This is a genomic window from Vibrio neptunius (assembly GCF_000967495.1).
In the GTDB taxonomy this organism is placed as follows: domain Bacteria; phylum Pseudomonadota; class Gammaproteobacteria; order Enterobacterales; family Vibrionaceae; genus Vibrio; species Vibrio neptunius.
The window spans coordinates 1-52,003 of the sequence record NZ_JXXU01000042.1 but is presented as its reverse complement, the minus strand read 5'-3'; the positions used below and the strand labels follow the sequence as shown (position 1 = coordinate 52,003).

Annotated in this window: 48 protein-coding genes and 1 tRNA gene; 14 read left to right on the top strand and 35 right to left on the bottom strand. The window is 45.4% G+C overall.

Features of this window, described 5'->3' with window-relative positions; genetic code table 11:
• Window position 1 precedes the first annotated feature (1 nt).
• Window positions 2–86: transfer RNA gene (locus TW84_RS14445), tRNA-Tyr, on the top strand.
• A gap of 135 nt (window positions 87–221) precedes the next feature.
• On the opposite strand, the gene treC is transcribed toward TW84_RS14445, so the two are convergent.
• The 5 genes from treC to gmhB form a co-directional block, all read right to left on the bottom strand.
• A complete protein-coding gene (gene treC / locus TW84_RS14440) occupies window positions 222–1,904 on the bottom strand; it encodes an alpha,alpha-phosphotrehalase (RefSeq protein WP_045976335.1) in 1,683 nt (560 codons plus the stop codon).
• A gap of 85 nt (window positions 1,905–1,989) precedes the next feature.
• Window positions 1,990–3,414: a PTS trehalose transporter subunit IIBC gene (gene treB, locus TW84_RS14435; RefSeq protein ID WP_045976334.1), complete on the bottom strand. Its 1,425-nt coding sequence runs from the start codon at window positions 3,412–3,414 to the stop codon at window positions 1,990–1,992.
• Between the two features lie 194 nt (window positions 3,415–3,608).
• Window positions 3,609–4,556, bottom strand: coding sequence for a trehalose operon repressor TreR (treR, locus tag TW84_RS14430; protein WP_045976333.1), 948 nt, complete (start codon window positions 4,554–4,556; stop codon window positions 3,609–3,611).
• Between the two features lie 52 nt (window positions 4,557–4,608).
• Window positions 4,609–4,947, bottom strand: coding sequence for an MliC family protein (locus TW84_RS14425; protein WP_205622494.1), 339 nt, complete (start codon window positions 4,945–4,947; stop codon window positions 4,609–4,611).
• Between the two features lie 59 nt (window positions 4,948–5,006).
• On the bottom strand, window positions 5,007–5,558 hold the full coding sequence (gene gmhB, locus TW84_RS14420) for a D-glycero-beta-D-manno-heptose 1,7-bisphosphate 7-phosphatase (protein WP_045976331.1): 552 nt from the start codon (window positions 5,556–5,558) through the stop codon (window positions 5,007–5,009).
• Between the two features lie 225 nt (window positions 5,559–5,783).
• Here gmhB and metN point away from each other — a divergent pair, with 225 nt between their 5' ends.
• Genes metN through TW84_RS14405 form a run of 3 tightly spaced genes read left to right on the top strand, consistent with a single transcriptional unit; the run spans window position 5,784 to window position 8,330 of the window.
• Window positions 5,784–6,818: a methionine ABC transporter ATP-binding protein MetN gene (gene metN / locus TW84_RS14415; RefSeq protein ID WP_045976330.1), complete on the top strand. Its 1,035-nt coding sequence runs from the start codon at window positions 5,784–5,786 to the stop codon at window positions 6,816–6,818.
• Window positions 6,808–7,485: a methionine ABC transporter permease gene (locus tag TW84_RS14410; protein ID WP_045976329.1), complete on the top strand. Its 678-nt coding sequence runs from the start codon at window positions 6,808–6,810 to the stop codon at window positions 7,483–7,485. Before metN ends, TW84_RS14410 begins: the two co-directional genes overlap by 11 nt.
• A gap of 32 nt (window positions 7,486–7,517) precedes the next feature.
• Window positions 7,518–8,330 carry a MetQ/NlpA family lipoprotein gene (locus TW84_RS14405; protein WP_045976328.1) on the top strand — a complete coding sequence of 271 codons (813 nt, stop codon included), beginning with the start codon at window positions 7,518–7,520 and terminating at the stop codon, window positions 8,328–8,330.
• Between the two features lie 66 nt (window positions 8,331–8,396).
• On the opposite strand, the gene TW84_RS14400 is transcribed toward TW84_RS14405, so the two are convergent.
• The 4 genes from TW84_RS14400 to TW84_RS14390 all read right to left on the bottom strand — a co-directional run bounded on the left by TW84_RS14400 (window position 8,397) and on the right by TW84_RS14390 (window position 11,216).
• Complete coding sequence (locus TW84_RS14400) at window positions 8,397–8,894, bottom strand: GNAT family N-acetyltransferase (RefSeq protein WP_045976327.1); 498 nt, start codon at window positions 8,892–8,894, stop codon at window positions 8,397–8,399.
• 117 nt (window positions 8,895–9,011) lie between these two features.
• Window positions 9,012–10,598, bottom strand: a complete 1,587-nt coding sequence (locus tag TW84_RS14395) for an AbgT family transporter (RefSeq protein ID WP_045976326.1) — start codon at window positions 10,596–10,598, stop codon at window positions 9,012–9,014.
• Window positions 10,599–10,829: 231 nt separating this feature from the next.
• The gene (ykgO, locus tag TW84_RS24135) at window positions 10,830–10,955 is read right to left on the bottom strand and encodes a type B 50S ribosomal protein L36 (RefSeq protein ID WP_005380299.1); all 126 of its coding nucleotides are present in this window, start codon (window positions 10,953–10,955) and stop codon (window positions 10,830–10,832) included.
• Window positions 10,956–11,216: a type B 50S ribosomal protein L31 gene (locus tag TW84_RS14390; RefSeq protein WP_004744820.1), complete on the bottom strand. Its 261-nt coding sequence runs from the start codon at window positions 11,214–11,216 to the stop codon at window positions 10,956–10,958. It lies immediately after the preceding gene.
• A 116-nt stretch (window positions 11,217–11,332) separates the two neighbouring features.
• Between TW84_RS14390 and tsaA the strand changes: the two genes are divergently transcribed.
• Both tsaA and TW84_RS14380 read left to right on the top strand, forming a co-directional pair.
• The gene (tsaA, locus tag TW84_RS14385) at window positions 11,333–12,028 is read left to right on the top strand and encodes a tRNA (N6-threonylcarbamoyladenosine(37)-N6)-methyltransferase TrmO (protein ID WP_045976325.1); all 696 of its coding nucleotides are present in this window, start codon (window positions 11,333–11,335) and stop codon (window positions 12,026–12,028) included.
• Window positions 12,029–12,139: 111 nt separating this feature from the next.
• Window positions 12,140–13,855: a proline--tRNA ligase gene (locus tag TW84_RS14380; RefSeq protein WP_045976324.1), complete on the top strand. Its 1,716-nt coding sequence runs from the start codon at window positions 12,140–12,142 to the stop codon at window positions 13,853–13,855.
• 334 nt (window positions 13,856–14,189) lie between these two features.
• On the opposite strand, the gene TW84_RS14375 is transcribed toward TW84_RS14380, so the two are convergent.
• Window positions 14,190–15,035, bottom strand: coding sequence for a class II glutamine amidotransferase (locus TW84_RS14375; protein WP_045976323.1), 846 nt, complete (start codon window positions 15,033–15,035; stop codon window positions 14,190–14,192).
• 74 nt (window positions 15,036–15,109) lie between these two features.
• Entirely contained in the window at window positions 15,110–15,688 is a 579-nt protein-coding gene (gene lpcA, locus TW84_RS14370; RefSeq protein WP_006957880.1) for a D-sedoheptulose 7-phosphate isomerase, read from the bottom strand.
• Between the two features lie 309 nt (window positions 15,689–15,997).
• On the opposite strand from lpcA, the gene fadE reads away from it, so the two are divergent.
• Window positions 15,998–18,448 carry an acyl-CoA dehydrogenase FadE gene (fadE, locus tag TW84_RS14365; protein ID WP_045976322.1) on the top strand — a complete coding sequence of 817 codons (2,451 nt, stop codon included), beginning with the start codon at window positions 15,998–16,000 and terminating at the stop codon, window positions 18,446–18,448.
• 62 nt (window positions 18,449–18,510) lie between these two features.
• Here fadE and TW84_RS14360 read toward each other — a convergent pair whose 3' ends face one another.
• Both TW84_RS14360 and dnaQ read right to left on the bottom strand, forming a co-directional pair.
• Complete coding sequence (locus TW84_RS14360; protein WP_045976321.1) at window positions 18,511–19,758, bottom strand: TIGR03503 family protein; 1,248 nt, start codon at window positions 19,756–19,758, stop codon at window positions 18,511–18,513.
• Window positions 19,759–19,766: 8 nt separating this feature from the next.
• Window positions 19,767–20,507 carry a DNA polymerase III subunit epsilon gene (dnaQ, locus tag TW84_RS14355; protein WP_045976320.1) on the bottom strand — a complete coding sequence of 247 codons (741 nt, stop codon included), beginning with the start codon at window positions 20,505–20,507 and terminating at the stop codon, window positions 19,767–19,769.
• A 56-nt stretch (window positions 20,508–20,563) separates the two neighbouring features.
• On the opposite strand from dnaQ, the gene rnhA reads away from it, so the two are divergent.
• On the top strand, window positions 20,564–21,028 hold the full coding sequence (gene rnhA, locus TW84_RS14350) for a ribonuclease HI (protein ID WP_045976319.1): 465 nt from the start codon (window positions 20,564–20,566) through the stop codon (window positions 21,026–21,028).
• 7 nt (window positions 21,029–21,035) lie between these two features.
• Here rnhA and TW84_RS14345 read toward each other — a convergent pair whose 3' ends face one another.
• Window positions 21,036–21,764 carry a class I SAM-dependent methyltransferase gene (locus tag TW84_RS14345; RefSeq protein WP_045976318.1) on the bottom strand — a complete coding sequence of 243 codons (729 nt, stop codon included), beginning with the start codon at window positions 21,762–21,764 and terminating at the stop codon, window positions 21,036–21,038.
• Window positions 21,765–21,803: 39 nt separating this feature from the next.
• On the opposite strand from TW84_RS14345, the gene gloB reads away from it, so the two are divergent.
• From gloB to TW84_RS14330, 3 genes are all read left to right on the top strand, one after another.
• Window positions 21,804–22,562, top strand: a complete 759-nt coding sequence (gene gloB / locus TW84_RS14340; protein ID WP_045976317.1) for a hydroxyacylglutathione hydrolase — start codon at window positions 21,804–21,806, stop codon at window positions 22,560–22,562.
• 70 nt (window positions 22,563–22,632) lie between these two features.
• Window positions 22,633–24,198, top strand: coding sequence for a lytic transglycosylase (locus TW84_RS14335; protein WP_045976316.1), 1,566 nt, complete (start codon window positions 22,633–22,635; stop codon window positions 24,196–24,198).
• Window positions 24,195–24,881 carry a YIP1 family protein gene (locus TW84_RS14330; protein WP_045976315.1) on the top strand — a complete coding sequence of 229 codons (687 nt, stop codon included), beginning with the start codon at window positions 24,195–24,197 and terminating at the stop codon, window positions 24,879–24,881. The genes TW84_RS14335 and TW84_RS14330 overlap by 4 nt, the downstream gene beginning before the upstream one ends.
• Here TW84_RS14330 and TW84_RS14325 read toward each other — a convergent pair.
• The 21 genes from TW84_RS14325 to rpsB all read right to left on the bottom strand — a co-directional run bounded on the left by TW84_RS14325 (window position 24,861) and on the right by rpsB (window position 47,412).
• Window positions 24,861–25,718, bottom strand: a complete 858-nt coding sequence (locus TW84_RS14325; RefSeq protein WP_045976314.1) for an endonuclease/exonuclease/phosphatase family protein — start codon at window positions 25,716–25,718, stop codon at window positions 24,861–24,863. The two genes, TW84_RS14330 and TW84_RS14325, sit on opposite strands and share 21 nt — an antisense overlap.
• Before the next feature lie 53 nt (window positions 25,719–25,771).
• Entirely contained in the window at window positions 25,772–26,110 is a 339-nt protein-coding gene (glnB, locus tag TW84_RS14320) for a nitrogen regulatory protein P-II (RefSeq protein WP_006957894.1), read from the bottom strand.
• Window positions 26,111–26,213: 103 nt separating this feature from the next.
• Entirely contained in the window at window positions 26,214–26,528 is a 315-nt protein-coding gene (locus tag TW84_RS14315) for a c-type cytochrome (protein WP_045976313.1), read from the bottom strand.
• Window positions 26,529–26,565: 37 nt separating this feature from the next.
• Complete coding sequence (gene tilS, locus TW84_RS14310) at window positions 26,566–27,900, bottom strand: tRNA lysidine(34) synthetase TilS (protein WP_045976312.1); 1,335 nt, start codon at window positions 27,898–27,900, stop codon at window positions 26,566–26,568.
• A gap of 93 nt (window positions 27,901–27,993) precedes the next feature.
• Entirely contained in the window at window positions 27,994–28,953 is a 960-nt protein-coding gene (gene accA, locus TW84_RS14305) for an acetyl-CoA carboxylase carboxyl transferase subunit alpha (protein ID WP_045976311.1), read from the bottom strand.
• Between the two features lie 38 nt (window positions 28,954–28,991).
• On the bottom strand, window positions 28,992–32,471 hold the full coding sequence (gene dnaE / locus TW84_RS14300; protein WP_045976310.1) for a DNA polymerase III subunit alpha: 3,480 nt from the start codon (window positions 32,469–32,471) through the stop codon (window positions 28,992–28,994).
• A 91-nt stretch (window positions 32,472–32,562) separates the two neighbouring features.
• Window positions 32,563–33,183 carry a ribonuclease HII gene (gene rnhB, locus TW84_RS14295; RefSeq protein WP_205622493.1) on the bottom strand — a complete coding sequence of 207 codons (621 nt, stop codon included), beginning with the start codon at window positions 33,181–33,183 and terminating at the stop codon, window positions 32,563–32,565.
• Window positions 33,184–33,185: 2 nt separating this feature from the next.
• Window positions 33,186–34,331 (bottom strand): lipid-A-disaccharide synthase, encoded by a 1,146-nt coding sequence (lpxB, locus tag TW84_RS14290; RefSeq protein ID WP_045976308.1) that lies wholly within the window; start codon window positions 34,329–34,331, stop codon window positions 33,186–33,188.
• Window positions 34,332–34,404: 73 nt separating this feature from the next.
• Window positions 34,405–35,193 carry an acyl-ACP--UDP-N-acetylglucosamine O-acyltransferase gene (gene lpxA / locus TW84_RS14285; protein WP_045976307.1) on the bottom strand — a complete coding sequence of 263 codons (789 nt, stop codon included), beginning with the start codon at window positions 35,191–35,193 and terminating at the stop codon, window positions 34,405–34,407.
• 1 nt (window position 35,194) lies between these two features.
• Window positions 35,195–35,647: a 3-hydroxyacyl-ACP dehydratase FabZ gene (gene fabZ, locus TW84_RS14280; protein ID WP_045976336.1), complete on the bottom strand. Its 453-nt coding sequence runs from the start codon at window positions 35,645–35,647 to the stop codon at window positions 35,195–35,197.
• A 158-nt stretch (window positions 35,648–35,805) separates the two neighbouring features.
• The gene (gene lpxD, locus TW84_RS14275) at window positions 35,806–36,837 is read right to left on the bottom strand and encodes a UDP-3-O-(3-hydroxymyristoyl)glucosamine N-acyltransferase (RefSeq protein WP_045976306.1); all 1,032 of its coding nucleotides are present in this window, start codon (window positions 36,835–36,837) and stop codon (window positions 35,806–35,808) included.
• Window positions 36,838–36,843: 6 nt separating this feature from the next.
• Window positions 36,844–37,344 (bottom strand): OmpH family outer membrane protein, encoded by a 501-nt coding sequence (locus TW84_RS14270; protein WP_084720239.1) that lies wholly within the window; start codon window positions 37,342–37,344, stop codon window positions 36,844–36,846.
• Window positions 37,345–37,374: 30 nt separating this feature from the next.
• Window positions 37,375–39,780, bottom strand: a complete 2,406-nt coding sequence (gene bamA / locus TW84_RS14265; RefSeq protein ID WP_045976304.1) for an outer membrane protein assembly factor BamA — start codon at window positions 39,778–39,780, stop codon at window positions 37,375–37,377.
• A gap of 38 nt (window positions 39,781–39,818) precedes the next feature.
• Complete coding sequence (gene rseP, locus TW84_RS14260; RefSeq protein WP_045976303.1) at window positions 39,819–41,177, bottom strand: sigma E protease regulator RseP; 1,359 nt, start codon at window positions 41,175–41,177, stop codon at window positions 39,819–39,821.
• Complete coding sequence (gene ispC, locus TW84_RS14255; protein WP_045976302.1) at window positions 41,174–42,382, bottom strand: 1-deoxy-D-xylulose-5-phosphate reductoisomerase; 1,209 nt, start codon at window positions 42,380–42,382, stop codon at window positions 41,174–41,176. Before ispC ends, rseP begins: the two co-directional genes overlap by 4 nt.
• 50 nt (window positions 42,383–42,432) lie before the next feature.
• Complete coding sequence (locus TW84_RS14250) at window positions 42,433–43,275, bottom strand: phosphatidate cytidylyltransferase (protein ID WP_045976301.1); 843 nt, start codon at window positions 43,273–43,275, stop codon at window positions 42,433–42,435.
• Between the two features lie 11 nt (window positions 43,276–43,286).
• Entirely contained in the window at window positions 43,287–44,042 is a 756-nt protein-coding gene (locus TW84_RS14245) for an isoprenyl transferase (RefSeq protein WP_045976300.1), read from the bottom strand.
• Window positions 44,043–44,138: 96 nt separating this feature from the next.
• The gene (gene frr / locus TW84_RS14240; RefSeq protein WP_019276443.1) at window positions 44,139–44,696 is read right to left on the bottom strand and encodes a ribosome recycling factor; all 558 of its coding nucleotides are present in this window, start codon (window positions 44,694–44,696) and stop codon (window positions 44,139–44,141) included.
• Between the two features lie 101 nt (window positions 44,697–44,797).
• Entirely contained in the window at window positions 44,798–45,529 is a 732-nt protein-coding gene (gene pyrH, locus TW84_RS14235; protein ID WP_006957910.1) for a UMP kinase, read from the bottom strand.
• A gap of 180 nt (window positions 45,530–45,709) precedes the next feature.
• Window positions 45,710–46,552, bottom strand: coding sequence for a translation elongation factor Ts (tsf, locus tag TW84_RS14230; RefSeq protein ID WP_045976299.1), 843 nt, complete (start codon window positions 46,550–46,552; stop codon window positions 45,710–45,712).
• A gap of 131 nt (window positions 46,553–46,683) precedes the next feature.
• Window positions 46,684–47,412, bottom strand: coding sequence for a 30S ribosomal protein S2 (gene rpsB, locus TW84_RS14225; protein ID WP_045976298.1), 729 nt, complete (start codon window positions 47,410–47,412; stop codon window positions 46,684–46,686).
• A 363-nt stretch (window positions 47,413–47,775) separates the two neighbouring features.
• Here rpsB and map point away from each other — a divergent pair, with 363 nt between their 5' ends.
• From map to TW84_RS14210, 3 genes are all read left to right on the top strand, one after another.
• Window positions 47,776–48,654, top strand: a complete 879-nt coding sequence (gene map / locus TW84_RS14220) for a type I methionyl aminopeptidase (RefSeq protein WP_019276441.1) — start codon at window positions 47,776–47,778, stop codon at window positions 48,652–48,654.
• Between the two features lie 105 nt (window positions 48,655–48,759).
• Complete coding sequence (gene glnD, locus TW84_RS14215) at window positions 48,760–51,381, top strand: bifunctional uridylyltransferase/uridylyl-removing protein GlnD (RefSeq protein ID WP_045976297.1); 2,622 nt, start codon at window positions 48,760–48,762, stop codon at window positions 51,379–51,381.
• A gap of 146 nt (window positions 51,382–51,527) precedes the next feature.
• Entirely contained in the window at window positions 51,528–51,911 is a 384-nt protein-coding gene (locus TW84_RS14210) for a DUF3461 family protein (protein WP_045976296.1), read from the top strand.
• Window positions 51,912–52,003 lie beyond the last annotated feature (92 nt).

Sequence of the window (52,003 nt, the reverse complement as noted above, 5' to 3'; positions counted from 1 at the left end):
TGGAGGGGTTCCCGAGTGGCCAAAGGGATCAGACTGTAAATCTGCTGGCACTGCCTTCGATGGTTCGAATCCGTCCCCCTCCACCATTTACAGAAAACCAGCTCAATGAGCTGGTTTTTTTGTACTTATTGAAAATCTAATCACACCTCTATCTCTCTTCTCGCAAGTACAAAAAAGCCCCGACCAATAGCCGAGGCGATAACTAACATCAAAGGGGGAAGTTAGTTGTTTAAAAGAATAATACGTGTTTCATAAGAGCGAAGTACTTGATGCTGAGATACCTTCTCACCAGAAAGCTCATAGTTACATAAAACGTATTGTGCTTTATCGCAATCAAACTCTTCAGGTAAGACGCACTCTGTTTCGTCTGCGTAATAGTTATTCAAACAAATTAGGGTCTGATTTTCTGATTTACGTTGATAACCGAATATCGCCTTATGTTCTGGGTAAAGATCGGTGTAGCTCCCAGTGGTAATCACTTCAATCTCTTTGCGCAATTGAATCAACTTCTGGTAGAAGTAAAAAACCGAGTTACTGTCATCAACGGCTTTAGCTGCGTTCACTTGAGGATAATTTTCTGCCACCGCCAACCAAGGTTGAACCTGAGAGAAGCCAGCATACTGCTCGTCATTCCATTGCATTGGCGTACGTGAGTTATCGCGGGATTTCTGAGCCAGGATATCGATCATTTCTTCGTTGCTGACACCTTGCTGGTTGACCATGATGTCATACATATTGGTACTTTCCACATCGCGATATTGCTCTATCGAGGTATAGCCGGGGTTGGTCATCCCAATCTCTTCTCCTTGATAAATGTATGGTGTACCTTGCATCATATGGACAGAGGCTCCCAACATTTTGGCCGACTCCACTCGATAGTTTTGGTCATCGCCTAAGCGGCTAACAATACGTGGCTGATCATGATTACACCAGAACAGTGCTCCCCAACCTTTGCCGTTCAATCCTGTTTGCCAATGGTTGAAAATCTGCTTTAGTTGTGAAAAGTCAAAAGGCGCTTTGGTCCACTTTTCGCCATTTGGGTAATCCACTTTTAGATGGTGGAAGTTAAACACCATCGACAGTTCTTTGTTATCCAGAGAGGAGTACTGTTGGCAATGCTCCAATGTGGTAGACGACATTTCACCCACCGTAACGCTGCCATATTTTTGGAACACAGCTTCGCTGATTTCCTTTAAGTATTCATGTACACGAGGGCCATCTGTGTAAAAGCGGCGACCGTCACCAATATCATCATTCGGGAAATCTTGCTGCTTAGAAATTAGGTTAATCACATCAAGACGGAAGCCATCCACTCCTTTCTCAGCCCAGAAGCTGATGACCTTTTTCACTTCCTCTCGAACTGTCGGGTTCTCCCAATTAAGATCCGCTTGCTCTTTGGCAAAGAGGTGCAGAAAATACTGGCCCGTTTGCTCATCCATTTCCCAAGCACTTCCGCCAAACTTGGACTGCCAGTTGTTTGGAACGTCACCTTCAACCGGATCTTTCCAAATATAGTAATCTCGGTATGGGCTGCTCTTATCCCCCAGCGCAGATTGGAACCAAACGTGTTCAGTGGAGGTATGGTTAACCACAATATCCATAATGATGCGAATACCACGCTGGTGCGCTTCACTAAGCAAACATTGAAAGTCTTCCATGCTGCCAAACTGAGGGTTAATAGAGTAGTAGTCTGAGATGTCATAACCATTATCAATCATCGGAGACTGATAGACTGGCGTCAGCCAAATAGCATCAATACCGAGCAATTTTAAGTAATCGAGCTTAGAAATGATGCCCTTGATATCCCCTGTTCCCTTACTGCCGCTATCACAGAAGCTCTTCGGGTAAATCTGATATATCGAAGCCGTTTTCCACCAGTTCGCATCATTTGTGATTGTTGTCATTGCTAAACTCACTTACCAAAAAATAAAAAATCGAAAAAATAGCAGGAGCGATCGCGGGAATGCGATCGCTCTTTTTTGTTTGCACTTAAGCGCTTGCAGGCTCTAGCTCACCTTTCATTTGTGCACGCTTGTAGAAGAACAGGGTCAATACTGCCGGTAGTGCAATCGCCACCAGCATTGCAATCGCGTAGATGCCCCAGAATTGTGGTTGGATAGATAAGATACCTGGTAGACCACCCACACCAATACCGTTCGCCATAACACCCGCACTACCACAGATCGCCGCTGCAATTGCACTACCAACCATTGCGCTTAGCATTGGGAACTTGTACTTCAAGTTAATACCGTACATCGCTGGCTCGGTGACACCTAGATAAGCAGAAATCGCCGCAGGTACTGAGATATCGCGTTCACCGTGTTTCTTACTGATGATGATAATACCGACAACCGCTGATGCCTGAGCAATGTTAGACAGTGCAATCAAAGGCCAGATTGGAGTACCACCTAGGTCTTGCATCAACTGCAGATCGACAGCGTTGGTTGTATGATGAATACCGGTAATCACCAAAGGTGCATATAGGAAGCCAAACACCATTGAGCCAATCACTGCGAAATCACCCGTCATTGCTGCTTTTGCGGCGAATGCCACGCCGTCACCCAGTACGCGACCGAACGGGCCAATCAGAGAATGCGCTAATACCACAGAGACGATGATAGAAACGAAAGGAACGACAACCAGATATAGGTAAGAAGGAACAATACGCTTAAGGTTCGTTTCGATAAACGCCAACGCGATACCTGCTAACATGGCTGGAATAACCTGAGCCTGATAACCCACCTTCTCGATAGCAAATAAGCCAAAATCCCATACTTCTGGCACTTGCTTACCTATCAGATACGCATTCATCAGTTGAGGAGAAACCAAAGTGACACCAAGCGTAATGCCGAGGATCGGTGTACCACCGAGTTTTTTCACTGTTGACCAACACACGCCAACAGGCAAGAAGAAGAAAATGGCTTCACCAATTAGCCATAGAAAGCTATGGACAGTCGCCCAGAATTGGCTAATTTCTGTCAATGATTGACCATCAAACATCTTGATGTCGCCAATCACATTACGGAAGCCCAAGATCAGACCACCGGTAATAATTGCAGGTAACAGTGGTACAAAGATCTCAGCAAGATGAGAGATGCCACGTTCCAAAATGTTCATGTTCTGACGTGCAGCCTGTTTGGATTCATCTTTCGATGCTTCAGACTTACCCGACAGTTCAATAAGGACCTTGTACACTTCATCAACTTCAGTACCGACAACAACTTGAAATTGACCCGCATTAGTGAAACAGCCCTTCACCAGCGACAGTGCTTCCAGTGCATCTGTGTCGGCTTTACTTGTGTCATTTAACACGAAGCGGAGGCGCGTCAGACAGTGGCTGACACTGGCGATGTTTTCGCGACCGCCAACCAGTTCTATCAGACGCTCAACTTCTTGTTTCGCAATCTTACTCATATCCTTGTCCACCCTAAATTGGTTTCTCGTTCAGATCAGAAGTCTCTGATCAAAAAGGTTAGTTATAATTTATTTGGGAACATTCCCATTTGTATTTATTATATTGTCAAATCTATCGAAATAGATAAATGGGAACAATCCCATTAATTGAATGAGATCACAGTATAATTTTAAACCATAGAGAAAAGAGAGGGTTAACTCAAAATTGGTTCCTGAGTGAGGTGTACGAGTTCAGATTCTCCATTGAGCTGAGAAATCAGAAGCTTGGCCGCCCTTTCTCCAGCCTGAGCATAACCCGGGTCGATACTGAATACTCTCGGAAATAGAAAAGACAACAGTTCATTGCCACCAACACCTGTGACCATCACATCTTCCCTATCCAATTCTTGAAGACGTTTAATCACACCCAATGCCAAAGTATCACTGGCGCATACAATCGCCTGTGTGGTTTGAGTCAACACTTTATCCACCAAACGATAAGCGCTTTCGTGATGCAAATGGCCTGTTTGATAGTTGGGGGACAATCGATGCTCTGAACACCAATCTAAGTAAGCATTGAGACGAATCTTCCCAGTAGTTCGGTCTGAAGGATCAACACCAATAAAAGCAATCTCGCTCACCGATTGGCGCTGAAGGTGTTCCAGCGCATAACGAATAACACCTGTATTATCGTAGTTGATCGATGACGTTTCATCAGTATCCATGGCAATCACCAGCGAACGATGCTGCCAGCTAGAAAGACGCTCGATGTCAAAATCACTAAAGCCAAACACAATCACGCCATCAACATTGCGCCTGCGCAAAACGTCGAGGTGTTCATTGGTCATCTTGCGGTCAAACTGACTTTCCATGATCACCGCGTCATAGCCGTTACCGTAAAGAACTTGCAGCATACTGCTAACAGCTTTGTTTTCCGAAGGCGAATCAAGACGCGAGATGATGACCCCAACAACTTTCTGACTGCCTCCGCGCATCGCTTGCGCCGACTTAGACGGAACGTAGCCAGACTCTTCAATCACACGCTCAACCTTGGCGCGAGTCTCGGGTTTGACTTTAGGATCATTAGTCAATACACGGGAAACCGTAGATTTACCAACGCCAGAAAGTTTAGCAATATCAAGAATGGTCAGTTTTTTATTCATAATGCAGTGAGTTCGCTCAAAAGACAAAGCAGGTTGTACCAGAAGACTAACGCTATTGTGTTTTACAGTTTTTGTAAACGACTCTGCCCAATTCTAATCGGGCATCATCACCTTTGGTGTGTAGCGTCACTGGATTGAGAATCGGTTTTGTTCCATTATCTAGGATATATTTTGCACCAGAACCAGATGGGACCTGAGCGAGGCGGTAGTCGTGTTTAGGTAAACGCAAAATCGCCGCTTGTTCTTTAATTAGGTAAGCGACCTCAAACTGTTTGTTCGATGCACACTGGTAGGTCACGAATGGTTGCTTTTCATCGGCTTTGCGTTCAATCGCCGAGTAGCTGCACCCAAATAATGTCACTCCTGCCAGCAACCCTAACAACGCTTTCATTTTCATCCACACTCTCCAATAGAAAAAGGCCGCCTCAAGCGACCTCTTTTCTCGGTATTTTACTTAGCTAAATAGGCAGGGACTTCTTTGATACTGTCCAGTACAACAGAGGCAATCGCCTCACCTTTTTCCGTAACAGGCTTACCAGTACGTACTAAAATACGCGTACCTACTTCAGCGGCTTCTGCTGCCATCATATCTTCAGCTTTATCACCGACCATAACAGAATTCGCCATATCGATTTTGAGGAAATCACGCGCAGAAATGAACATGCCAGGCTTAGGTTTGCGGCAATTACAATCTTCTTTGTACTTACCCTGACCATGTTCGGCATGATGTGGGCAATAGTAGAAGCCATCAAACTCAACATCATGATCAACAAAATTCCAATCCATCCACTGCGTGAGTGATAGGAAACGGTCTTCACTGAATTTACCACGAGCAATACCCGACTGGTTAGTCACCAATACAAGCATGTAGCCCATCTCTTGGAGCTTTTTAGTCGCTTCAAATACGCCATCAATAAATTCAAAGTCGTGCTCGTCATGAACATATCCGTGGTCAACGTTAATTACACCATCACGATCCAAAAAGACTGCTGGTTTCGCCAAAATTTGCTTCTCTATCTACTATTTATTTCCAGAATTATTACACGCTTTATTTCTTTCATCACTATCTAATTACTAATCTGTTTGGTTGCAATGAACGTTTAGACGTCTAGCCGTAAAAATATCTATTGACACAATTAGTGCAAAACCATAGCATCCTCTACTAAATGAGAGGTAGTTCAAAATTATCTACTTTTTCCCAAAAGCAGTCTGATAGTGGATTTCTCAATGATAGAAATTAATCAAGTAAACAAAGTATTTCTTCAAGGAAATAAAGAAATACATGCCTTGAAGGACATCAACCTTCATATCTCACAGGGAACAATCTTCGGTGTAATTGGCTCATCAGGAGCAGGGAAAAGTACGCTTATTCGATGTGTCAATATGCTGGAAGCGCCAACGTCAGGCTCCATCATTGTCGACGGTATTGATCTTACCAAGCTGTCAAAATCAGAACTGAGCGAAACACGCCGTAACATCGGTATGATCTTCCAACATTTTAACCTACTGTCATCTCGTACCGTATTTGACAACGTTGCCCTGCCACTTGAGTTAGCGGGCAAAGATAAGGCGCACATTAGCGCTAAAGTGACTGAGCTGCTCAAACTGGTAGGCCTCTCTGATAAACATGAAAGCTACCCATCGAACTTGAGCGGTGGTCAAAAGCAGCGCGTCGCTATTGCACGTGCCCTAGCTTCCGATCCAAAAGTGTTGCTGTGTGACGAAGCAACGAGTGCATTGGATCCTGCAACAACACAATCGATACTTGAGTTGCTCAAAGAGATCAACCGTAAACTGAATATCACTATGTTGCTCATCACCCACGAAATGGACGTGGTGAAAAGTATCTGTCATGAAGTGGCAATCATTGGTGGCGGGGAATTGGTTGAGAAAGGTACTGTTGGTGAAATTTTCGCCCATCCTAAAACTGAACTGGCGCATGAATTTATCCGTTCTACGCTTGATCTGTCTATTCCGGATGATTATCAGACACGCCTGCAAACGACCCGCGTTGAAGGCAGTTATCCATTGGTGAGACTCGAATTTACCGGAGCTACTGTAGATGCACCGCTCGTCAGTCAGATTGCTCGTCAATTCAATATCGATGTCAGCATTCTGAGTTCTGATCTTGATTACGCTGGTGGCGTCAAATTCGGCATGATGGTCGCAGAGCTGTTTGGTAACGAGCAAGATGACAATGCGGCGATTGAATTCCTCCGTGAACACAATGTAAAAGTAGAGGTACTGGGTTATGTCCTTTAACACAATTTCAGAGTGGCTAAGCCTTAACAGTAGCCTTTTAATTGGTGCGACTTGGGAAACCCTCTACATGGTCTCAGTCGCAGGTATCGTTGGCTTTGCCGTTGGTATTCCATTAGGTGTTATCCTTCATACCACCAAAAAAGGCGGCCTACTTGAGAACACCAAGCTCAATAGCATTCTCGGTGCTATCGTCAACGTCGGTCGCTCGGTGCCGTTTCTAGTTTTAATGGTAGCCATCATCCCAGTCACTAAAGTTCTCGTCGGCACGTTTATCGGCACCACGGCGGCTATCGTGCCACTGACTATCGGCGCCATCCCATTTGTTGCTCGCCTTATTGAAGGGGCACTACTTGAAGTACCAACAGGCTTAGTAGAAGCAGCTCAATCAATGGGGGCAACTCCAATACAAATCATCAACAAGGTACTGCTTCCTGAGGCAATGCCAACCATAGTGAACTCAATCACCATCACATTGGTCACCCTAGTGAGCTATTCCGCTATGGCCGGAACAGTTGGGGGTGGCGGATTAGGTGATGTCGCGATTCGCTACGGCTTCCATCGCTATGATGTGGTCATCATGGCTGTAACCGTGGTAATGCTCATCGTCTTGGTGCAAATCATTCAGTCTATCGGCGATGCAATTGTTCGCCGCGTCGATCACAGATAATAAATTTACAGATACAGAATAAGGAGAAAGTCATGAAATTTGGATTAAAAGGTTTACTCGCCATTGCAGCAGTCGCTTCGTCACTTGTGCTATCCGGATGTGGTGAAAAGCAAGCAGCAGACACCAGCAAGATTAAAGTCGGTGTTATGGCGGGCGCTGAAGCTCAGGTAGCAGAAGTCGCCGCTAAAGTTGCAAAAGAAAAATACGGCTTGGATGTGGAGCTTGTTACTTTTACAGATTACGTGACGCCAAACGCAGCATTGGATGATGGCTCTATCGACATCAACGCATTCCAGCACAAACCATATCTAGATCAACAAGTGAATGATCGTGGTTACAAACTAGCAATCGCTGGCAATACGTTTGTTTACCCCATTGCTGGTTACTCTAAACAAGTGAAATCGGTCGATGAGATTCAGGAGGGTGCTCGTATCGCAGTACCAAACGACCCAACTAACTTAGGGCGTTCTCTACTGCTTCTTGAACAACAAGGACTGCTTAAACTACGTGATGGTGTTGGTCTACTAGCAACCGTACGTGATATTGCTGAAAACCCAAAAAACATCACTATTGTTGAACTAGATGCCGCTCAGCTTCCACGCTCTCTTGACGATGTAGCCCTGTCTATCATCAACACAACTTACGCAAGCTCAATTAACCTGACACCACAAAAAGATGGCGTATTTGTTGAAAACAAAGAATCTCCATACGTAAACATCATTGTGGCGCGTGAAGACAACGTCAAAGCTGAAAACGTGCAGAACTTCATCAAGTCTTACCAAACGGAGGAAGTGTACACGGCTGCTTCAGACATCTTTAAAGGTGGCGTAGTTAAAGGTTGGTAATAACTTACTGAGTTGAACAAAGGCTGACGTCATTGCGTCAGCCTTTTTCTTTGCTTTTTTGATTGATCATAGGAATTTCTCAATCAGTATTTCATCGATGTACCGACCTTTCACATAAGCGTGCTTCTTTGCCGTTCCTATCACCTCAAAACCCTGATTAAGATACACAGCTAAAGCCGTTGGATTATCTTCTCTCACGTAAGCAAACAGCTTTTCATATCCCTTATTTCTTGCCGACGCAAACGTCTCAGCAAATAAACTGCTGGCGATCTTCATCCCTCGAAACTGCTCATCTACATAGGTACCGATCACTCCAACATGAGCGAATGCCTGAGTATAGGACGCGAATGGTTCGACATTCTGAAATCCTAACACCTGTTGATTCTCGGACACAGCAACTTTGAAGACGCCTCGCTGAGGAAACTGACGGATAAAAGTTTGCTCGTCGACGAGTGAAAATGGTGTATCAATAACGGTAAATTTACCTTGCTCAATGATTGGATTTAATACACCACGAACACCATCGGCATCCTCTATTTTGACTTCTCTGATTGTCACTTCCATTACTAATCTCTTGCCCCTAGCACTAGATACGGTGAATTTTATAGTCTTAGATCTACCCACAATACCAAAAACAAAAAACCGGAGCACTTGGCTCCGGTTTTGTCGTTCGATAAGACGTTATGGCGCGTAGTAGGTCGCCGCACCAGGACCGACTGGCAAACCAAATACGAATACCCATAGGTAGAACAGTAAACTCCAACCCACGATAAAGCAGATTGAGTACGGTAGCATGGTCGCAATCAGCGTACCGATACCTAGATTTTTCATATAACGCGATGCAACAGCGAGAATCAAACCAAAATAGCTCATCATTGGTGTAATGATGTTGGTCGTGGAGTCACCGATACGGTATGCCGCTTGAATCGTTTCAGGCGCATAGCCGACTAGCATCAACATGGGAACAAAGATTGGCGCTGTCACAGCCCATTGTGCAGAAGCTGAACCGATCATCAGATTGATGAAACCACACATCAAAATAAAGGAAAAAAACAACATAGGACCAGTCAGACCAATGCTTTGTAGAAAATCTGCGCCTGCTACCGCGAACACTTGACCAAAATTAGTCCACTTGAAAAACGCAACAAATTGAGCAGCAAAGAATACCAGTACAATGTACATTCCCATTGAAGACATGGATTTAGACATCGCGTCAATCACGTCGCGATCATTCTTCATTGTGCCAACTACTCTACCGTAAACCAGACCTGGGATAGCAAAGAAAACAAAGATGAAAGCCACAATACTTTTCAGGAATGGCGAACCTGCAACCGTGCCGGCGTCTGAGCGAAGAATTCCATCTGCAGGAACAATTGTCCAAGCAAGTAGAGCAGATACAACCAGCACGGCCAGTCCAGCCATTTTCAAACCTTTCTTCTCAACGTCAGTTATCGTGCCCATTGAGTCATTCGACAAATCTTCTGCTGCATCTTCTTCGTTGTATTTGCCTAATTTAGGCTCAACGATTTTCTCCGTTACGAAAGCACCCATACCGGCGATGAAGAAAGTAGAAACGAACATAAAGTACCAGTTAACTTCTGGGCCAACAGTGTAAGTAGGGTCAATCATTTGTGCTGCCGTTTCTGTGATCCCAGAAAGCAGTGGGTCAACAGTGCCGATCAGTAAGTTTGCGGAATAACCGCCAGATACACCTGCAAATGCAGCGGCGAGACCGGCAAGAGGGTGGCGACCCAAAGAGTGGAACAGCATAGCCGCTAGTGGGATAAGTACCACATAGCCTAGTTCAGATGCTGTATTGGAAATGATACCTGCAAATACCACCGTGATGGTAACCATGCTCTTCGAAGCACCCATAACCAAACCACGCATTGCCGCAGACAGTAAACCTGAATATTCCGCCACTGCAACACCCAATAGTGCAACTAATACGGTGCCTAAAGGCGCAAAGCCGACAAAGTTTTTAACTAGATTGGTAACAATCAACTCAAGACCGTCTGCATTTAACAAGCTGACAACCTGAATCATTCCGTCAACGGCACGACCTGGAGCGCCTTCTGGACGAGGATCTGCTACCGCCACTTCAAAGTAACCTGCAATACCGGAAGCGATTAAAATCGCAACACAGAAAATGGCGAAAAGCGTGATCGGGTGTGGTAACAAGTTGCCCAAATATTCAACGGTATCTAAGAAACGAGTAAATATCGGCCTCTTAGGCGAGTTTTGTTTAATCGAAGTAGATGAACTCATCTCTTCCCTCCTTGTTGTTGTTAATCCTGCGCGTCATTGTGCCAAGCGGCAACAAAGCTCGCGCAGGTTACTCGACAAAGAGGTCAATTAGAAATCAAAAATGTAATAAAGTGCTATCTTGATCAATATGATTAACGATAAAAAAACAAAAAATCAGCAGCTTCATCTACATAAGTGACAATCGTTAGAATTATAAATTACACCAAACAATTGAAATTAATAATGCATTCACTATTTCTGAACAGCTTTGAATCTGGGATTGGTTTTACATATTACGTACAAACGCCCTCTCCTTTTTACTATCTGACAATCAGGATGGCGACTTTTAGCACTTTTAAGAGATTTTACGACCTTCATTTACTTGTCCCCTTTAGAAAATTGACCAAATCGACGCTTAAAGTTAGCGACACGACCTTCCTGATGAATGACACGCTGCTTACCTGTGTAGAAAGGGTGAGATTTAGAAGAAACTTCAATCGTAAAGTACGGGTAGGTTTTGCCATCTTTCCACTCAATAGTGCGGTCAGTTTGCAATGTTGAACCGATAAGGAAGTACTCATCAATGCTTGTATCATGGAAAACCACGGTTCGGTATTCAGGGTGAATGTTGGGTTGCATAATTACCTCAATAGAAACTGTTATGTTATAACATTTTAAATAATAATCATTATCAACAAGTTTTACTACTCTTTTTTGTGATACTTTTTCCTCATCACCAAATTGAGAGAAAAGAGATGTATTCCATAGAGCCGATCGGTTTTATTGAAAGCCCATATAAAGAGAAGTTCGCCGTTCCTCGGCAGCCGAGCTTAGTACCCGCTGCTCGCTCGCGAGTAAAGCTAGTTGGAGAGGCGAATAGTCCCGAAGCAGTGCGCGGGTTGGAGCAATTCTCCCATGCTTGGTTATTGTTTCTGTTTGACCAGAATTTAGCGGCAGGATGGAAGCCTACTGTCAGACCACCTCGACTGGGTGGCAATGAACGTGTAGGTGTATTTGCTTCTCGTTCGACGTTTAGACCCAATGGGATTGGACTGTCAGCGGTTAAAATTAAAGGGGTCACAAAACAAGGCGATCAGATCTATCTCGATCTGGGCAATGTCGATTTAGTTAATGATACTCCTATCATCGACATCAAGCCGTATATCCCTTATTCAGACTCTATTCCTCAAGCGCTAGGAAGCTACGCAGAAGCGGAACCAGAAAAGTCTCAAGTCCTATTCTCGTCATTAGCTATAGAGCAGTTAGATACCCGCGGATATCTTGACTATCAAAAGACGGTAATTGAGCAGGTTTTAGCACAAGACCCTCGCCCAGCGTACAAAAAGAACAAGCCTGATAGTAAAGAGTATGCGGTAAATTTGTTCGATCTGAATGTGAAGTTCACCGTTAACGATAACTTAATAACGGTTACTGCGATTGAAAGCTTTTGACAACGGCATTTGGCTGATATTATAAGCGGCTAACAATTTTCCCCTCGTGGGACTTCCATACTCCTGTCCATTCTGGCTTGAGTATCTAACTTTAATGAACGGATAAGTTAAATGCGTACCAGTAATTATCTTCTTTCTACTCTGAAGGAGACTCCAAACGACGCAGAAGTAGTGAGCCACCAGCTCATGCTACGTGCAGGTATGATCCGTAAGCTGGCTTCAGGTCTCTACACCTGGCTACCTACTGGTCTACGTGTACTGCGTAAAGTCGAAAACATCGTTCGTCAAGAGATCGACAATGCAGGCGCAGTCGAAACATTGATGCCCGTTGTTCAGCCGTTTGAACTATGGGAAGAGACAGGCCGCAGCGAGAAGATGGGTCCTGAGCTACTTCGCTTTACTGACCGACACACTCGTCCGTTTGTTCTTAGCCCAACAGCTGAAGAAGTGATCACTAGCCTAGTGCGCAATGAAGTGAGCTCTTACAAGCAGCTACCGCTAAACCTTTACCAAATCCAAACTAAGTTCCGTGATGAGCGTCGCCCACGTTTTGGCGTAATGCGTGCACGCGAATTCTGCATGATGGATGCGTACAGCTTTGATATCGATAAAGAAGGTCTACAGAAGTCTTACGATGCAATGCACGATGCTTACTGTAAAGCCTTCGACCGCATGGGACTTGAGTACCGCCCAGTACTGGCTGACTCAGGTGCTATCGGTGGTAGTGGTTCTCAAGAGTTCCACGTACTTGCAGAAAGTGGTGAAGACCTAATTGCCTTCTCTACTGAGTCTGACTACGCAGCGAACATCGAAAAAGCCGAAGCACTCGCTCTGGCTGACGAAGCTGCGGCTCCAACTCAAGAAATGACGTTAGTTGACACGCCAAACGCAAAGACAATTGCTGAGCTTGTTGAACAGTTTGAGGTGCCAATCGAGAAGACGGTTAAGACGCTATTTGTTAAAGCATCTGATGAAGTTGACGCTGACCTAATCGCGCTTATCATTCGTGGCGACCACGAACTGAACGAAGTGAAAGCGGAAAACCTTCCTCAAGTTGCAGCCCCTCTAGAGATGGCAACAGAAGAAGAGATCCGTGCCCTAATCGGCGCTGGCCCTGGCTCACTAGGCCCTGTTGGTCTTAAACTGCCATTCATCGTTGACCGCACTGTTGCTGTAATGAGTGACTTTGGCGCAGGCGCTAACGTAGACGACAAGCACTACTTCGGTATCAACTGGGGTCGTGATGTTGAGCTTGGCCAAGTTGAAGACTTACGTAATGTAGTTGAAGGTGATCCAAGCCCTTGTGGTAAAGGTACCATCGCACTGAAACGTGGTATCGAAGTAGGCCACATCTTCCAACTAGGTAATGTTTACTCTCAAGCAATGAACTGTGGTGTTCTTGGTCCAGACGGTAAAAACGTTATCCTAGAGATGGGTTGTTACGGTATCGGTGTTTCTCGTGTTGTTGCGTCTGCAATTGAGCAGAACCACGACAAGTACGGCATCATCTGGCCAGACGCACTTGCACCTTTCCAAGTCGCGATCGTACCAATGAACATGCACAAGTCAGAAGAAGTGCAAGAAGCGGCTGAGAAGCTGTACGCTGAACTGACGGCAATGGGCATCGAAGTTCTATTCGACGACCGTAAAGAGCGCCCTGGCGTAATGTTCTCTGATATGGAGCTAATCGGCGTTCCTCACACTATCGTCATTGGCGACCGTTCAATGAAAGAAGGTAACTTCGAGTACAAGAACCGCCGCACTGGTGACAAGACACCTGTTGCGATGGCCGATATCGTTGAACACATTAAAGCTCAGCTAGCGTAAGTTAGCACCTAGAAATATAAAAGGCCGATGGAGACATCGGCCTTTTTTGTGGGAAACGGGAGATTTTATAGAGTTGGCACTTTTCATCAGCTCTTTTGTTTCAACAGTTTATCTAGTCATCCTCAAGAGCAAGGAACGAGCGAGTTGGGGATCTCTTCAAGCGACTAGATAACTTATTGAGATTCCCTACTCCTTCCTTCGTCAGTCTATGGAATGACCAAACGAAGTATTTGTATTCTATCTCGCAGGGCAAAGCCCGCTCCTGTTTTCCATAGGACGAAGTCCGTTCTCGCATCTCGCGGGCGCAGCCCGATCTAAGAGCGCAGCGATTCTATTACTCCAACGGCTCAGTAGGCGCCTGACTTTCAACCTTTTTCGGAGCAAATGGTGCATCAATAAGCTCATCGGCATTACCATCGACAATCTCACCAAAATGTAAAATGCCAAATTCTCCCGGTTTCATTCGATGCCATTCTTCATTATCAGTTAGCGGCTGCGTCGCGATGACTGAAACCACATCATTAGGTGTCGTTTCTTCCTGAAAATTAATCTCGACATCTTCATCAATTAAAGAAGCTTTGCCAAATGGCGCACGACGAGTAATCCAGTAGAGATGGTTGGTACAATAGGTCATAACGTACTCACCATCTGACAACAGCATATTGAACACCCCTTTACTTTTCAGGGTTTCACAACATTTCGCCACAAAGCGGAACACACCTATCATATCCTGAGGCGGTTCTGGGAATCGGTCTTCCATCTGCTTAAGCAACCAACAAAACGCCAATTCACTGTCTGTCTGGCCCACAGGTCTATGACGCCCAGTATGCAGCTCTTGATAATCAGACAACTGACCATTGTGAGCAAAAGTCCAATAACGTCCCCACAATTCGCGGGTAAATGGGTGAGTGTTCTCTAGATTGACGCCACCACGATTCGCTTGACGAATATGGCTAACTATTGCGCAGCTTTTGATCGGATAATTTTGAACCAATTCAGCAATTTTTGACTTGCAGCTTGGATTCGGATCTTTAAACGTCCGAAAACCTTTACCTTCGTAGAAAGTGATCCCCCAGCCATCGCGATGTGGGCCGGTATTGCCGCCACGCTGCATCAAGCCAGTAAAACTGAAACAAATGTCTGTTGGTACATTGGCGCTCATTCCGAGCAATTCACACATGGTTTATAAAACTCCCTTGCACTACCTAAGTGCCAGCATAAACAACACTGGCACTTGCTAAACCAGTTTGAAAATTACTTTTCCATTTCCTTTTCGATCAACTGAATCACAATATGGATGATTTTAATGTGGATCTCTTGAATACGGTCAGCGTAACCAAAATGAGGAACACGAATTTCAATATCCGCTAGACCCGCCATTTTACCGCCATCTTTACCGGTCAGAGCAATCGTCTTCATGCCTTTTGCCTGAGCCGCTTCAATCGCTTTAAGAATGTTGCCAGAGTTTCCCGATGTCGACAAACCAAATAGTACATCCCCTTTAGCACCAACCGCTTCTACATAGCGAGAGAACACATACTCGTAACCAAAGTCATTACTTACACAAGATAGGTGGCTTGGATCGGAGATAGCAATACCTGGCAAACCCGGACGATTCTCACGGTAACGACCTGTCAGCTCTTCAGCGAAGTGCATAGCGTCACAGTGAGATCCGCCGTTACCACAAGAAAGCACCTTGCCCCCCTGCTTAAATGAGTCAGCGAGCATCTTGGCCGCCGCTTCGATTTGCGCAATATTACTTTCATCGCTAAGGAATTTATTCAGTACGTCAGCAGCTTCGGTAAGTTCGTTTTTAATCAGATCCTGGTACATAGGTTTTTCTCTAATTATTTTGTATTAACAAGGCCGACGCTTATCGTCGCCAAGGTGATAAACAGAGTTTACTCAAACAATTCTCACTGTCGATAGCTGCCCGCAAACAATTGCGTCTTTATTCCGTTTCTGCACCATCAAAAATAGCTCTCCTCTTCATTTTTAGAATTTACCCCCTACCAAGATCACTTTTTGAACACATTTGGGTTTTACATTTCTTTAATATTTTGATTACACTCTAACTGGTTGGACCTCTTACTAGATAACGGCGTAATCTGAATTTCAAACGCCGAACAAGGAACATTAACTATGGACATCTTGCTCTCTATACTCGGATTTGCTACAGCCCTGGCGATCTGTCTCTATCATCGTACTTCGCTGATGAAATCGATAGCTGCTCTTACCGCCACACTAGCAGTGCTTTCTATATTTGGCTCTGCAGGCTCACTCAGCTGGATTCTTTTCATCGCTGCCACTGCGGTAATCGCGATTCCTTCCATTCGCCAATCTCTGATCAGTCAAAGAGCGCTGACTTTGTTTAAAAAAGTCTTACCAGCGATGTCACAAACGGAAAAAGAAGCCCTCGATGCTGGTACCGTTTGGTGGGAGGCTGAGCTTTTCAAAGGCAAGCCAGACTGGAACAAACTGCATGCGATTCAAAACCCTAAGCTCACAGCCGAGGAACAAGCGTTTCTTGACGGCCCAGTAAACGAAGTGTGCGCGATGGTGAACGATTACCAGGTCACTCATGAACTGGCTGACTTACCCCCTGAAGTGTGGCAGTACCTTAAAGACAACAAATTCTTCGCCATGATCATCAAAAAGAAATACGGTGGCTTAGAGTTTTCTGCTTATGCCCAATCTTTGGTGTTACAGAAATTAACTGGCGTGTCAGGTGTTCTTTCTTCTACTGTGGGGGTTCCTAACTCTTTGGGACCAGGTGAGCTGCTGCAACATTACGGTACTAACGATCAAAAAGATTACTATCTACCCCGCCTTGCAGAAGGTAAAGAAATCCCTTGTTTCGCCCTAACCAGCCCTGAAGCTGGCTCTGATGCCGGTTCAATCCCTGACTTCGGCGTGGTATGTAAAGGCAAGTGGGAAGGTAAAGAAGTGCTGGGGATGCGCTTAACTTGGAACAAGCGCTACATTACCTTGGCACCCGTTGCTACGGTTCTGGGCCTTGCCTTTAAACTGCGTGACCCTGAAGGATTACTCGGTGAACAGGAAGAACTGGGCATCACTTGTGCTCTGATTCCTACCCATCTTAAAGGTGTTGAGATTGGTAACCGGCATTTCCCTCTGAACGTGCCGTTCCAGAATGGTCCAACTCGTGGTGAAGACTTGTTTGTGCCACTCGACTTCATCATCGGTGGCCCTAAAATGGCTGGCCAAGGCTGGCGAATGCTGGTTGAATGTCTGTCAGTGGGTCGTGGTATCACGCTGCCTTCTAACTCTACAGGTGGTATCAAGACGGCAGCACTCGCTACCGGTGCATATGCACGCATTCGTCGCCAGTTCAAACAGCCAATCGGACAGATGGAAGGTGTGGAAGAGCCATTAGCGCGTCTAGGCGGCAACGCGTACGTCATGGACGCAGCGAGTAACCTAACTGTCGCTGGCATTGATTTGGGCGAAAAGCCTTCCGTTATCTCCGCAATTGTAAAATACCACTGTACCCACCGCGGTCAGCAAAGCATTATTGATGCAATGGACATCGTGGGCGGTAAAGGTATCTGTATGGGACCTTCCAACTTCTTGGCCCGAGGCTACCAAGGTGCGCCTATTGCTGTAACTGTAGAAGGGGCCAACATCTTAACCCGTTCAATGATCATCTATGGTCAAGGCGCTATCCGCTGTCATCCTTACGTTCTTGAAGAAATGAATGCGGCTTATTCAGACGCTTCTGATGCACTAGATAAGTTTGATGCTGCACTTGCAGGTCACGTCAGCTTCACAATGAGCAACTTGGTACGCAGCTTCTGGCTAGGTCTCACTGATGGTCGACTCTCATCTGCACCCGTCAAAGACACGACCACCCGCTACTACCAACAACTCAACCGCTACAGTGCAAACATTGCATTCCTGTCAGACATTTCAATGGCCGTATTGGGCGGTTCGCTGAAACGTAAAGAGCGCTTATCAGCGCGTCTGGGGGATATTCTCAGCCAGCTTTATCTCAGCTCTGCAACACTCAAACGTTATGAGAGTGATGGCCGTATCGCTGACGATCTTCCTCTGGTTCATTGGGGATTACAGGACAGCATGAAGCAGACAGAAGAAGCAATTGATGAATTCCTTGCTAACTTCCCGAACAAGTGGCTGGGTAAAGTACTGCGAGTGATGATCTTACCCTTTGGCCGCGTGCGTAAAGCACCAAGTGATAAAATTGATAGCCAAGTTGCTCAGATTCTTCAAACACCATCAGCGACACGTGATCGATTGGGCCGCAATCAATACTTCCACGCGAGCGAGTTCAATCCCGCCGGTAAGATTGAGGAAGCACTGCATATCATTCTTGAAGCAGAACCAGTGTTTAAGAAAGTCTGTAAAGCCATCAACGAACGACGTCCATTCCTACGTCTCGACTTAATCGCTGACATTGGTCTAGAAAAAGGCATTATCGATTCTGCCGATGCACAACTACTACGTAAAGCAGAAGAACATCGCTTATATGCAATTAACGTGGATGACTTTGACCCAAAGGACTTAGCTGCCAAGCCTCTAGAGATAACACCTCAGATGGATGAAGTGGCGTAAAGTTCACACTGACTAAAAAGGGCTGCCAAGTTGGCAGCCCTTTTTAGCAAGTCTGATTTATCTTATTTCTTCGGCATTTCTAATTGCATTTCAGGCATCATTTCCTTCTTGGCTCCTAACTTACGCATCACAAACCAAACCGCTAAACCAAGAATAATCATCACCACATTTCCGACCCCAATCATAATGAAGGTTTGGGTACGTTTCTCTTCTCGCATTTGAATCAAACGCATTTCCTCGACTAATTTCTGTTGCATCATACGCTCTTCTTCTTGCAATCGGCGTGTCTCAGCAAAGTCAATCTCTTCAAGAACACTGTAAGTATGTTCTTTGATTGGAAAAGCAAGTGGACGACCCGCTCCCATTTCAGTCGCAAAAACCTTCCCCATCCAAGAATAATTACCAATATCGTCGTTGTAAGGGATCGCCAGTACTACTTTATCTGATTCTTTTGAGGCACTCTCTGCTACGGAAATTTCGCTGGCATCTGGCGACTTATGTTCGATTTGCGCGGCCAAACTTCCTGGTTGAATCATCCCCTGTTCACCAGAGATGACCAACTGATGCTCTTTGCCTTCTTCACGACTTTGGATAAAGGTAGTTTCTACCGGTGTTGGGTAAATCAGTACCTCCTGCTCCTGAGCACGGAGGAACACACCGTTGCCTGATGTAATACGAACGCGATATTTACCCGGTTCAGGAGATATATTCAGAGAGACGGTAAACACACCATCTCCAGCCACTTCGTCCAACCCACGGCCATCATCAGAAAATTCACCAATCGTATATGGAATTGGTCTTGCTTCCTTGATCAGCTCCTCTTCGTTTTCAACATATTTGGTAAAAGTCACCATCAATTTGACTCGTTCAAGGAAGTCTCTGAGCACCAAAGGTTTACCATCAGCTGTTAGACGAGCGGTAAATTTCATTTCTTCATTTTGAAATAGCCTTGCCGGCATGGTGTCAGTTGACAGTTCAAGGTGGGAGATCAGAATGATTTTATTCTTAGGCGTGACTTTACCGATTGCCTGCCAAGGGCCAGGCATAGGATTGTCAATCGAGATGATGTCCATGGACGATTCTTGATACCAACGGACATTGTCTGGGCTACGCCACGCGTAGTACTTTTTCCCATCTGGGCGTACCAGAACAACTGGGCGAGAGCGCTCAGCACGATAGATGACAAAGGTAATTTGTTTTATGGTAGGGTCGACTCGAAAACGGTTGTCGAGCAGCGACATGGAGGATTCCTCAGCGTATCCTAAGGTACTGACCAACAAACCCAGTAGGGCAAACCAAATCCTCAACATTCCTTCTCCTACTGACGCCAGAGACAGCTTCCGCTCTTCTCCACCAGATCCAATCTATTTTGATGTGCTTCTAGTTCATCGGCCGTTGCACGGATAACCTTTAGCGATTTTCGCCCACCAGCAGCCCGTTTTATTGATTCACCTCCCACATTACCTTCTGCACTGCCCGGGTTAAATTGCAGTGATGTCTGGCCACCTGTCATTAACAGATAAACGTCAGCCAGTATCTCAGCATCGAGCAAAGCGCCGTGGAGGGTACGGTGAGAGTTATCTATACCGTAGCGATCACATAATACGTCAAGGTTGTTTCGTTTGCCGGGGAAGATTTTCTTCGCCATGGCAAGCGTATCGGTCACCTTACAGTAATCGTCAGTTTTACCGATCGTAGGATCGAGCATACCAAACTCGTAATCCATAAAACCGGTATCAAAGGGCGCGTTGTGTGCGACTAATTCAGCGCCTTTAATAAACTCGATAAATTCCTTATGGACATCCTGATACTCTGGTTTGTCGACCAGAAACTCGTCAGTGATACCGTGAACTTCAACAGCGTCAGGCTGAATCTCACGATCGGGTTTGATGTAAACGTGAAAATGACGTCCGGTCAGTTTACGGTTGATGATTTCCACCGCTCCGATTTCGATAATACGGTGCCCTTGATAATGAGGACCACCTTCACGGTTCATACCTGTGGTTTCGGTATCGAGTACCACGATGCGATTGTGGTTGGAATTGTTGCTGGTATTCATAACAAATTGTGTGTCAGACTATGCCAATAATGTGCTTAACCCAATAGTATCAAATCATGACGAAACAGGTGGAAATTTTCACAGATGGTTCTTGTTTAGGCAATCCAGGTCCTGGCGGATACGGCATTGTTTTGCGCTACAAACAAGTAGAAAAGACATTATCGAAAGGTTATACCCTCACTACCAACAATCGTATGGAAATGATGGCAACTATAGTCGCACTGCAAACTTTGAAAGAGCCTTGTGACGTCATACTCACCACTGATAGTCAGTACGTTCGCCAAGGCATTACTCAATGGATCCACAACTGGAAAAAACGCAACTGGAAAACATCCGATAAAAAACCGGTTAAAAACGCCGACTTGTGGAAAGCACTTGATGCAGAAACAGGTCGCCATAAAATAGACTGGCGTTGGGTCAAAGGCCATGCTGGCCATCGAGAGAACGAGATGTGTGATGAGCTAGCCCGAGCTGCCGCTGAAAGTCCAACCGACGAAGATACGGGGTATCAGCCTAGTTAGAACGGCTTCACTTACTCGAAACTTTATAATTGACGCCAATCGGCGTCAATTTTCGTTTTAGCTTCCAATGTGGCTTGATTGGTTTAAGTGGGTAAGTGCGTTTGCGGGCAACAATAAAGTACAGGCTGCCCATAGGAGATGCCAAATCCCCTAAACTATTTTCCAGCCAAGTCCACATTGTGCGGTATTTTTGCATTGGAAACAGGGCATAGCTGTCACATTCAATCACCTGATAGTTCAAGACACTCAACCAGTCGCGGATGCGATTCGGGGTAAACATACGCCCACTCCAAGGCAAGTTATTCTTGCGCCACGGCATCAGGCTCGCGAAACCAGTGAGGCTGACAGGATTAAAACCCGTAATGATCAAATACCCATCGTCGATCATCACCCGATCGACTTCTCTCAACATGCGATGGGGATCATTGCAATAATCCAGTTGGTGCGCCATCACAACAGCATCGAAACTTTTTTCGAGAAACGGAAGGTCATAACCATCTGCAATCACATTGTGCAAAGGGTTCTGGATATCGAGGTTAACTTGGTGTTGAATGTTACAATTAAAGCTGGTTAACTCACAGCTCAGCCCTCCCAGCTTAAGCATATGATAGCCAAATAATTTGGGGCACCATTCATCGATACGAGTTTGTATGGACTCATTAACCCATTGGCCATTTTTAAGCTGAGACCATGAATGAGGCTTTTCAAGCTTCTTGTTACTGCGTGCTGGCTTCATACTCAACCTGCTTCACTCTTGGTAATCGGAGACACAACTATGTTAGAGATCAAAAGCATACCTGCATTTAATGATAATTACATCTGGCTGATTCAAAATAGCGATCAGAGTTGTGCTGTTGTCGATCCGGGAGAGGCAACCCCTGTACTAGAGTACCTTAAACAGCACGAGTTAAGCTTAGAGGCTATCTTAATTACTCACCACCACAACGATCACATCGGCGGTGTCCCAGAGCTTGTCAGGCAGTATCCAGATGTCGATGTGGTAGGCCCAGCCAATGAACCAGTACCTACATTAACTCACGCCGTCGAGGCTGGTGACCAACTTGAGTTGTTTGGTGAAATATTTTTTGTTTTGGGTTTAGAGGGACATACTCGCGGACATATCGGCTATGTCGGGGATGAAAAACTGTTTTGTGGTGACGTTCTGTTCTCAGCTGGTTGCGGGCGGGTCTTTGAAGGTACGATGGAACAGATGCACACCTCCCTCGCCAAACTTGCCGCTCTGCCAGAAGAAACCGAGGTCTACTGCGCACATGAATATACTGCAAGTAATGTTGCTTTTGCTCTTGCAGTAGAGCCCGACAATGAGCTTCTACAGCAGTATCGTGACGAGGTTAATCGTCTCAGGGCACAGAACAGACCGACTCTACCAACCACCATTCGCAAAGAAAAATGGATTAACCCTTTTCTACGTACAGATCAGCAAAGCGTCATGCGTTCAGTGGCTAACCGGACTCAACAAACGGACTCGCTCGCCATTTTTACGGCATTACGTGAGTGGAAGAACGAATTTTAACGTTTTGCAACTTGTCACCCCCATATTTAGACAAGTATTATCAGCAGCCAAATAGAAAAAGGGCTGTGAAATGCGAGTAAAACACAGCTGGGTATTAGCACTACTACTAACAGGATGTCAGCTTACCCAGCAGACAGAGAGCGATCAATCCGCCTCTACGGAGACCAATAGCTCACCAGCAGTAGCGTCAAGTATGCCTGGTGACAAAACTTCAGAATCGTCGGAATCCTATAAACCAATCATGACACCCCAGTCTCAGGATGATGTCTGGCAACGTATCGCAATGCAGTTGGATTTCCCGATTCCTGACGATAAGATGGTCGATTACTACCGCACTTGGTATCTTAAACACCCTAACCATCTTAAAACAGTTTCCGAACGTGCCCAGCCATTTCTTTACCTGATCACAGAAAAGATTGAGCAACGTGGCCTACCGCTAGAGCTTGCACTTCTACCTATCGTTGAAAGCTCTTTTGATGCCTTTGCATACTCTCACGGCAGCGCAGCTGGACTATGGCAGTTTGTTCCCGGCACAGGAAAATATTACGGTTTAACGCAAAACTTCTGGTATGACGGCCGACGTGACGTCGCCGCGTCTACAGACGCAGCGCTCGATTACCTAAGCGCTCTCAATAAACGATTCGAAGGCAACTGGAATCATGCAATTGCTGCCTACAACAGCGGCGGTGGTCGTGTCTCTAGCGCGATAAACAAAAATACGAGATTGGGTAAACCAACCGATTTTTTTTCTCTTGATCTTCCAAAAGAGACCAGTGGTTATGTGCCAAAACTACTCGCATTGGCTGATATCATTGCAAATAAAGACAAATATGGTATTGATATCCCAGCGATTGCCAACCAGCCTGTTGTCGAGCTTGTTGATCCTAAAGAACAACTAGACTTAGCCATTGCAGCAAACTACGCCGGCATCAGCGTCAAACAGCTGCAAAGCCTAAACCCCGCCTACAACCAATGGGCAACCGCACCAGATGGCCCACATCAGCTTTTACTGCCCGTTGCAAAGATTGATGTTTTCAAAGCCAAAGTCTCTGAAAATCGGGGAAAAGGGATGAAGGTGGTCCGCTATAAGGTTAAATCAGGTGACAACTTGAGCGCATTAGCCAATCGATATAACACGACAACGAAAGTCATTCAGAGCGCTAACAACCTGAGTGGATACAACATCCGCGTCGGACAACACTTGATGATCCCAACATCCACTAAAGATGATCGAGCTTATACACTCAGTGCCACCAACCGACTGGCAAAAACTCAGGCTAAGTCTCGTGGACAATATAAGCTCACTCATACTGTACGCTCAGGTGATAGTTTATGGAGCATTGCTCGAGCCAACAAGGTCTCTCACCAATCTCTTGCAAAGTGGAATGGCATGGGGCCAAGAGATACACTTCGTGTTGGACAAAAGCTGGTGATCTGGAAAAACAGCTCTGAAGGCGCCATTATCCGTACCGTTTTCTATAACGTAAAGGCTGGTGACACCATCAGCGCTATCGCCAACAAATTTAAAGTGAAATCCCAAGATATCGTCAAATGGAACGGGCTAAGCAAAAAGAAATACCTACAGCCTGGTCAGAAACTCAAACTCTATGTCGATGTAACTAAGGTAAGTGTATGACGCCTTCCTCAAACCCTCTCGTGATGCTAGTTGATGTATTTCGTTCACCCAGTGCATGCTTCCTCGCACTATACCAACGTGGAGCTTGGGGCTGGCAAACCTACATCGTGTTAATGTTATCCCCATTTCTCTTTTGGGGCGCCTACTTTGATATTGTGGATTTTGAATGGCTGAAGCAGGGCTTGTCCACTCAACTCGCCCAAACCAATCCGAAGCAATTGGCGCTCCTTGAGGCAAACACTTTGATGGCAAGTGAGATCATCAGTGACGTGATAGGCCGGACTCTCACCATTGTGATGTTGGCGTTCTGGTTCAATTTAGCGACGAAACCCAGCCAACATCAACACGGCTTCTGGCGCTGGTTTGCTGCAAGCACTGTTGTCGTATTTCCAGCGATCATTGGCGATCTAGCAAGTTACGTCAGTCTGCTGCTCAAGCATGGTCAGGTCATGGTGTATGCGGCCGATCTCAATAGTCTCAATGGCCTCCTAAAACTGCCTCTGACCAATGAGTGGTCGCAATTTGCGAGCTCATTCCCACTGCTCTTACCTTGGTATATCGCTTTAGGCTATGCAGCTGTCGGAACTTGGACGGAATTCGAACGTGGTCAAGCGTTGGCAATTTCAGCGCTCCCTTGGATAGCGTATTACATTATCTGGGCGCTATATATCGTTATCAGCTAGACGAAACATGACTTCAAGAGGATTATGGTCAGAGGCGTCGGATTCCGGCGCCTCTGCTTTTATCAGGGCTAACCCACGATAAAAAACATGATCGAGCGCTAATCCGGTTATAAATTGAGTACGATTATCAGGGTGATAGCTCACTTCTTGTACACCAAGCTTGTCTAGTGCACTCTTCATTACCGCCATTCTATCTGCACTCCAACTATTAAAATCACCGGCGACGATAATCGGACCTGAATGCTTATTTAGCTCGGCGACCAGCGCATCAAGCTGCCTTTGGTACTCGTCCGTACCATAGGTAAAGTTCACCGCATGGATATTAACCACCGCCAATAACTCACCGTCAGACAAGGGATAAGTCGCATAAATAGCAGATTTAGGTAAGCGCAACCATGGTTCCAGTTCAGTGTAAGCGCAAGCGAGCTTGGGCAGAGACTTAGATAAATTCAGTACGCCAGCACTGCGTTCAAACGCTTTAAACGCGTCCACTTGGTTACCAAACCAAAACGGCTGTTTTATCCACTCCTTTAGTTCAGCGGTCATACTGGCTTCCTGCAGTAAGACCAGCTGTTTATCTTCAGAATATTTGGTCAGTTCTTGCGACCAATTGTCGCGATTTTGTTTATAAATATTCCAAACTAGCAGATTTATATCACCATTGTTGTCAATGGACTCTACGTTAGATGCATGTGCACAACGCAATGACACATCTTCCCCTGACGGAGAAATAGTCGATAGTTGAGGCTGCTCAGGAAGAGAAAACGTTAGTTGGAAACCTCCAACCACGACGGCGATAACAACAATAGGTAAGATCAACAGGCGCTTTTTTTTCACTTGACACTACCATGAAGAAAAAAGAGCCTTGCGGCTCTTCTAAGAAAATCAGGTTAGATTGCGTCTTCGTCTTCTTCACCAGTACGAATACGGACAATACGCTCAATATCTGTGATAAAGATTTTGCCGTCACCAATTTTACCGGTTTGGGCCGTTTCGACAATGGTATCAACACATTGCTCTGCCACATCGTCTGTCACAACAATCTCAAGCTTCACCTTAGGTAAGAAATCCACCATGTACTCTGCACCACGGTACAGTTCCGTATGCCCTTTCTGACGACCAAAGCCTTTCACTTCAGAAACCGTCATGCCAGTGATACCGACTTCCGCCAATGCTTCACGAACGTCATCCAATTTAAATGGCTTAATAATGGCTTCGATTTTTTTCATGTTCATCCCTTAAACTTCAGCAATTTGTCTCATTATCCCATGATAAAAAGGCAATAAAAAGCCCGAGCTTATGATACTCGGGCTAAACACTGTTGCCGATGCCTTACTTTAGACTCGCATAGTAGGCCGCTAAATTAGCAATATCCGCGTCACTCAGCATCGCAGCTTGTGCCTGCATAACAGCAGCTAATCCACCATTGCGCTCTTTGTTTTTATAGGCATTAATTGACGTCACGATGTACTGTTCATTTTGGCCTTTTAGGTTCGGGTAACCAGGAATAACAGCGACACCATCTGCACCGTGACACGCTGCACATACCGCCGCTTTTGTTTTTCCAGCTGCAACATCGCCTGCAGCCATTGCTTGCCCAGCAAACCAACTCATTCCAACCACTATTCCAATCGCGATTTTTTTCATTGCTCTTCCTTATTAATTCCACTTTATTTGTGTGTTTTTATGTATACAATTTTGACACAAATGGGGCTGGCTTGTCCCAGACAAGTTCACAGTCTTGGCCTGCAAAGTGATGATCAATAAAGACATCGGCGACAGCAGCAACCTGATCTCCACACAGTAAAATGGGTACACGGCGCCGCAACCAACTTGGCACTCCATATTCCTGAAACAATTTTTTCAATTTTCGGCTATGGTTGCGATCAGTAGGCTTCGCGCTCAAACCTTGAGGCTCAAACGTAACGGATAATGGCCCAGTTTCAAGTTTAGCTAGTGAAAGCTGCCCATGATGACTAGGCTGGAGTAATAAGGTACCCAATAAATCTGGCAAGTTCAGCCTTGTACCGATGGCGACACCCCGCTGCCAGCCAGACAACTCTCGCCACTGTTCAACCAAGTACAAGCGCCGTTCAAAGCGGCGGATTTGGCCTCCTGCTATAGACAGTTCAGGATTGGCATCTTGACGGCTGATAGCCACTTCCTGCCACATCTTTTTCAGTTGCTCGCGGCTCGGCATGCGTACATGATGATGGTCGAGCCACATCCTGAGCAGCCGAACGCGCATCAATAGCGTCATATTCTGTAAAGGCTCAATCCATAGGCTACCGTCTTGATGTAACACCTGTGCTAAGCGCTCAGCCAATAATTGATCAAGAAGTTGCTCTTGCTCAGCACACAATTCGGCACTGCGTTGCACAGCCTTAGAGAAATGTGGCCAACGCTGCGTAATGACAGGCGTCACCTGATGACGAATAAAGTTGCGATCAAATCGTATGTCTTGGTTACTTTCATCTTCAACCCATTGCAACTGCTCAGCTACAGCATAGGCTTTTACATCTGTTCGACTTACTGCTAGCAATGGCCGAACAAGTAGCCCTTCACTCAAAGGCATTGCCTGAGCCATAGCGGATAGCCCTTTAGGCCCACTGCCACGTTTTAATGCGAGCAAGAATGTCTCGAGCTGGTCGTCGCTATGCTGCCCTGTCAGTAGTAAATCTCCCTTGGAAACATACTGACTTAGAGCCTGATAACGAGCCTCTCGTGCGCTTTCTTCAATGCTTTTTCCGTTTTTTTCCAGCGTCACTCTTTCGAGGTTAAAAGGAATACCATCTTCTGAGCACCATTGCTGACACTGCTTGGCCCAATTGTCAGCATTACTGCTTAAACCATGATGGACGTGTACTACTAGTCCCTCTTGCTGATGCTCACGGCAGTATCTCGCCATTAGTGACAGTAGAACTCTAGAATCCAGACCACCACTCAAAGCTAGCACTAACTTACCGCTAGGCAGCCTGTGTTGGTCAATGACAGAAGAAAATGTCTGATATAAATTCATACACAAAGAAGAGAGATTTCAATGCTGTTAGTTTACCACTCATAACAAAAAAAGCTGAACCTAAGTTCAGCCTTTGTTTTTAATCTTGCATGATTAACAGTAACCGTAGCTCATTAAACGCTGGTAACGGCGTTCAAGCAGAGCATCGTTGTCAAAATGTTGCAGCTCATCTAGTTGCTTGACCAAAATCGCTTTCATATTTGCCGCCATTTGGATGTGATCACGATGTGCTCCGCCTAGAGGCTCTTCGATGATTTCATCGATAAGTTCCAGCTCTTTCAAACGTGGAGCAATCAGTCCCATCGCTTCCGCAGCTTGTGGTGCTTTATCTGAATCGCGCCAAAGGATTGAAGCACAGCCTTCAGGTGAGATAACAGAATAAGTCGAGTATTGCAGCATGTTCACGTAGTCACCTACACCAATCGCCAGTGCACCACCAGAACCACCTTCACCTACCACGTTACAAATAACTGGCACTTTAAGACCTGCCATTACTTTCAGATTTTTCGCGATAGCTTCAGATTGGCCGCGTTCTTCAGCACCAACTCCTGGATACGCACCTGCAGTATCAATGAAAGTTATGATTGGCATGTTGAAGCGCTCAGCCGTTTCCATTAAGCGAAGCGCTTTACGGTAACCTTCCGGCTTTGGCATACCAAAGTTACGTTTCACTTTCTCTTTCGTTTCACGACCTTTCTGATGGCCAATAATCATTACTGGACGACCATCAAGACGAGCCATACCACCAACAATCGCTTTGTCATCTGCGTAAGCACGATCCCCTGCTAACTCTTCGAACTCTGTAAAGACATGCTCAATGTAATCTAGTGTGTATGGGCGCAGTGGGTGACGAGCCATCTGAGCTGTTTCCCATGCCCCCAGATCGCTGAAGGTTTTTTTCTTTAATTCTAAGCTTTTCTTTTCTAATTGTTCGATCTCTTTGTCCAGATCAACGCCAGAGTCACCACCGTGACGAGAAACACTACGAAGTGCTTCAATCTTAGCTTCAAGTTCTGCAATAGGCTTTTCAAATTCTAAAAAGTTCAGGCTCATCTATAGATCCTTTCTGATTCGGCATTCGACTGCCGAACTTAGTTAAATTCGAGTTCTACCTGGCTCTTACCAAGCAGTTGTTTCAAATTGTCTATTAATTCGTCACTAGGCGTCACACGCCATTCGGTACCTAACGTTAAGCGCGCTCGCGCGTCGCTGCGTTGGTAATATATATGGACAGGAACCGTTCCTGCCTTGTAAGGCTCTAGTATCTTACTAAAGCGCTCAAAAAATTGATCATCAATTTGAGATTGTTCAATGGACACCGATAAGCCACGGGCGTATTTTTCACGCGCCGTGCCGAGATCCATAACCTCGCGCGCGGACATTTTAAGACCACCATTGAAATCATCAAAGCTGACCTGTCCAGAAACGACCAAAATTTTGTCTTGTTCGAGCAATTCAGCGTAGCGTTCAAGCGCATCGGAGAACAACATAACTTCCATACGACCACTACGGTCATCCAAGGTCATGATACCGATACGAGTACCACGCTTGGTTGTCATCACTCGAGCCGCAATAACCAGACCAGCAACCGTGACACTCTGATCACGTCTTGTTGGTGTCGCATCTTTTAGTCGACAACTGGTGTACTTACCAAGTTCCTTTATGTAGGCATTTATTGGGTGTCCGGTCAAATATAAGCCAAGTGTATCACGTTCTCCTTCCAGCCAAACTTTTTCTGGCCAAGCAGGTACCTTGGTATATTTGTGTTCAACTTCTTCTGGTGCTTCAGTCAGAACACCAAACAGGTCACTTTGACCAAACGCTTCCGCTTGATGGTATTGGCTGGCGGCTTTTACCGCATCATTAAGTGATGCCATCATCGCTGCGCGGTGAGGGCCAAGTCGGTCAAGAGCGCCTGCGTAAATAAGCTTCTCTATCACACGCTTGTTCACTTTCTTAAGGTCAATACGAGCACAGAAATCGAACAAGTCTTTAAAGTGACCATCTTTGTTGCGCGCTTGTAGAATGGCTTCAATCGGGCCTTCACCAACTCCCTTGATCGCTCCAATACCGTAGACGATCGCACCATTTTCATCGACGTTAAAACGGTATAAACCAGCGTTGATATCCGGCGGAAGTACCTTGAGCTTCATACGGAAACATTCATCTACCAGGCCGACCACTTTTTCGGTATTGTCCATATCGGCGGTCATTACTGCTGCCATGAACTCGGCTGGGTAATGCATCTTCAGCCACAGCGTTTGGTAAGACACCAGTGCATAAGCGGCTGAGTGTGATTTGTTAAAGCCGTAGCCAGCAAACTTTTCTACCAAGTCGAAGATTTTCATCGCCAACTCGCCGTCGACGCCGTTCTTTACCGCACCGTCTTCGAAGGTCGCACGCTGCTTGGCCATTTCTTCCGGCTTTTTCTTACCCATCGCACGACGAAGCATGTCCGCGCCACCAAGGGTGTAGCCAGACAGTACCTGTGCGATCTGCATTACCTGCTCCTGATAGAGGATAATGCCGTAAGTTGGATCGAGGATTTCTTTCAGCGATTCATGTTGCCACTTTTCATCTGGATATGAGATTGCTTCTCGGCCATGCTTACGGTCGATAAAGTTATCTACCATGCCCGACTGCAACGGACCCGGACGGAACAGTGCCACTAATGCGATGATATCTTCAAAACAGTCCGGTTGCAGGCGCTTGATCAACTCTTTCATGCCGCGCGATTCAAGCTGGAATACCGCGGTGGTTTCCGAGTTTTGTAGCAAACGGAATGATGCCGCATCATCGAGTGGAATCGATTCGATGCGAACGGGATCTTTGCCTTCACGCTCAAGACGTGGATTAATCAAACCAAGAGCCCAGTCGATGATGGTTAGAGTACGTAGACCTAAGAAGTCAAACTTGACCAGACCAGCAGTTTCTACGTCGTTCTTATCGAACTGAGTAACCGGGAAGTGACCTTCCGAGTCAGCATAAATCGGCGCGAAATCAGTAATGGTGGTGGGTGAAATTACTACACCACCCGCGTGCTTACCGGCGTTACGTGTACACCCTTCAAGGATGCGACACATATCGATAAGCTCTTTCACTTCTTCGTCAGCTTCGTACAATTCAGGTAGCGCTGGTTCTGCTTTGAATGCCTTTTCCAGAGTCATTCCCGGATCAGGCGGCACCAGCTTTGAAATACGATCAACGAAACCAAACGGGTGGCCTAGTACACGTCCTACGTCGCGGATTACCGCTTTCGCCGCCATAGTACCGAAAGTGATGATCTGGGAAACCGCATCACGGCCATACATTTCTGCAACGTGGTCAATTACTTGGTCACGCTTGTCCATACAGAAGTCGACATCGAAGTCGGGCATGGAGACACGTTCTGGGTTGAGGAATCGCTCGAAGAGCAGATCGTATTCCAGCGGGTCAAGGTCGGTAATTTGCAACGCATAAGCCACTAACGAACCAGCACCCGAACCACGCCCAGGCCCAACAGGAATATCATTATCCTTCGACCACTGAATGAACTCCATTACGATCAGGAAGTAGCCTGGGAAGCCCATATTATTGATAACTTCCAATTCGATTTTTAGACGCTCATCGTACTCAGGACGTCGCTTCGCTCGCTCTTCTTCGTCGGGAAACAGAAATTCCAAGCGTTCTTCAAGGCCTTCCTCTGACTTTTTGACCAGAAATTCGGTTTCCTCCATTCCCTCTGTCGGGAATGCAGGCAAGAAGTACTCGCCCAAACGTACCGTCACATTACAACGCTTAGCAATTTCAACACTATTTTCCAGCGCTTCGGGGATATCGGCGAACAACTCGCACATCTCTTCTTCGCTACGTAAATATTGCTGAGCACTGTAGTTTTTAGGGCGGCGAGGATCTTCTAGCGTGTAACCGTCATGAATTGCCACACGAATCTCATGTGCCTCGAACGTCGTTTCATCTAGAATCACGACGTCGTTAGTGGCGACAACAGGCAGCTGCTCTTTCTCTGCAAAGTCCAAGGCAAAGTGAAGATAAGTTTCTTCATCTGCTCGCCCGGTACGCGTCAGTTCTAGGAAAAATCGGTCTGCAAAGTGTTGATGGTAAAAATCAGCGCAGTTTTGAGCAACTTTATGGTTCCCCTTCAGTAACGCTTTACCAATCTCTCCACTTTTTGCCCCTGATAGAACAATAAGCCCTGCCGATAGCTCAGCTAGCCATTGTTTATCGATGACAGGTTGATGCTGAACATGACCACGCAGATACGCTTTGGAGATCAGCAAGGTTAAGTTTTTATACCCCTCATTGTCTGCTGCCAGAACAGTGAGTTTAGTCAACTCTTCACCAAACTCTTCTGACTGCATCGCAAAATCAGCGCCAATAATTGGCTTCACGCCACATCCATGAGCTGTTCCATAAAACTTCACCAAACCACATAAGTTGGTGAAATCAGTTAATGCCATAGCTGGCATTCCCATTTCAGCCACTTTCTTAACCAAAGGAGGCACTTTCGATAGGCCATCGACCATGGAAAAGTCACTGTGAACTTTTAGGTGAATAAATTTAGGATCTGACATCAATGATTCCGCAGTTTTGCTTATTCGGAGAGATTACTGGGGTATTTTACGTGATATAAAATCTTAGATATACCCCAGTCAGTGAGGGTTTCTAATCTAAACCCAACGCTTTTTTGACTGGCTTGAAGCTCTTACGATGCTGTTCAATCACACCGTGTTGCTCAATGGCCTCAAAATGGGCTTTGGTTGGATAGCCTTTGTGCTTTGCAAAACCAAATTGAGGATGAAGCTTGTCGAGTTCTTCCATCTCTTGATCTCGCACCACTTTAGCAATAATCGAGGCAGCACTGATCTCTGCGACGCGCATATCACCTTTAACCACTGCCTGAGCATCCATATTGAGCTGAGGTACGCGATTTCCATCGATGAGTGCAAAGTCCGGTTTCACATCCAGCCCTTCAATCGCTCGTTGCATCGCGACCATGGTTGCTTGGAGAATATTGAGCTGATCAATTTCCTCCGCAGAGCAGCGCCCGACAGACCAAGCGAGTGCTTTCTCTTTAATCTCTGGCAGCAATGCAAGCCTCTTCTTCTCGGTTAATTTTTTCGAGTCATTGAGACCTTCGATGGGATTGCTGGGATCCAAGATAACGGCCGCAGTCACCACATCACCGACCAGTGGGCCACGCCCTACTTCATCCACACCGGCAATCAATCGATACCCTAGAGGGTACTCAAATGGTGGCAGTTCTTTTTTTTCTTTTGTCATGATGACTATTTACCTATCAACTTCAATACAGCACTGGCAGCTTGTTTATCTGCATCTTTTCGAATCCAGTGATGCATTTCTGTAAACTTCTCGATCATGCACTGCCCTTGCTCGCCGAGTAGTTTTTCAACTTCGCTCTCTAGTTTTTCAGGCGTGCAGTCTTCTTGCAACAACTCTTTGACCAGTTCTTGATCAGCCAGAATATTGGGTAAAGAAACGTATTTCGTCTTGAGCATTTGGCGAGCAATAAACGCAGTCACAGCATTCACCCGGTAACCCACCACCATTGGTCGCTTAATCAACATACACTCCAATGCCACTGTACCCGATGCCAGCATTACCGCATCAGATGCAGTGATCACATTTCGGGCAGTATCATTGACCAATTTGAAATCTAATTCGGGAGCCAGTTCTTGCCAAGTTTGCTCAAATTGCTCACGGCGTTTTTGGTTGACCAGCGCGACAACAAAACCTAAATCTGGATGTTTCTGGTGCAAACGTCGACATGTTTCAATAAAGGGACCAGCAAGCATTTTTAACTCACTACCACGACTCCCCGGTAGGACTGCAAGCCACTTTTTATTCTGCTCAAGACCTAGCAGCTCACGGGCCGGTGCTTTTGGAGACTCCAGAGGAATCGCATCGGCTAAAGTATGGCCAATAAATTCGCATGGTACCTGATAGTGATCATAAAACGCTTTTTCAAATGGCAGAAAAGCCAGCACCAAATTGGTAGCCGCTTCGATCTTAAAAATACGTTTCTGACGCCATGCCCAAACAGAGGGGCTGACATAATGCACGGTTTTGATTCCCGCTTTTTTTAGGTCAAGTTCAAGACGCAGGTTAAAGTCTGGAGCATCAATGCCGACAAAGACATCCGGTGGGTTTTCGGTGAAATAGCGAACTAACTCCGCTTTGACTTTCAGTAAACGAGAGAGCCTGCCTAGCACTTCCACGAGCCCCATAACTGCGAGCTCTTCCATATCAAACAGAGACTCACAGCCCTGAGCGATCATTTTCGGGCCACCAATTCCGACGAACTCTGCGTCTGGATACTGTTGTTTAACGGCTTTGATAAAACCTTCACCTAAAGTATCACCAGACAACTCCCCTGCAATGATACCAACGCGAAGTGGTTTTTTATTGTCCATAATCCCTAACCTCAAAAACACAAAAAGACCGCAACCTAGGGCCGCGATCTTTTCAATTTGGGTTCAGTGACAGTTAGCGAATAACGCCACGCTCTGAACTTTCTACAAAATCAATAAAGTGCTTTATGGATGGCCATTGTTGCGCCATTTCTAACAATACTTCTTTGGCCTCTGCCTGTGTTTTACCCGCTCGGTAGAATTCTTTATAAGCGTTGCGTAATGCGCGCAATTCGCTCTTTTCAAAACCATTACGCTGCAAGCCCACCAGATTTAACCCAAAAGGTGTCGCATGGTTACCTTGAGCAAGCACGTATGGCGGCACATCTTTTACAACCGCTGAACAACCACCAATATAGCTAAATGCACCTACTTTACAGAAGGGATGAATGGCAGATAAAGCCATCACACCAGCATGATCTTCAACCGTCACATGCCCACCTAAGATAGCATTGTTGCCGACGTGAGTATGGTTGCCAACAATCACATCGTGAGCAATGTGTGCATTCACACACAGTAAATTGTCATCACCAATGACTGTGGTCGCTTTGTCTTGAACAGTACCACGATGGATCTGCACCGCTTCGCGAATCACATTGCGGTCGCCAATAACGACGGTTGTATCTTCCCCACCATACTTCTTATCTTGGTTTTCTTCACCAATCACGGCATGCGGGAAAATACGGTTATCTCTACCAATCGTGGTATGGCCTTTAATCACCACATGCGACATAATTTCTGTACCTTCACCAATTTCAACTTTGCCTGAAATGTAAGTAAAAGGACCAACAGTCACGTTAGCGGCAATTTTCACATCTCCTTCAATCACTGAAGAAGGATGCACCTGAGCGGTTTCATGAATCATATCAAAACTCTCGACGAGCACACTTAAGCTCTGCAGAACACACCACGTCGCCATCTACTTTCGCAACACCGTTAAACGCTGCAATACCACGACGCTCTTTAATGAATTCTACTTCAATAACCAGTTGATCGCCTGGCGTGACTGGCTTGCGGAATTTCGCACCGTCAACGCTTGCAAAATAGTAGAGCTCGTTGTCAGAAGGCGCACCAAACGATTTAAATGCTAGAAGCCCCGTAGCCTGAGCCATCGCTTCTAAGATAAGAACACCCGGAAAAACCGGCAGTTGAGGAAAATGACCTGTAAACTGAGGCTCATTCACTGAAACGTTTTTGATCGCCTTAAGGTATTTTTCTTCTTGGAAATCGATAACACGATCGATAAGCAAAAATGGGTAGCGATGGGGTAACAGTTCTTGGATCTCAGTGATGTTCATCGTTTTGTTTTCAGTAGTCAAAGTCATGTTCCTATCTTGAATGCTAAATTAACTGGCGGGCATTATACCCAAGTCATCTCAATATGCTAAGCACGCACTGCGATGTTGTTGTATTGAGTCCACATAATCAGTCAGAAAAAAAGACCCGCACATCGCGAGTCTTTTTATTCACAATCAGACTAAGTGTCTTCACCCTGCTCCAGCAGTTTTTCAACCGCTTTAAGACGCTTGTTCATCTCATCAATTCGATGAACACGAGTCGCGGTCTTACGCCACTCTTTATTTGGCTGCAGTGGGATGCCAGAAGAGTACATGCCCTTTTCTTTAATGCCGCGCATGACCATTCCCATACCGGTAATAGTAACGCCATCGGCAATTTCGATATGGCCATTGATAACAGTACCACCACCAATAATACAGTATTTGCCGATTGTAGTGCTGCCGGCAATAATCGTACCACCAGCTAGAGCTGAACCATATCCGATGTGTACGTTATGAGCAATCTGCATTTGGTTGTCGATGATCACATTGTCTTCAATCACAGTATCGTCTAAAGCACCCCGATCTATCGTTGTACAAGCGCCAATTTCAACACGATTGCCAATGCGCACCGTACCCAGTTGAGGGATTTTAACCCACTCACCTTTGTCATTCGCATACCCAAATCCGTCAGCGCCAATCACTGTGTTCGCTTGGATAAGGCAATCAGAACCAATCATTACATCATGATAGATACTGATATTGGACCACAATTTGGTATTTGCACCAATTTGGGCATTTTTACCGATAAAGCAGCCAGCGCCAATCACAACGTTGTCAGCTAATTGAACACCCGACTCAATCACGGCGTTAGCGCCAATAGAAACATTGTTGCCAAGCTGAACATTATCAGAGATCACCGCAGATGGCGCTATTTCATAGGCTGGGAGCGGCGTGGTGTCCAAAGCTTGTGTCACTTTGGCAAAAGCGATGTAAGGATCGTCAACTACCAGCACATGACCAGCGCACAACTCTCGCTGCGCTTCCTTGACCATAATGACAGTCGCCTGACAGTCACCAAGATGCTTAGCGTATTTAGGATTAGATAAGAAGGTCACATGACCTTCCTTCGCTCTGTCCATAGGCGCTACCATGGTTACGACTGCATCGGCGTCACCATGTAATTCCCCGCCAGTAATTGAAGCCAGTTCGGCTAGTGTGATTGCTGTCATAGCCAATTATTTCAGTGAGTTAATAACTTGTTCAGAGATGTTGTATTCTGGCTTACCGTATTGCATGGTCTGAATATCAACAATCATGTCATAGCCTTCTTTTTCAGCGACTTTCTTTACCGCTTCCTGAATTACTTTGAACAGTTTCTGTTTTTCTTGCGCTTCGCGACGAGCTGAAGCTTTTTCTAGGGCCTGAGCTTTGATTTTGTATTTGCTATCAAGCTGAGCAACTTCAACACGTAGCTTTTCAACTTCTTCTGGTCCTAGTAACTCGCCATCGCGTTGCAACTTTTCAATTTTTGTTTTAGCTTCAGCCTGAATAGATTTTAGCTCACCCGCTTTATCTTTGAACTCTTCCTGCATTTTTTGCAGTACGACTTCGCGTTGAGGAAGTGCTTGGAAAACTTGAGCTGTATTGATATAGCCAATTTTTTGCGCCGCTTCTGCTGCATTAGCAAAGAATGAAGACGACATTACAACAAGGCTAAGACCAGCCGCTTTAATCATTTTGTTCACTGTATTTTCCTCTGTAAATATTTAGAAGGTTCTGCCGATTGTGAAAGTGAAGAATTCTTCGTCATCACCTTCATAAATTTCAATTGGTTTGGCAATTGAGAACACCAAAGGCCCCATTGGCGACATCCACTGTAGAGCAGCACCGTAGGACGCACGATAGTTGGTTGGATCCGAGTAATCCTCGTAGTATCGAGTACCTTGGTAAGCTGAGTTGTAATTAAACTCTGTATCCCACACACTCGCGGCATCGACAAATAGGCTGGTTCGGATCTGGCTACGTGCTTCATCTGAAGCGAATGGAGTCGGTACAATTAACTCCATACTCGCCAGAGCAATCGCATTACCACCCACAGAGTCATCGGTTGCACTCACACAGCCATTATTTCCGCAGCTTCCACTGTTGGTTGTATACACTGCTTTTGGACCGGCTGAGTTAGAACGGAAACCACGTAATGAGGTGAAACCACCCGCATAATAGTTTTCGTAGAATGGGTATAGATTGTCGTTACCATCCGTTTTACCGTAACCATTTCCGTAGCCCAAACGACCGCGCATCAATAATGTAAATTCATGCTTTTTAGTAATTGGAACATACTGTCGTACTTCATATTGAAGCTTAAAGTACTGTGCATCAGAACTCGGGATCGTTGCTTTAGCAGACGCTCGCTGATAGTTCCCCGCCGTCGGGAAAAAGCCTCGGTTTAGATTGTTTCGAGTCCACGAAACATTCAGGTCAAAATCATTGGTTACAATATCACCTTCAGGTTGGCCAATACTTTGGGCAAACAATTGTGCCTGATCATAGTTAGGGACATTACCGATCTTATTGTGCGTATAACCAATGCCAAATTCGATGTTATTTAATTCGTTGACTGGGAACCCCCATGTCAGGCTAGTACCATAACTTTCATTGGTATAGTCAACAATGCCCGCTTCAGATGCTTCAAACGTGTTGTAGAACACCTTACCACCTAAGCTAACACCATCTAGGTTCCAGTATGGGTCTCGATAATCAAGGCTGACATTCTTTTGGTAGTCATTCATCATTGCACTGACACCAACGCGATTGCCTGAGCCTAGGAAGTTATCTTGTTGCAAACCAACCTGGAAGCTCACACCTGATTCAGTACCATAGCCGATACCAAAGTTGACGCTACCCGAGTTGGCTTCTTTAACATTGTAAACAAGATCAACTTGGTCTTCACTACCTGGCACACGTACAGTCTGAACGTCGACAGTTTCAAAATAACCAAGGCGATTGAGACGTTTTTTACCTGTTTCAATTGATTTAGAGTTGAGCCAACTGCCCTCCATTTGACGCATTTCCCGGCGCAGCACTTCATCTTTAGTAGCATTATTGCCAACAAAGCGAATATCGCGTACATAGATACGTTTACCCGCTTCAACGTTTACGACTAAAGATACTTGCTGAGTTTCGTCATCAAATTCAGGAATAGTACGCACTTGAGGATAAGCGTAACCAGCTTCCCCCAGAACTCGTTTAACGCCTTCTTCCAAGCTTGTGACTTGAGAACCGTTGTAAACATCACCGTCTTCAAACGGAACCAAAGCTTCAAATTCGGCTTCTTTGCCAATCAACTCACCGCGAAATTTGACATCTTTAACACTGTACGGAAGCCCTTCGTCAACTGCCAAGGTGATATACACACCTTTCTTATCCGGAGAAATCGAAACTTGTGTAGAGTCCACTTTAAATTTGAGATAACCACGGTCCAAGTAGTACGACTTAAGCGCTTCAATGTCTCCCGCTAAGACTTGTTTCTGATATTTATCATCAGAAAGAAAATTCCACCAAGCGACGTCGACATTAAGATTGAAGCGACTCAACAACTCATCATCAGTAAAGACTTTGTTACCGATAAAATTGATTTGTTGGATTTTTGCTGACACACCCTCAGAGAAGACGAATTTCAAGTCAGAACGATTGCGAGGAAGAGGGGTTACGACTGCTTTTACAGTTGCGTTGTACTTACCAACACTATAGTAGAAATCTTCCAGCCCTTTTTCGATGTTTGACAGCGTGGTGCGGTCCAAAGCCTCACCCACTCGAATACCCGATGCGTCAAGGTTTTGCTGTAATTGCTCTTCTTTAATGGCCTTGTTGCCAGAAAACGAAATATTCGCAATCGTTGGTCGCTCTTTAACCTGAACCAATAGCTGGTTACCGTCACGCAAGACTTTGATATCTTCAAAATTGCCAGATGCATACAAAGCTTTAATAATATCCGACACATCTTGGCTATCAACCGTATCACCAATGCGCACTGGCATCTTAAGTAATGCAGCTCCCAGCGCAACGCGCTGCAACCCATCAATTTGAATGTCTTCAACAACAAAGTTTTCGGCACCGTTTGCAACAACGCTTGTTGCCAGTAGCGTTGCAAACAGAATTTTTTTCATCGCCATATTTGTTTTAGTTATTCCTTACTACAACCTTTGCCCAGCTACAGACGAGCAAAATCATTAAATATCGCCACTGCCATCAGAGAGAAAATAACTGCCCCGCCGATGCGGTACCCTATTTCCTGAATGCGTTCAGGCACAGGGCGTCTGATCACTGCCTCGATAGCAAAAAACAATAAGTGTCCGCCATCCAACATAGGTAATGGCACAAGGTTAATGATACCTAAGTTAACACTGATCAACGCGAGAAAACCAAGAAAGTACACCAATCCATAATCGGCAGTCGTTCCAGCTCCTTTTGCTATCGAAATAGGCCCACTTAAGTTGTTTAATCCAACATCTCCAACAATCAGCTTTTTCAACATGCTGATTGTTAGATCAATAATTTGTCCAGTTTTATCAATCGCTTTACTGACTGATTCAATTACACCAAACTGAAGCTCGAAGCGATAGCTTTCTGGCCACTCTGCGACTTCAGGTACGATTCCTGCAAATCCTATCGTTCGCTTATTCGCTAGCTCACGGCTGTCAGGGGTTAACGTTAGATTGATCAACGCCCCAGAACGCTCGATTTGCAAATCAATGGCTTGATTTGGATGACCTTGAATCAGCTCAACCACTTGTTGCCAATTGGTAAGAGGTTCATCATCGGCCGCAATGAGTACATCCCCAGCTTGTAAACCGGCCGCTTCACCCGCCCCGCCCTCTGAAATCGTCATCAATGTCGTCGAGATTGCAGGAGTAAAAGGCTTGAAGCCAAGTGCTGACATAGCAGACTCAACTTCAGGATCAAAGTTCCAAGAAGTTAAATCAAGCGTCTTCACTTCTTCAATGCCAATATCATTGGCCGGCGCGACTGTCATGGTTAGTTTATCGTCGCCAATATGAGCAATTAACCCCATATTGACTGATTCCCAATCCGGTGTTTTGACGCCAGAGACCGCTTTTAGTTCCATGCCAGCCTCTAAACCTGCATTGGCAGCGATAGAGTGCGCTTCAACCTGCCCTACAACAGGCTTAACAGCCGGTACGCCGATCATAAAAACTAGCCAGTAGGCAAATACGGCAAACAAAAAGTTAAATGCAGGTCCTGCCGCTACTATCGAAGTTCGCTTCCATAAAGGTTGTGTATCAAAAGCATGCTTTTTCTGCTCTTGAGGCACTTCATCCACGCGTCCGTCAAGCATCTTGACGTAGCCACCTAATGGGATGATTGAAATACTGTATTCAGTGCCGTCTTTACCTATTTTGCTCCAGATTGATTTACCAAAACCAATCGAGAATTTTTCGACTTTGACACCACAACGGCGAGCGACCCAGAAGTGGCCATATTCATGCACCGCAACTAAAATTCCTAATGCGATAATAAATGATGCGAAATTCCACAATATTCCGGTCATAATGCACGCTCTTCAATGATTTCGACGGCCAATGCTCGGGCCATTTTATCCAGCTCTAAGATGCTTTCCAAGCTATCACAATCAGATTGGCTACTCTTAGCGCATACCAAGTTAGAAACTCGTTCATTGACAACAGCGATATCAGTAAAGGCTAACTGACCGGACAGAAATGATTCAACCGCAACTTCATTTGCCGCATTAAGTGCAGTTGTCGCGTGCTGCCCCTCATAACAAGCATCTATTGCTAGCTTTAAGCAGGGGTAACGACTGAAATCGGGCTCTAGAAAGGTCAGTTCTGCAAGTTTAGTGAAATCCAAAGCAGGGACTCCAGCAGAAACACGTTCAGGATAAGACAGAGTTAAAGCAATAGGTGTTGCCATATCTGGCTGACCCATTTGTGCTAGCAAAGAACCATCTTTATATTGCACCATCGAATGAATCACAGACTGCGGATGGATTAAAACCTTAAGCTGTTCGCGACGGGTGCTAAATAACCACTTCGCCTCAATGTACTCTAACCCCTTGTTCATCATGGTAGCTGAGTCAACTGAAATTTTCGGCCCCATAGACCAATTAGGGTGCGCGACTGCCTGCTCAGGTGTTACGGCAGATAAAGCACTAATATCGCTGTACCTGAAAGGACCACCAGATCCTGTCAACAAAATGTGCTGAATACCATGATCTTCTATATTGCAGTCACCAAGGCTGGTTTGAATAGATTCAGGTAAGCATTGAAAGATAGCGTTATGCTCACTATCTACTGGCATCAGTTCTGCACTATGAGTTTTCACGGCATCAATAAACAATTGTCCTGACATGACTAATGCTTCTTTATTCGCCAACAATACTCTCTTACCAGCCTGGACTGCAGCCATTGTCGGTAACAAGCCTGCAGCACCCACAATCGCAGCCATAACAGTGTCGACTTCATCAAGCGATGCAACGTGACTCATCGCCTCTTGTCCTGCCAATACTTCTGTCGAAAGCTTGAGTTGTTGCAATTGGCTTTTAAGCTTCATAGCCGCATTATCACTCGCCATGACAGCATATTTAGGTTGCCACTTTTGACACAGTTGGCGCATTTTATCAACGTTATTACCCGCAGCAAGAGCGACAACTGAGAACTGCTTAGGGTTTTGTTCAATAACTTTAAAAGTGCTATCGCCAATCGAGCCAGTTGCACCTAATATTGTGAGCTTACGCATAGTAAGAAACCAGTAAAAATTAAACAGGCAGCACTCAGGGCTGCCTAAAACTAGAAAACGAAATAAAGAAGAGCAAATACTGGAAATGCTGCGGTCAAACTGTCAATACGATCCAATACACCGCCGTGTCCTGGGATAATATTGCTACTGTCCTTAATGCCAGCAACACGCTTGAACATACTTTCAACCAAATCACCCAACACCGAAATCACTACAGTCACCAATGTAATCATAATCATCGCAATTGGGCTGCTAAACTCAATTTCAAACCAGTGAGCAGTCGCCCAACCGACGATAATAGCAGCAATAACGCCACCAACTAACCCTTCAATGGTTTTATTCGGACTGACATGCGGTGCCATTTTTCGTTTGCCAAAACTTTTACCCGCAAAGTAAGCACCGCTATCAGCAGACCAAACAATGAAGCAGACAAACAGCACCAACTTTGCACCATGGTAAGTATCTTGGTTAATGCCCTCGGCGCGAAGCAATAATACACTCCAAAAGAAAGGAAGCAGTGTCAAGATACCAAACAAGTGGCGAAGTAAGTTCGAGTTTTGCCAAAATTTGGCTGAAGTCGGGTAAGTAATCGCTAGACAACTGGATGTAATCCACCATAACCCGCCAACCAAGAGAACAGCTAAATGGCTGTCCGTTACTGTACCTAAGCTGAGGGCATCAAATGGAATGAAACCCAGCATTGCCGCACTCACGACGATACTTGGCATTAGTGCTGTAACACGCGTTTTACACTCAACAAATTGAGTCCATTCCCAAAAGCCGATAGCAGTAACGATCGCTATGGCAACCATGAATAAGGGCAGAGATAACTCAAAAATACCAAGTATCACTATCGGAGCAAGGATAAGCGCGGTTATAATTCTTTGTTTCAAACTTGGATCCTTTAGTCGCTTTCCATCAATGCCTTGATTTGTTCACCGGTGCAACCGAATCGCCTTTCTCGATTAACAAACCAAGTCACTGCTTCAATTAAGCTGTTTTCGTCGAATTCAGGCCAGTAAATTGGCGTGAAGTACATTTCTGCATACGCCATTTGCCACAACATAAAGTTACTGATTCGACATTCACCGCTGGTTCTAATCAGTAGGTCCACTTCTGGCAAATCTGACATCGTCAAATGCTGAGTCATTATGTCTTCGTTGACATCACCTGCGTGAATCTCACCATTTGCGACTTTTGTGGCAATTTCTTTCGTTGCTTCTACGATGTCCCACTTACCACCATAGTTAGCGGCTATGTTAACAACCATACCACTGTTATCCGCAGTCATTGCTTCAGCCTGAGCTATTTTCTTTTGTAAACGCTCATTAAATCGGCTCATGTCACCAATAACACGGAGTCGTAAGTTATTCTTGTGTAGCTTTTTAATTTCTGTCGAGAGAACCGTAATGAATAACTCCATCAGTACACCGACTTCTTCTTCAGGACGGCGCCAGTTTTCACTGCTAAAGGCAAATAGCGTGATCGCCTTTATGCCCAATTTTGCAGAGGTCGAAATAGTTTTTCGGACAGCAGCAACGCCATTTTTATGACCAAACACACGCGGCTTACCTTGGGCTTTTGCCCAGCGCCCGTTGCCATCCATGATAATTGCAATGTGTTTAGGAAGTGATTCTGGTGAGAGTTGAGAGTTTTGCATACAAGGATTTATGATTACCAGCAGGGGACAAAGATTAGCATAAAAAAACGCTGTGCTGCGAGCACAGCGTTCTCTGTATCCAGAGTCTAGATGGAATTAAACTTCCATCAACTCTTTTTCTTTTGCCGCTAACACTTCATCTACTTGTTTAACAGCTGCGTCAGTGATTTTCTGAATCTCGTCTTGACCTTTACGATCTTCATCTTCAGAGATTTCTTTGTCTTTCAGTAGGGCTTTTAGTTCACCGTTCGCATCACGACGGATATTACGGATAGCCACACGACCACCCTCAGCTTCGCCACGAACGATTTTAACGAGATCTTTACGACGCTCTTCCGTTAGCGGTGGAAGTGGAACGCGAATAATCGTGCCTGCAGACATAGGGTTTAGACCTAAGTCAGACATCATGATCGCTTTTTCAACTTTTGGCGTTAGCTCTTTATCGAATACTGTGATTGCTAGTGTACGAGCATCTTCTGCTACTACGTTCGCCACCTGGTTTAGAGGTGTTGGCGCACCGTAGTACTCTACCGATATACCAGAAAGTAGGCTTGGATGTGCACGACCTGTACGTACTTTAGAAAGGTTGTTCTTTAGCGCTTCTACGCTTTTTTCCATGCGCTCTTGAGCGTCTTGTTTGATTTCGTTAATCACAATATCACCTTAATGTGTCATTCTTTTTAGAAGAAAGCCTAATCAGGATCCTTCAAAAGGCAATGCCACAGCATGAATTAGTCACGCTGTGGTTGAATGAATTATTCAGCGGTACTAATTAGAGTGCCTTCTGCTTCACCCATTACCACGCGACGTAGTGCGCCTGGTTTGTTCATATTGAATACTCGGATTGGCATTTTATGGTCACGAGCCAGTGTAAATGCTGCTAAATCCATCACTTTTAGTTCTTTATCAAGAACTTCTGCGTAGCTCAGGTTATCATACAGCTCTGCGTCAGGGTTGGCTACTGGGTCAGCCGTAAATACACCATCAACTTTTGTCGCTTTTAGAACTACGTCAGCTTCAATTTCAATTCCGCGTAGACATGCAGCAGAATCGGTTGTGAAGAATGGGTTACCTGTACCTGCTGAGAAGATAACAACACGGCCTTGGCGCAGTTCGCGGATTGCATCTGCCCAGTTGTAATCGTCACACACGCCTTTCAGTGGGATTGCAGACATAACACGAGCATTGACGTATGCACGGTGCAAAGCATCACGCATCGCCAAACCGTTCATTACTGTTGCTAACATACCCATGTGGTCACCAACAACACGGTTCATACCCGCTTCAGCAAGACCTGCACCACGGAACAAGTTACCACCACCGATAACCACACCGACCTGAACACCCAGTTCAACCAGTTCTTTTACTTCTTGAGCCATACGATCCAAGATCGCAGGATCAATACCAAAACCTTCTTCGCCTTGAAGTGCTTCACCACTCAGTTTTAACAGAATACGTTGATACGCTGGTTTAGGGTTCGTAGTCATGGAGTTTACCTTCCAAAAGAGAGTTGTTGTTGATTAACAGTCATGGATGGACAAAAAGTGCATTTTCTACTCTAGAAACACTGACTTCTTACCCATTCATCACGGTTAATCGTTTAAACGCCAGTCGTAAAAAGACCGCAGCCTTGGCTACGGTCTAAACTTTATGCACTGGTCTAAGGATTAACCTTTTTGAGCAGCTGCTACTTCGTCAGCGAAGCTCATTTCTTCGCCCTTATCGATACCTTCACCTACTTCTAGGCGAACAAATGTAGCTACTGAAGCACCACGTTCTTTCAGGATTTCGCCTACAGACTTCTTAGGTTCCATAACGAAAGCTTGGCCAGTCAGAGAGATTTCGCCTGTGAATTTCTTCATGCGGCCAACAACCATTTTCTCTGCGATTTCAGCTGGTTTACCTTCGTTCATAGCGATTTCAACTTGAACAGCTTTTTCTTTTTCTACTACGTCAGCAGGTACATCTTCTGGGTTTACGTACTCTGGACGAGAAGCCGCTACGTGCATTGCAACGTGCTTAAGAGTTTCAGCGTCGCCTTCACCTGCAACAACTACACCGATTTTCTCACCGTGGCGGTAAGAAGCGATCGCAGTACCTTCAACGTACTGAACGCGACGGATGTTGATGTTTTCGCCGATCTTAGCAACAAGAGCAATACGCTCTTCTTCGAATTTAGCGACTAGTTCTTCAACAGAAGCTTTAGATGCTAGAGCGTCTGCTGCAACTTTCTCTGCGAATGCAGTGAAGTTACCATCTTTGGCAACAAAGTCAGTTTGGCAGTTAACTTCAAGAAGAGCAGCAACACCGTTGTCTTCTCTGATGATGATTGCACCTTCAGCCGCAACGTTACCTGCTTTCTTAGCAGCTTTCGCAGCACCTGATTTGCGCATGTTTTCGATTGCTAGTTCGACGTCGCCGTTAGTTTCAACAAGCGCTTTCTTACATTCCATCATACCTGCGCCAGTACGGTCGCGCAGTTCTTTAACTAGAGCAGCAGTAACAGCCATTCTCTATTCCTCAGTTTAAATCTGGATTTGGTAAAAAACAGGGGCCTAAATTTTGGCCCCTGCTGATAACTATAACTCAATTTAAGTGGCAACTAGATTGCACATAAACCAAGTGTGACGCGGAGCCGCTATTATTCAGCTTCTACGAAACCGTCTTTTTCAGCAGCTGCAGCAACATCTTTGTTACGACCTTCAGTTACTGCAGAAGCAGCAGCGTTTAGGTATAGCTGTACCGCACGGATTGCGTCATCGTTACCAGGGATAACGAAGTCAACGCCATCTGGGTTAGAGTTAGTATCAACTACAGCGTAAACTGGGATACCTAGGTTGTTTGCTTCTTTAACTGCGATGTGCTCGTGATCAGCGTCGATTACGAATAGAGCGTCAGGTAGACCGCCCATATCTTTGATACCACCAAGAGATTTCTCTAGCTTCTCCATTTCGCGAGTACGCATTAGAGCTTCTTTCTTAGTTAGCTTGTCAAAAGTACCGTCTTGAGACTGTGCTTCTAGGTCTTTTAGACGCTTGATAGACTGACGAACAGTTTTGTAGTTTGTTAGCATACCGCCTAACCAGCGGTTGTTAACGTAGAACTGGTTGCTTGCAATAGCAGCTTCTTTAACAGCTTCAGATGCAGCGCGCTTAGTACCTACAAATAAAACTTTACCTTTCTTTTCGCCAACTTTAGCTAGTTCCGCTAGAGCGTCGTTGAACATTGGTACCGTTTTTTCTAGGTTGATGATATGAACTTTGTTACGAGCACCAAAGATGAATGGCTTCATTTTTGGGTTCCAGTAACGAGTCTGGTGACCAAAGTGAACACCAGCTTTAAGCATATCGCGCATTGATACAGTTGCCATTTTAAAATCCTCTATGGGGTTAGGCCTCCACATCCCCCATAACTCCGACTAAGCTTCTGCCCAGCACCCCGGAATATGTGACGGAATGTGTGTGATTTAAAGATATAAGTTAGTTGGAAGTCATCAGCTTCGCCGTATGGTTTCACCAAACAGAGAGAACAGACGACATTTCCGGCGCGCTTTATACCACATTTTAGCCCTTCATGGCTAGGAAAAAAAACGATTATTCATTGCACAGACTGGCTATCTCCGTGCTTATTTACGTATAGGACTACATGAAGAATCATTCTCATTATGCACGGTTCCTGCTAGAATGCGCCCATTCGCACCATAGAGTGCCACTGAATGAAATAGAGAAAGCCGATGTCAATCAAGATCAAAACCGCTGAAGAAATCGAGCGCATGCGAATCGCAGGCGCACTAGCCGCTGAAATCCTAGAAATGATCGAGCCTCACATCAAAGAAGGGGTAACGACAGATGAATTGAACCAAATTTGTCATGACTATGGGATCGAAAAAGGCGCTTACTCTGCCCCTCTTGATTACCACGGATTCCCTAAATCCATTTGTACTTCAATCAACCATATTGTGTGTCACGGTATCCCAGCATCAGAAGATGAAGTAGGCAGCAACGGTCAGCCAAAACCTGCCGTTCTGAAAAATGGAGACATTATCAACGTTGATATTACTGTCATTGTTCCTAATGATGAAAACGCTGACCTCAGCGTACGACCGCAAGGTTATCATGGCGACACATCGAAAATGTTCTTTGTTGGCGATGTATCTCCGGCTGATAAGCGCTTATGTATGGTCACTCAAGAAGCACTGTATGTAGGAATGCGCAAGGTAAAACCAGGAGCAACTGTCGGTGACATCGGTACTGCGATTGAAAAGTACATCAAGGAAAACAACAAAAAGAACCCACGTAATAAGTTCTCTATTGTGAAAGACTTCTGTGGTCATGGCATTGGTAATGAGTTCCATGAAGAGCCCCAAATTGTCCACTACAAAAACAATGATCGCCGTGTTCTGAAAGAAGGCATGTGCTTTACTATCGAGCCAATGATCAACGCTGGTAAGTTTGGCGTCACAGTTGACGCTGAAGATGATTGGACGGTTTATACGGGCGATGGTAAAAAATCAGCACAGTACGAACACACCCTTCTAGTGACCAAAACAGGTTGTGAAGTCATGACGTTGCGCAGCGATGACACTATACCGCGTATAATGAACAACGTTTAACCTACCTGAGTACAATAAAATATCCCCACATCATCGGGGATATTTTTTTATCTGCTCCGTTTTGATAGATTGGTATCTAATGGATGTTTAGCACGGATTTGCAATATGCCCTTTCAGTCTCCTTTGACGTTTGCCGATGAGCAGATTTCAATTAGTATTCTTAAGTATCAGCTTGAGCAATTTCATCTCTATCAAAAGCAAGAGTTTCTCAGTCATCATTCAGTAACAACTCTTGTGCTGGGGCGCTCAGACTACATTGATTTACTTCTCAATCGGCTTTGGCAGCATTTTGGTTTTTCTGAGAAACCAAATATCAGCTTAGTAGCCGTTGGCGGCTACGGGAGAGGGGAACTGCACCCGTTGTCTGACATCGATATACTTGTCGTGTCTAAACATTCCCTACCCGACGCTTTAGCCAACAAAGTCAGTGAATTTATTACGTTACTCTGGGACCTTAAGCTCGAAATAGGCCATGCGGTACGAACGGTTGAAGAATGTGCAGCTATTGGTCGCGACGACCTCACTGTGGCGACCAACCTCCAAGAAGCAAGACTTCTATGTGGCTGTGAAGACACGTTCCAGAAACTGAAATTGGAAATTCACGCTGAATCTTTTTGGCCAAGCGAAACCTTCTATAAAGCCAAAGTTCAAGAACAACGAGAGCGCCACGCTCGTTATCATGATACAACTTATAACCTCGAGCCCGATATAAAATCCACACCAGGCGGATTGCGCGATATTCATACACTCAGCTGGGTAGCACGCCGTCACTTCGGTGCAACTTCTTTGCTAGAAATGAGCAAATATGGCTTTTTAACCGATGCTGAATATCGTGAACTCGTTGAATGCCAAGATTATCTCTGGCGAGTGCGCTTTGCACTACACTTACATCTGAAAAGGTACGACAATCGCCTTACTTTTGCCCATCAGGCTCAAGTCGCAGATTGTCTAGGCTTTGAAGGCGAAGGGAATCGCGGCGTTGAAATGATGATGAAGGAGTTCTACCGTACGCTAAGACGTGTCGCTGAACTCAACAAAATGCTGCTTAAGCTGTTTGACCAAGCCATTTTAAACAATGGCATTGAGTGTCAACCTGAGATCCTTAGTGAAGACTTTCAGCGTCGTGGTCATCTAATCGAAGCTCGCAAACCTGCATTATTTCAAGCTCGTCCAGAAACCATTCTCGATATGTTCCTGCATATTGCCAACGACTCAAGTATCGAAGGCGTTGCGCCACCGACACTACGTCAGCTCCGCACGGCACGGCGACGTCTTAATAAGTTCCTACATACCATTCCTGAAGCACGAGAAAAGTTTATTGAGCTTTGCCGTCATCCTAACGCGCTACACAAAGCGTTTAGTTTGATGCATAAGCTCGGTGTTCTCGCCGCTTACTTGCCACAATGGAGTCAAATTGTCGGCCAGATGCAGTTTGACCTGTTTCACGTCTACACGGTTGATGAGCATAGTGTAAGGTTGCTGAAACATATCAATACTTTTGGCAATTCAAACAACTATGACAAACACCCGATATGCTGCGAAGTGTATCCACGTATTCAGAAGAAAGAATTACTGATCCTCGCTGCGATTTTTCATGACATAGGTAAGGGACGTGGTGGTGACCACTCGGTGATTGGCGAGACAGAAGCCTACAACTTTTGTATTGAGCATGGACTCTCGAAACCTGAAGCCAAATTAGTCGCTTGGTTAGTAAGGCATCACTTACTGATGTCGGTCACTGCACAGCGCCGTGATATTTATGATCCAGAAGTCATTACTGATTTTGCCAAAAAGGTGCGTGACGAAGAGTATCTTGAGTATTTGGTTTGCTTAACAGTAGCAGATATTTGCGCTACTAACCCAGAGTTATGGAACAGCTGGAAGCGAACGCTATTGGCAGAACTTTTCTATTCAACCCAAAGAGCCCTGCGCAGAGGCTTGGAAAATCCCGTTGATGTGCGAGATCGTATTCGTCATAACCAACAGCTCGCGTCTGCCCTACTTCGCAAAGAAGGCTTCAGCGCACGAGAAATTGAAGTACTGTGGCAACGTTTCAAGGCTGATTATTTCTTACGTCATACACACAAACAAATTGCTTGGCACTGTACCCATCTACTTCGCCATGACGACCACTCCAAACCCTTAATACTGATCTCAAAGAAAGCGACCCGAGGCGGCACCGAAGTGTTTGTCTACAGTCGAGACCAGCATGCTCTATTTGCAACCGTTGTAGCAGAACTGGATAGAAGGAACTTTAACGTACACGACGCTCAAGTCATGACCAGCAAAGACGGCTATGTACTCGATACCTTCATGGTGCTGGATCAACATGGTCAAGTGGTTGACGAAAGCCGCCACAAAGCGGTCATTAAACATCTAATGCACGTACTTCAAGATGGACGACCAACGAAGATAAAAACTCGCCGTGTACCCAGAAATTTGCAGCACTTTAAAGTTAAAACCTGCGTAGATTTTCTGCCGACAAAGAGCAAAAAACGCACACTAATGGAATTTGTTGCATTGGATACACCAGGTTTACTTGCCACAGTCGGAGCAACGTTTGCTGATTTGGATCTTCATCTCCATGCTGCAAAAATTACTACCATTGGCGAACGGGCAGAAGATTTATTTATCATCACCAGCGAGCAAGGTAGTAAGTTAACCGAAGAGCAAGAAACTAAACTTCGAGAACGTCTTACCGCTAATGTGGCCGAGCTGGCACCGTAAGCGATCTTGCCCACAAGTTGCAAAGCTGTTCTAAAAATCAACTATCTACAACGTGGTTAGACTGCTACATTATTGATGTTAACAATATTTGTTCACTCTGAGCACAAGAGCACAGGGTGTTTGTAATCAACACAAAGAGGTAGCCTATGTTCCCACACCTCACTGGTTTAGGTATTCAGGATCCTAAACAGATTGAGCGCTATTCATTACGACAAGAAGCGCACAAGGATGTGTTAAAAATCTATTTCCACAAACAAAAAGGCGAGTTATTCGCTAAAAGCGTAAAATTCAAATACCCGCGTCAAGTGAAGAATGTTCTGGTTGACAGCGGCAGCCATAAGTATAAAGAAGTCACTGAAATCAATCGTAACCTTACATTAGTGATAGATGAACTGAATAAGCTAACTAAACCGGGGAAAACCACTGAAGTCGATGTCAAACAGAAGATCCTTACCGACTTACGTCATTTAGAGAAAGTGGTTTCAAGTAAGATTGCCGAAATTGAAGCGGATTTAGAGAAGCTGAAGTAAAGGAACGCTGTGCTTCGGGAAGTCTAATTAGTTCAGAGGGTTGATGTGAGAACATCAACCCTTTTTGTTTGCGTGTCTCGTCCTGAAATGTG

Bases quoted from the DNA above. Each gene is read 5' to 3' on its own strand.
- lpxD (WP_045976306.1), bottom strand. From the start codon at position 36,837: ATGACAGCAATCACACTAGCCGAACTGGCTTCAATTACTGGCGGGGAA.
- TW84_RS14380 (WP_045976324.1), top strand. From the start codon at position 12,140: ATGCGTACCAGTAATTATCTTCTTTCTACTCTGAAGGAGACTCCAAAC.
- rnhA (WP_045976319.1), top strand. From the start codon at position 20,564: ATGACGAAACAGGTGGAAATTTTCACAGATGGTTCTTGTTTAGGCAAT.
- treC (WP_045976335.1), bottom strand. From the start codon at position 1,904: ATGACAACAATCACAAATGATGCGAACTGGTGGAAAACGGCTTCGATA.
- metN (WP_045976330.1), top strand. From the start codon at position 5,784: ATGATAGAAATTAATCAAGTAAACAAAGTATTTCTTCAAGGAAATAAA.
- TW84_RS14345 (WP_045976318.1), bottom strand. From the start codon at position 21,764: ATGAAGCCAGCACGCAGTAACAAGAAGCTTGAAAAGCCTCATTCATGG.
- rpsB (WP_045976298.1), bottom strand. From the start codon at position 47,412: ATGGCAACTGTATCAATGCGCGATATGCTTAAAGCTGGTGTTCACTTT.
- TW84_RS14210 (WP_045976296.1), top strand. From the start codon at position 51,528: ATGTTCCCACACCTCACTGGTTTAGGTATTCAGGATCCTAAACAGATT.
- TW84_RS14410 (WP_045976329.1), top strand. From the start codon at position 6,808: ATGTCCTTTAACACAATTTCAGAGTGGCTAAGCCTTAACAGTAGCCTT.
- TW84_RS14335 (WP_045976316.1), top strand. From the start codon at position 22,633: ATGCGAGTAAAACACAGCTGGGTATTAGCACTACTACTAACAGGATGT.
- treB (WP_045976334.1), bottom strand. From the start codon at position 3,414: ATGAGTAAGATTGCGAAACAAGAAGTTGAGCGTCTGATAGAACTGGTT.
- TW84_RS14245 (WP_045976300.1), bottom strand. From the start codon at position 44,042: ATGCAAAACTCTCAACTCTCACCAGAATCACTTCCTAAACACATTGCA.
- tsaA (WP_045976325.1), top strand. From the start codon at position 11,333: ATGTATTCCATAGAGCCGATCGGTTTTATTGAAAGCCCATATAAAGAG.
- accA (WP_045976311.1), bottom strand. From the start codon at position 28,953: ATGAGCCTGAACTTTTTAGAATTTGAAAAGCCTATTGCAGAACTTGAA.
- tilS (WP_045976312.1), bottom strand. From the start codon at position 27,900: ATGAATTTATATCAGACATTTTCTTCTGTCATTGACCAACACAGGCTG.
- tsf (WP_045976299.1), bottom strand. From the start codon at position 46,552: ATGGCTGTTACTGCTGCTCTAGTTAAAGAACTGCGCGACCGTACTGGC.
- TW84_RS14390 (WP_004744820.1), bottom strand. From the start codon at position 11,216: ATGCAACCCAACATTCACCCTGAATACCGAACCGTGGTTTTCCATGAT.
- TW84_RS14270 (WP_084720239.1), bottom strand. From the start codon at position 37,344: ATGATTAAAGCGGCTGGTCTTAGCCTTGTTGTAATGTCGTCTTCATTC.
- lpxA (WP_045976307.1), bottom strand. From the start codon at position 35,193: ATGATTCATGAAACCGCTCAGGTGCATCCTTCTTCAGTGATTGAAGGA.
- treR (WP_045976333.1), bottom strand. From the start codon at position 4,556: ATGAATAAAAAACTGACCATTCTTGATATTGCTAAACTTTCTGGCGTT.
- TW84_RS14375 (WP_045976323.1), bottom strand. From the start codon at position 15,035: ATGTGTGAATTGCTCGGAATGAGCGCCAATGTACCAACAGACATTTGT.
- pyrH (WP_006957910.1), bottom strand. From the start codon at position 45,529: ATGACTACGAACCCTAAACCAGCGTATCAACGTATTCTGTTAAAACTG.
- TW84_RS14315 (WP_045976313.1), bottom strand. From the start codon at position 26,528: ATGAAAAAAATCGCGATTGGAATAGTGGTTGGAATGAGTTGGTTTGCT.
- dnaQ (WP_045976320.1), bottom strand. From the start codon at position 20,507: ATGAATACCAGCAACAATTCCAACCACAATCGCATCGTGGTACTCGAT.
- ispC (WP_045976302.1), bottom strand. From the start codon at position 42,382: ATGCGTAAGCTCACAATATTAGGTGCAACTGGCTCGATTGGCGATAGC.
- fadE (WP_045976322.1), top strand. From the start codon at position 15,998: ATGGACATCTTGCTCTCTATACTCGGATTTGCTACAGCCCTGGCGATC.
- map (WP_019276441.1), top strand. From the start codon at position 47,776: ATGTCAATCAAGATCAAAACCGCTGAAGAAATCGAGCGCATGCGAATC.
- TW84_RS14400 (WP_045976327.1), bottom strand. From the start codon at position 8,894: ATGGAAGTGACAATCAGAGAAGTCAAAATAGAGGATGCCGATGGTGTT.
- rseP (WP_045976303.1), bottom strand. From the start codon at position 41,177: ATGACCGGAATATTGTGGAATTTCGCATCATTTATTATCGCATTAGGA.
- TW84_RS14330 (WP_045976315.1), top strand. From the start codon at position 24,195: ATGACGCCTTCCTCAAACCCTCTCGTGATGCTAGTTGATGTATTTCGT.
- bamA (WP_045976304.1), bottom strand. From the start codon at position 39,780: ATGGCGATGAAAAAAATTCTGTTTGCAACGCTACTGGCAACAAGCGTT.
- gloB (WP_045976317.1), top strand. From the start codon at position 21,804: ATGTTAGAGATCAAAAGCATACCTGCATTTAATGATAATTACATCTGG.
- lpcA (WP_006957880.1), bottom strand. From the start codon at position 15,688: ATGTACCAGGATCTGATTAAAAACGAACTTACCGAAGCTGCTGACGTA.
- TW84_RS14395 (WP_045976326.1), bottom strand. From the start codon at position 10,598: ATGAGTTCATCTACTTCGATTAAACAAAACTCGCCTAAGAGGCCGATA.
- glnD (WP_045976297.1), top strand. From the start codon at position 48,760: ATGCCCTTTCAGTCTCCTTTGACGTTTGCCGATGAGCAGATTTCAATT.
- ykgO (WP_005380299.1), bottom strand. From the start codon at position 10,955: ATGAAGGTCGTAAAATCTCTTAAAAGTGCTAAAAGTCGCCATCCTGAT.
- TW84_RS14360 (WP_045976321.1), bottom strand. From the start codon at position 19,758: ATGTTGAGGATTTGGTTTGCCCTACTGGGTTTGTTGGTCAGTACCTTA.
- dnaE (WP_045976310.1), bottom strand. From the start codon at position 32,471: ATGTCAGATCCTAAATTTATTCACCTAAAAGTTCACAGTGACTTTTCC.
- TW84_RS14405 (WP_045976328.1), top strand. From the start codon at position 7,518: ATGAAATTTGGATTAAAAGGTTTACTCGCCATTGCAGCAGTCGCTTCG.
- glnB (WP_006957894.1), bottom strand. From the start codon at position 26,110: ATGAAAAAAATCGAAGCCATTATTAAGCCATTTAAATTGGATGACGTT.
- lpxB (WP_045976308.1), bottom strand. From the start codon at position 34,331: ATGGACAATAAAAAACCACTTCGCGTTGGTATCATTGCAGGGGAGTTG.
- TW84_RS14425 (WP_205622494.1), bottom strand. From the start codon at position 4,947: ATGAAAGCGTTGTTAGGGTTGCTGGCAGGAGTGACATTATTTGGGTGC.